52 protein-coding genes and 2 pseudogenes (2 of these 54 only partly in view) are annotated in these 57671 nt (G+C 40.9%); 26 read left to right on the top strand and 28 right to left on the bottom strand.

Annotated features, from left to right (window positions below; genetic code table 11):
* The 4 genes from PSH48_RS01870 to PSH48_RS01855 all read right to left on the bottom strand — a co-directional run.
* Window positions 1-1700: the 5' portion of a TonB-dependent receptor gene (locus PSH48_RS01870; protein ID WP_024033730.1), read on the bottom strand. The gene continues 655 nt to the left of window position 1, outside the view; the window shows 1700 of its 2355 coding nt (coding positions 1-1700); it begins with the start codon at window positions 1698-1700; the stop codon falls past the left edge of the window.
* Between the two features lie 494 nt (window positions 1701-2194).
* Window positions 2195-2707, bottom strand: a complete 513-nt coding sequence (locus tag PSH48_RS01865; protein WP_054982240.1) for a CC0125/CC1285 family lipoprotein — start codon at window positions 2705-2707, stop codon at window positions 2195-2197.
* 25 nt (window positions 2708-2732) lie between these two features.
* Window positions 2733-3473, bottom strand: a complete 741-nt coding sequence (locus PSH48_RS01860; RefSeq protein ID WP_273610793.1) for an anti-sigma factor family protein — start codon at window positions 3471-3473, stop codon at window positions 2733-2735.
* Window positions 3470-3961: an RNA polymerase sigma factor gene (locus PSH48_RS01855; RefSeq protein WP_054982238.1), complete on the bottom strand. Its 492-nt coding sequence runs from the start codon at window positions 3959-3961 to the stop codon at window positions 3470-3472. Before PSH48_RS01855 ends, PSH48_RS01860 begins: the two co-directional genes overlap by 4 nt.
* A 139-nt stretch (window positions 3962-4100) precedes the next feature.
* Here PSH48_RS01855 and PSH48_RS01850 point away from each other — a divergent pair, with 139 nt between their 5' ends.
* Complete coding sequence (locus PSH48_RS01850) at window positions 4101-5447, top strand: S8 family serine peptidase (protein ID WP_273610792.1); 1347 nt, start codon at window positions 4101-4103, stop codon at window positions 5445-5447.
* Here PSH48_RS01850 and PSH48_RS01845 read toward each other — a convergent pair.
* The 3 genes from PSH48_RS01845 to PSH48_RS01835 all read right to left on the bottom strand — a co-directional run bounded on the left by PSH48_RS01845 (window position 5431) and on the right by PSH48_RS01835 (window position 9714).
* Window positions 5431-6384, bottom strand: a complete 954-nt coding sequence (locus PSH48_RS01845; RefSeq protein WP_273610791.1) for a hypothetical protein — start codon at window positions 6382-6384, stop codon at window positions 5431-5433. The two genes, PSH48_RS01850 and PSH48_RS01845, sit on opposite strands and share 17 nt — an antisense overlap.
* 62 nt (window positions 6385-6446) lie before the next feature.
* Window positions 6447-7340 carry a hypothetical protein gene (locus PSH48_RS01840; RefSeq protein ID WP_273610790.1) on the bottom strand — a complete coding sequence of 298 codons (894 nt, stop codon included), beginning with the start codon at window positions 7338-7340 and terminating at the stop codon, window positions 6447-6449.
* Between the two features lie 136 nt (window positions 7341-7476).
* Complete coding sequence (locus PSH48_RS01835) at window positions 7477-9714, bottom strand: exonuclease domain-containing protein (protein ID WP_273610789.1); 2238 nt, start codon at window positions 9712-9714, stop codon at window positions 7477-7479.
* An 89-nt stretch (window positions 9715-9803) separates the two neighbouring features.
* Between PSH48_RS01835 and PSH48_RS01830 the strand changes: the two genes are divergently transcribed.
* Window positions 9804-10298 carry a phosphatase domain-containing protein gene (locus PSH48_RS01830; RefSeq protein WP_273610788.1) on the top strand — a complete coding sequence of 165 codons (495 nt, stop codon included), beginning with the start codon at window positions 9804-9806 and terminating at the stop codon, window positions 10296-10298.
* Between the two features lie 283 nt (window positions 10299-10581).
* Here PSH48_RS01830 and PSH48_RS01825 read toward each other — a convergent pair whose 3' ends face one another.
* Window positions 10582-11001 carry a GNAT family N-acetyltransferase gene (locus PSH48_RS01825; RefSeq protein ID WP_273610787.1) on the bottom strand — a complete coding sequence of 140 codons (420 nt, stop codon included), beginning with the start codon at window positions 10999-11001 and terminating at the stop codon, window positions 10582-10584.
* Window positions 11002-11173: 172 nt separating this feature from the next.
* Between PSH48_RS01825 and PSH48_RS01820 the strand changes: the two are divergent.
* Window positions 11174-11314: pseudogene (locus tag PSH48_RS01820) on the top strand (protein phosphatase); the annotation flags it as partial.
* A gap of 7 nt (window positions 11315-11321) precedes the next feature.
* On the opposite strand, the gene PSH48_RS01815 reads toward PSH48_RS01820, so the two are convergent.
* The 4 genes from PSH48_RS01815 to PSH48_RS01800 form a co-directional block, all read right to left on the bottom strand.
* Entirely contained in the window at window positions 11322-12041 is a 720-nt protein-coding gene (locus tag PSH48_RS01815; RefSeq protein ID WP_121637221.1) for a DUF6445 family protein, read from the bottom strand.
* Complete coding sequence (locus tag PSH48_RS01810; protein ID WP_064386765.1) at window positions 12034-12774, bottom strand: SapC family protein; 741 nt, start codon at window positions 12772-12774, stop codon at window positions 12034-12036. The genes PSH48_RS01815 and PSH48_RS01810 overlap by 8 nt, the downstream gene beginning before the upstream one ends.
* Before the next feature lie 38 nt (window positions 12775-12812).
* On the bottom strand, window positions 12813-14369 hold the full coding sequence (locus tag PSH48_RS01805) for a tryptophan halogenase family protein (protein ID WP_004585936.1): 1557 nt from the start codon (window positions 14367-14369) through the stop codon (window positions 12813-12815).
* A gap of 71 nt (window positions 14370-14440) precedes the next feature.
* A complete protein-coding gene (locus PSH48_RS01800) occupies window positions 14441-17734 on the bottom strand; it encodes a TonB-dependent receptor (protein ID WP_273610786.1) in 3294 nt (1097 codons plus the stop codon).
* Between the two features lie 356 nt (window positions 17735-18090).
* Between PSH48_RS01800 and PSH48_RS01795 the strand changes: the two genes are divergently transcribed.
* The 5 genes and pseudogenes from PSH48_RS01795 to PSH48_RS01775 form a co-directional block, all read left to right on the top strand.
* Entirely contained in the window at window positions 18091-18663 is a 573-nt protein-coding gene (locus PSH48_RS01795; protein ID WP_024033745.1) for an RNA polymerase sigma factor, read from the top strand.
* Entirely contained in the window at window positions 18656-19750 is a 1095-nt protein-coding gene (locus PSH48_RS01790; protein ID WP_273609253.1) for a FecR family protein, read from the top strand. The genes PSH48_RS01795 and PSH48_RS01790 overlap by 8 nt, the downstream gene beginning before the upstream one ends.
* Window positions 19751-19786: 36 nt before the next feature.
* Complete coding sequence (locus PSH48_RS01785; protein WP_121637217.1) at window positions 19787-21217, top strand: sugar porter family MFS transporter; 1431 nt, start codon at window positions 19787-19789, stop codon at window positions 21215-21217.
* A gap of 164 nt (window positions 21218-21381) precedes the next feature.
* Window positions 21382-22113, top strand: a complete 732-nt coding sequence (locus tag PSH48_RS01780; RefSeq protein ID WP_273610785.1) for a mechanosensitive ion channel family protein — start codon at window positions 21382-21384, stop codon at window positions 22111-22113.
* Window positions 22114-22366: 253 nt separating this feature from the next.
* A pseudogene (locus PSH48_RS01775) lies at window positions 22367-22726 on the top strand (mechanosensitive ion channel family protein); the annotation flags it as partial.
* A gap of 29 nt (window positions 22727-22755) precedes the next feature.
* On the opposite strand, the gene PSH48_RS01770 reads toward PSH48_RS01775, so the two are convergent.
* Window positions 22756-24891: a TonB-dependent siderophore receptor gene (locus PSH48_RS01770; protein ID WP_273610784.1), complete on the bottom strand. Its 2136-nt coding sequence runs from the start codon at window positions 24889-24891 to the stop codon at window positions 22756-22758.
* Between the two features lie 453 nt (window positions 24892-25344).
* Here PSH48_RS01770 and PSH48_RS01765 point away from each other — a divergent pair, with 453 nt between their 5' ends.
* Window positions 25345-25797, top strand: coding sequence for a DUF302 domain-containing protein (locus PSH48_RS01765; protein WP_248462480.1), 453 nt, complete (start codon window positions 25345-25347; stop codon window positions 25795-25797).
* 174 nt (window positions 25798-25971) lie between these two features.
* On the opposite strand, the gene PSH48_RS01760 is transcribed toward PSH48_RS01765, so the two are convergent.
* The 3 genes from PSH48_RS01760 to PSH48_RS01750 all read right to left on the bottom strand — a co-directional run bounded on the left by PSH48_RS01760 (window position 25972) and on the right by PSH48_RS01750 (window position 29408).
* Window positions 25972-26448, bottom strand: a complete 477-nt coding sequence (locus PSH48_RS01760; protein ID WP_273586144.1) for an FKBP-type peptidyl-prolyl cis-trans isomerase — start codon at window positions 26446-26448, stop codon at window positions 25972-25974.
* Window positions 26449-28872: a Lon protease family protein gene (locus tag PSH48_RS01755; RefSeq protein ID WP_273586145.1), complete on the bottom strand. Its 2424-nt coding sequence runs from the start codon at window positions 28870-28872 to the stop codon at window positions 26449-26451.
* A 77-nt stretch (window positions 28873-28949) separates the two neighbouring features.
* Window positions 28950-29408, bottom strand: coding sequence for a zinc ribbon-containing protein (locus tag PSH48_RS01750; RefSeq protein ID WP_004585924.1), 459 nt, complete (start codon window positions 29406-29408; stop codon window positions 28950-28952).
* 174 nt (window positions 29409-29582) lie between these two features.
* On the opposite strand from PSH48_RS01750, the gene leuS reads away from it, so the two are divergent.
* The 13 genes from leuS to lipA all read left to right on the top strand — a co-directional run bounded on the left by leuS (window position 29583) and on the right by lipA (window position 42710).
* Window positions 29583-32171: a leucine--tRNA ligase gene (gene leuS / locus PSH48_RS01745; RefSeq protein WP_029772179.1), complete on the top strand. Its 2589-nt coding sequence runs from the start codon at window positions 29583-29585 to the stop codon at window positions 32169-32171.
* On the top strand, window positions 32172-32663 hold the full coding sequence (locus tag PSH48_RS01740; protein WP_004585922.1) for an LPS-assembly lipoprotein LptE: 492 nt from the start codon (window positions 32172-32174) through the stop codon (window positions 32661-32663).
* Window positions 32663-33700 (top strand): DNA polymerase III subunit delta, encoded by a 1038-nt coding sequence (holA, locus tag PSH48_RS01735; RefSeq protein WP_273610783.1) that lies wholly within the window; start codon window positions 32663-32665, stop codon window positions 33698-33700. Before PSH48_RS01740 ends, holA begins: the two co-directional genes overlap by 1 nt.
* Window positions 33701-33711: 11 nt before the next feature.
* Complete coding sequence (gene nadD / locus PSH48_RS01730) at window positions 33712-34347, top strand: nicotinate-nucleotide adenylyltransferase (RefSeq protein ID WP_273610782.1); 636 nt, start codon at window positions 33712-33714, stop codon at window positions 34345-34347.
* A 54-nt stretch (window positions 34348-34401) separates the two neighbouring features.
* The gene (gene rsfS, locus PSH48_RS01725; RefSeq protein WP_024033760.1) at window positions 34402-34719 is read left to right on the top strand and encodes a ribosome silencing factor; all 318 of its coding nucleotides are present in this window, start codon (window positions 34402-34404) and stop codon (window positions 34717-34719) included.
* A 36-nt stretch (window positions 34720-34755) separates the two neighbouring features.
* Window positions 34756-35226 (top strand): 23S rRNA (pseudouridine(1915)-N(3))-methyltransferase RlmH, encoded by a 471-nt coding sequence (gene rlmH / locus PSH48_RS01720; protein WP_004585918.1) that lies wholly within the window; start codon window positions 34756-34758, stop codon window positions 35224-35226.
* 9 nt (window positions 35227-35235) lie between these two features.
* The gene (gene mrdA / locus PSH48_RS01715; protein ID WP_004585917.1) at window positions 35236-37116 is read left to right on the top strand and encodes a penicillin-binding protein 2; all 1881 of its coding nucleotides are present in this window, start codon (window positions 35236-35238) and stop codon (window positions 37114-37116) included.
* Window positions 37113-38219, top strand: a complete 1107-nt coding sequence (rodA, locus tag PSH48_RS01710; protein WP_054982218.1) for a rod shape-determining protein RodA — start codon at window positions 37113-37115, stop codon at window positions 38217-38219. Before mrdA ends, rodA begins: the two co-directional genes overlap by 4 nt.
* Window positions 38219-38983, top strand: coding sequence for a septal ring lytic transglycosylase RlpA family protein (locus tag PSH48_RS01705; RefSeq protein ID WP_024033763.1), 765 nt, complete (start codon window positions 38219-38221; stop codon window positions 38981-38983). Before rodA ends, PSH48_RS01705 begins: the two co-directional genes overlap by 1 nt.
* Window positions 38984-39294: 311 nt before the next feature.
* Entirely contained in the window at window positions 39295-40455 is a 1161-nt protein-coding gene (locus PSH48_RS01700) for a serine hydrolase (protein ID WP_004585914.1), read from the top strand.
* A 341-nt stretch (window positions 40456-40796) separates the two neighbouring features.
* A complete protein-coding gene (gene ybeD, locus PSH48_RS01695; RefSeq protein WP_024033764.1) occupies window positions 40797-41075 on the top strand; it encodes a DUF493 family protein YbeD in 279 nt (92 codons plus the stop codon).
* A gap of 19 nt (window positions 41076-41094) precedes the next feature.
* A complete protein-coding gene (lipB, locus tag PSH48_RS01690; RefSeq protein ID WP_004585912.1) occupies window positions 41095-41748 on the top strand; it encodes a lipoyl(octanoyl) transferase LipB in 654 nt (217 codons plus the stop codon).
* Window positions 41745-42710 carry a lipoyl synthase gene (gene lipA / locus PSH48_RS01685; protein WP_004585911.1) on the top strand — a complete coding sequence of 322 codons (966 nt, stop codon included), beginning with the start codon at window positions 41745-41747 and terminating at the stop codon, window positions 42708-42710. The genes lipB and lipA overlap by 4 nt, the downstream gene beginning before the upstream one ends.
* 64 nt (window positions 42711-42774) lie before the next feature.
* On the opposite strand, the gene PSH48_RS01680 is transcribed toward lipA, so the two are convergent.
* Complete coding sequence (locus PSH48_RS01680) at window positions 42775-45903, bottom strand: efflux RND transporter permease subunit (RefSeq protein WP_273610781.1); 3129 nt, start codon at window positions 45901-45903, stop codon at window positions 42775-42777.
* A 2-nt stretch (window positions 45904-45905) separates the two neighbouring features.
* Window positions 45906-47138 (bottom strand): efflux RND transporter periplasmic adaptor subunit, encoded by a 1233-nt coding sequence (locus PSH48_RS01675; protein WP_273610780.1) that lies wholly within the window; start codon window positions 47136-47138, stop codon window positions 45906-45908.
* A 148-nt stretch (window positions 47139-47286) separates the two neighbouring features.
* Between PSH48_RS01675 and PSH48_RS01670 the strand changes: the two genes are divergently transcribed.
* Complete coding sequence (locus PSH48_RS01670) at window positions 47287-48225, top strand: LysR family transcriptional regulator (protein WP_024033768.1); 939 nt, start codon at window positions 47287-47289, stop codon at window positions 48223-48225.
* On the opposite strand, the gene PSH48_RS01665 is transcribed toward PSH48_RS01670, so the two are convergent.
* The gene (locus PSH48_RS01665; RefSeq protein WP_273610779.1) at window positions 48214-49491 is read right to left on the bottom strand and encodes a VCBS domain-containing protein; all 1278 of its coding nucleotides are present in this window, start codon (window positions 49489-49491) and stop codon (window positions 48214-48216) included. The two genes, PSH48_RS01670 and PSH48_RS01665, sit on opposite strands and share 12 nt — an antisense overlap.
* Window positions 49492-49705: 214 nt before the next feature.
* Window positions 49706-49960: a hypothetical protein gene (locus PSH48_RS01660; protein WP_055253059.1), complete on the bottom strand. Its 255-nt coding sequence runs from the start codon at window positions 49958-49960 to the stop codon at window positions 49706-49708.
* A gap of 163 nt (window positions 49961-50123) precedes the next feature.
* On the opposite strand from PSH48_RS01660, the gene PSH48_RS01655 reads away from it, so the two are divergent.
* Window positions 50124-50363 (top strand): RNA recognition motif domain-containing protein, encoded by a 240-nt coding sequence (locus tag PSH48_RS01655; protein WP_024033770.1) that lies wholly within the window; start codon window positions 50124-50126, stop codon window positions 50361-50363.
* A gap of 56 nt (window positions 50364-50419) precedes the next feature.
* On the opposite strand, the gene PSH48_RS01650 is transcribed toward PSH48_RS01655, so the two are convergent.
* The gene (locus PSH48_RS01650; protein ID WP_024033771.1) at window positions 50420-51013 is read right to left on the bottom strand and encodes a TetR/AcrR family transcriptional regulator; all 594 of its coding nucleotides are present in this window, start codon (window positions 51011-51013) and stop codon (window positions 50420-50422) included.
* A gap of 182 nt (window positions 51014-51195) precedes the next feature.
* On the opposite strand from PSH48_RS01650, the gene PSH48_RS01645 reads away from it, so the two are divergent.
* On the top strand, window positions 51196-52221 hold the full coding sequence (locus PSH48_RS01645; protein WP_443197862.1) for an MBL fold metallo-hydrolase: 1026 nt from the start codon (window positions 51196-51198) through the stop codon (window positions 52219-52221).
* A gap of 55 nt (window positions 52222-52276) precedes the next feature.
* Here the strand turns inward: PSH48_RS01645 and PSH48_RS01640 are convergent, their stop codons facing one another.
* On the bottom strand, window positions 52277-52426 hold the full coding sequence (locus PSH48_RS01640; RefSeq protein ID WP_024033773.1) for a hypothetical protein: 150 nt from the start codon (window positions 52424-52426) through the stop codon (window positions 52277-52279).
* Window positions 52427-52581: 155 nt separating this feature from the next.
* Between PSH48_RS01640 and PSH48_RS01635 the strand changes: the two genes are divergently transcribed.
* Entirely contained in the window at window positions 52582-54204 is a 1623-nt protein-coding gene (locus PSH48_RS01635; RefSeq protein WP_273610777.1) for a M28 family metallopeptidase, read from the top strand.
* Between the two features lie 52 nt (window positions 54205-54256).
* On the opposite strand, the gene PSH48_RS01630 is transcribed toward PSH48_RS01635, so the two are convergent.
* The 6 genes from PSH48_RS01630 to PSH48_RS01605 form a co-directional block, all read right to left on the bottom strand.
* Complete coding sequence (locus tag PSH48_RS01630; protein ID WP_096042016.1) at window positions 54257-55201, bottom strand: EAL-associated domain-containing protein; 945 nt, start codon at window positions 55199-55201, stop codon at window positions 54257-54259.
* Between the two features lie 232 nt (window positions 55202-55433).
* On the bottom strand, window positions 55434-55640 hold the full coding sequence (locus PSH48_RS01625; RefSeq protein WP_029772194.1) for an EF-hand domain-containing protein: 207 nt from the start codon (window positions 55638-55640) through the stop codon (window positions 55434-55436).
* A gap of 73 nt (window positions 55641-55713) precedes the next feature.
* A complete protein-coding gene (locus tag PSH48_RS01620) occupies window positions 55714-55917 on the bottom strand; it encodes a hypothetical protein (protein ID WP_024033777.1) in 204 nt (67 codons plus the stop codon).
* A 481-nt stretch (window positions 55918-56398) separates the two neighbouring features.
* Window positions 56399-56611 carry a calmodulin-like protein gene (locus tag PSH48_RS01615; RefSeq protein ID WP_004585903.1) on the bottom strand — a complete coding sequence of 71 codons (213 nt, stop codon included), beginning with the start codon at window positions 56609-56611 and terminating at the stop codon, window positions 56399-56401.
* Window positions 56612-57150: 539 nt separating this feature from the next.
* Window positions 57151-57366, bottom strand: a complete 216-nt coding sequence (locus tag PSH48_RS01610) for a TIGR02450 family Trp-rich protein (protein WP_024033778.1) — start codon at window positions 57364-57366, stop codon at window positions 57151-57153.
* Window positions 57367-57467: 101 nt separating this feature from the next.
* On the bottom strand, window positions 57468-57671 hold the 3' portion of the coding sequence (locus PSH48_RS01605) for a cupredoxin domain-containing protein (protein ID WP_273610776.1). It continues 147 nt past the right edge of the window; 204 of the gene's 351 nt are visible here — the last part of the coding sequence; its start codon lies beyond the right edge, outside the window — the gene reads right to left on this strand; it ends in the stop codon at window positions 57468-57470.

The following is a 57671-nucleotide window of genomic DNA, read 5'->3' as shown; positions in this document are numbered from 1 at the left end:
CCAAGCTCGTAAGCCGTTACTGTTTGCTCATCGTAGCTATCTTCGCCATTAAAAGCGCCCTGTGCATTACCCGCTAAAAAGCCCGTAGAAACGGTAGCATAAAGCAGTTGAGAACTTGCCAAATCGTGTTCAAGACCTAGCTTCCACGTTACTTTACTCCAATCATCGTCTGCGTTATCAACCTCAAGTACAGAAAAATCAAGCGTGCTTAAATCATCTGGGTTTTGGCCGTAAATATCCCACTCACGGCTGTCATTTGTATACCTAATGCCGGCTATACCGCGTGTATCATCATTAAATGTGTAATTACCTTGAAAGTAGGCGGCAGCTGATCTTGTTTCTAACTGAATTTGATTTAACCACGACGCGTACTGAAATTCTTGGGGTTGCGTTGTATCTGGCACATTATCAACCACAGCCCCATAGCTGCCATTTAAAAATGCGTTGTCTAAATCTTCTGAGAGCAAATAAATACCCGCTACCCATTCAAAGTCGCTTTCATACGTTGAGCTGACCTGCACTTCTAACGAGTTTGTTTTTGATTCAATCGCATTGCCATCAACCGTGGTTGCATAAGTCGAAAAATCACCATCAGTAAGGCGCGTTTCTTCGTAATCCATTGAGGCTGCAATCACTTTCAAATCTACCGACTCTAATGACCAGTTAAGCTCTGCACTAATGCTTACATCACTTACATCACGCGATGGTTTATAGTCAAACTGCTGAGTAAATGGGTCTGACGATACCGCCTGTGCAGTATCAAGCCCTGGTGTTGCAGCGTTATCTAAACCTGCACCAAAGCGGCCACAATTACTGCCACACACATCGTCACGACCAATTCGCTCAGTTAATGGTGCCGACAAACTTGTTTTACCCGTTGCAGGGTTTATAGGAACGCCTAAAATATGGTAGCCAAAAGCACCGCCGCCATTTGATTCATCCTGCCACGTTTCTACTTTTACATTTAAATTTATATCGTCGTTAATTTCAGTAAAAACTTGGCCACGTAAAAAATACATATCAGCATCTTTTAAGCCTGCATCTTCATTAAATGTATTTTCAACGTAGGGATCTCTTATTTCTCGAACGCCAGTAAATCGCACCGCAGTGTCATCAGTAAGCGCTGCATTAAAAAAGCCCTCACCACGTAAATGACCATAATTACCAAATGTAACGGCCATACCGCCTTCGGTAATATCTAGCTCTGGTTTTTTAGCTATAACATCAATCGCACCACCAAATGAGTTGCGACCAAACAATGTACCTTGTGGCCCGCGTAATACTTCAACACGCTCTAAATCAACAAACCCAGCAAGCGCCTGCCCGTGACGAGGACGATAAACACCGTTAGAATAAAACGCGATGGCAACATCGTTAGCCTCTACTTGCTCTGTTCTAGCCCCGCGCATAGCTGGGCGAGCATCACTGCCCGACACACCCGACTTTAACCCTGGCGCTAAGCTATCAAGGTTTAAGATATCAGTAACGCCATTTTCTAGTAAATCTTTAGCAGATACAGCGGTCACAGCCAACGGCACTGATTGAATACTTTTAACACGCTTAGTAGAGGTAACCGAAATAACCTCCAACTCTTTGTTAGGGTTTAACTTTGCCTCTTGCGAGTATACCGAGGCTGAGCCCAATATCGCCGTGTTTACTGCAGCAAAAATAAGTGTTTTACGTAAAATATGTGCGGCCATGAGATTAATTCTCCACCTGTTGATATAAGTTATTTTATTAAGCATTTAAGGGCTAAATAACCCGCAACCGAATTTTAAGTATTTATAATGATTAAAAGCGCGATTTAAATGCCTATTTTTTCGACTTATAAAAACTATCGCTTTTTGCATTCGAATGCAATAAAGATTATGTAAAAGTTTTACATGTTCATAACACTAAAAACGAAGCAGCGTATTTAAACAAAAATAAACCCTTTAAAATTATAAAGTTATTTTACAAGTTTATTCTTTAAAGCACTGGTTTGATCTGTCTAATTTAACAAAAACAACCAAAGAAAGAAGTATGGTAGAGGAAACACCGATTAAAAGACTTCGAAGTCCAAGGAGGGGGAATCACATTTAAAGTAGGCACCTAACCAACTAATAATTAAGTGCCCACTGTCACTAAAAGTTAAAGCGTATGGCTGAAATATAATTACATGTAAAATAGCAACAGCTAATAACTATTCTCATAATTAGTTTTGTGTCTTTTTGCTTAAGTTTTCAATTAAGTCTTGTGCGCTATAGCTGTTGTCGCTGGGTTTAATACCTTTGCCCATTTTAATGTCAATCAGGGTGTGTACTTCTTTTCGTTTATCATTGTTGCTCACTTGTACGCCTACGCTATTGCTCGGGCGTACGCGTGTTTCGCAGGTTAATAAACCGCAGTTTCGCTCATATTGCTGGCTGTGTGATGCACTAATAGATGACGCGGGCGCTTGCGATTTAGACTCAACAAAGGTTTCTTTATTTGTTACAACAAACCAGTCGTAGCCTTGCGCTTGGGTAAGTTCAGCCGCGCGTAACAATGCATAGTCACCGGCATCGGCTACGTTGTTTGACACACTTTTAAACTCGACGCGGTATTGATCGTCACTAATTTTTTGCTCGCTATAACCTTGTGAGCCATTATTAGCTGGGCGGTAGTCGGGTTTAGATGCGCAACCCGCCATAAGTAAAATACTGATAATTAAAATAGATGTTTTCATCATTCACCTCGTTTTATAAAAACTATTATTGGTTTAACTGCCACTTTGTACTAATTGCTTGCTGCTCTTGCGCTCTATCTAGTGGTGCGCCGCTGATCATGCTATCTATAACAGCATCTAACTCACTGTTATTAGACGCCGTTTGATATTGCGCGCCATTATCACTTTGCTGCGCGGCTGTTTGCGCTTTTATTTGCCAACCGCTTTGCGTTTTACAAGCAATGCTTGTTTGCGTGGTATTGTTTGAGCTTAGCGCATACTGCCTACAAAGCTCACCTTGCTGATTTTTAAAGCTAAGCTGCGCGCTAAATACTGAGCCATCACTTTGCTTATACTCACCACTACTTAGCTGTGTATTAAGTGCTGCTGCTATGTTACTGGCTACTAAATTTTGCGACTCATTGGGTTGTAAATAACTAGTCATTGCAATCCCAAATACCACGGCAACGCTTGCAGCTATTGCTAAGCTTTTATTAGCCGACTGCTTAACCCTTTGCCAAGGCGTTAACGTTACTACATTGCTATTTGACGTGTTTTTTGTCTTTGCTGTATCAAGCTTTGCCACCGTTTTAGCTAATGAGTCACTAAGGGGTGCGTCATCAATACTTGTTGCGTGCTCTTTTACTCGCATGTCTACTTCGCTTAGCTCTGCAAGTCGCATCACTAGTTCATCATCGGTTTCAAGGGCTTTGCGCACTTGCTCCATTTCGTGCTCGCTTAGCTCTGAGTCTAAAAAGGCGCTAAGTGTTTCGTCGTTAATGTTCATACTTGCTCCTTTTTAAAGTCGGGTTTTATTAAGTTATAAAGTGTACTGCGTGCTCGCGATAATTTACTCATTACACTGCCTATAGGTATATCGAGTGTATGTGCTACTTCTTTATAGGCCATGCCCTGCACTGCCACCAACGATACGATGGCGCGTTGCTCTTCGGGTAATTGCCCAAGTGCTGTATTTACATTTTTAAGCATTTGTTTGTTTTCGAGTGTTTGGTGCTCATTACTTGTAATTGGCTCAGGTAAAACATCGGCCTGGGCCGTATTTTGCCTTACCTTGCGTGAGCGGTATTCGTCTATCCACACATTGCGGCAAATTTTAAAAGCCCATTTAGCAGGCTCAACGTCATCCGGAATGCCTTTTACTAATAGTTTTTCAATTGTTATTTGCACTACATCGTCTGCATCTGCTTTACTACCCGTTAGCGAATAGGCAAAACGCCTAAGCATGGGCAATAAGGTTTTTAATGTTTCGTTCATTGATTTTTACCCCTTTTATAAAGAAGACGATTCAAAAAAACATTTATTCCCAAAGAATCAAAATAATTTGAATAATGAAATATTTCTATGTGTTAAACGTTAATTACAAGCATGATAAATTTAATAGAAGTAACCCACTATGAATATTAAAAACACACGCGTTAAACACATAATAGCCACTTCGCTTTGCATATTTAGCGCAACGAGCTCTGCCAATATAGTGAGAGTCGATCAAGTGCTTGGGCAGCTTAACCCAATAGAGCAGCGTATTGAGCAAACTATAGAGCGCGCACAACGCCTGCCGCTTCCGGTGCCTGTACCACAAGTTTCAATTGATGCACTAAAAGCGCAAATTAGTGAGCCAATTAGCAGCTTACCCAATGTGCTTAACATTAATATAAATAGCCAAAACACCGCATTTGTTGAAGTAGAGCTAGAAAACGGCTTTAGAGCAATAGAGCGCCAATGGTTATTAATGGCAAATAGCCAACAACTTAATACCCTAAAGCAGCAAAATGTAACCATTGTATCGGTAAAAAATTACAACGCACTTAACATGAGTTTAGTACGCTTTAACGCCCCCCAAGGTGTTAATTATAAAAGTGAGTTATTAAAAGCGCTTAACATAGATGAGTCTGCAATACTTGACCGAAACCACATATACCAAGCGCAAACTGGCGAGCCTACCGCAAAAGTAACACCAAATAACTCTATTGCCCCCTACTGCACACAAAGCGTAAAAATTGGCATGATCGACAGCGCCATTAATACCAAACACAGTGCTTTTGAAGGTGCAAATATCACTACGCAAAGCTTTTTACCACAAGGGTTAAGCTCGCCAAATTTACACGGCACCGCCATTGCAGGGCTAATTACAGGTAAAGGCGCAAAACTTAACCCGCTTTTAGGCAGTGCCATGCTTTACAGTGCCGAGGTGTTTTATAGGCAATCTGAATATGCACAAGGGGCTACATTATTTGCCATAGTAGAAGCACTTAACTGGCTAGTCAGTAATAAAATACCCGTAATAAATATGAGCCTAACAGGGCCAAATAACGCAGTTTTAGAAGCAAGTATTACTGCAGCAATAAAACAAAACGTGTTAATTGTAGCTGCTGCAGGTAACCAAGGGCCGGCGTCGCAGCCGTTATACCCAGGTGCGTATAAAAGCGTGATAGCGGTAAGTGCTATTGATTCACAAAACCAAATTTATAGATGGTCAAATAAAGGCGATTACATAGACTTTGCAGCTCTTGGTGTAAATGTTGTTACAAGCCAAGGCAGTGGAAAATTTGGTAGGGAGTCGGGTACGTCAATGGCGGCGCCGCATGTAAGCGCGGCATTAAGTTGTTTATTGTTAAAGCATGGTAATAATAAAACCAAAGCTCTTAACGAGCTTACATCGCTTGCCGTCGATTTAGGCGAGCATGGCAAAGACACCACCTTTGGTTATGGTGCCATTTACCCACCTAAAAATGCACTTTAACTGACGCCGATAAAACCGATTGCGTATAGGTATTGCTTCTAAGCTTTGATTGATAATCGCCATATTCAGCCTCGGCTATTAATGTTACGTGCTCAAACACAGCTAGATTATAAAACGCATTAACGACATTTCGGTGCTCATCTCGCGACGGTATTTGCTCAAAAAAATCATCCGTTGTTTGCTCATCGTAATCTTTATTTTGATAACGCCAGCCAGCCCCCACTTTGTTAGCCACATTAAAGGCCGTAAATTTGTGCGTAACTTTAGTAGTAAAACCGTAGCCGTTAAAGTCGTATTGGTTGTCGTCGGCGTTTTCTTTATCGGCACTTAGCGCTGCCATTAGCATGGTTTGCCCATTATTTATAAAATGATAAAGCGCTACATCGCCGCCTACGCCGTCGGCATTACGTGCTTTTGCAGTAGCAAAACGTTTAGCTTTGGTTTTTACACTCATACGCAAATACGTATGCGGGTTAAAAAAATGGCCATAGTAGGCGCTGGCTTGATTAAAATGTAAAAATGTATCGCCATTTACATTTGCTTTTGCACCATCGTAACGAACCCCTACCTCATGGCTATTAAAGCTATAACTGCCATCTAAACCATATTGATGCAGGTCTAAATCATATTGATCAAATTCATCGAAGTCTTGTTGTTCAAACTTATAGCTTGAGGTTAATTTAGCGCTTTTGGTTACTTGCCATTTTGCATTAACACCGGCTGCGGTTTTTATGCCGCTGTCGCTTTGCGAGGAAATATCGTCAAGCTCTTGAACAGAGAGCGCCGAGTTACTTAATACCCCAACTTCAGCATCTGCATTTAGCTCAAAGCTACTTTTAAAGGGCTTATTTTGCTCAGCTGTTTTAACGTGGTTGGTTTGTGCAAGCACCGCTTGGGCACTAAAAACACACAATGTGGCGGTTATAACTGCTTTCATATTTATTCTCCAACAGGCCGAATAGGTTTCCCCATTCGGCATTTGTGCAAGCACTTGGCGTATTAAAGGCCTAGGTCTAAATCGTTAGTAATGTTGGTTACTACTTCACTTGCGGTGCTAAGTGCTACATCGTTACTAATTTGATCAGTAACCGCTGCACTCACCTGCCCGCTAACACTTTGCTGTACCGTGCTTTGTAAACTACTAACCGTACTGTCTTGCACACTGGCAATTAAAGATTGCTGAACATTGCTTACTACTTCATTACTGGTATTAATAGCATCACCCATTTGTAGTGCAGAACTCACTGAGTTTGCAGCCGTATTAGTAATTGCTAATTGGTTTGTAAGCTCACCCACATTAAGCGCGTTAGTTGCATCAGCTTGTGTAACTGAATCGGTAGCGCTGCCCACATTTGAAAGTAAAGATGCATCTATTGGTGCGTCGGTAGTATCTGGCTGAGCGCCTTGCTCAGAGGTAACAGAAAGTAATGATGACTGGCTCACAGCGGTTGTTAAATTACCCGCCGATGAGGTTAACTGCGTTGTTGTATCAAGCGCTGTATTGACTGTTGTATCAAGCGCTGTATTGCCTGAGTTATTTAAAGACGCGGCCGATGCATTTAATGCATTATTTAAAGATCCGCTTGCAGATGCAACTAATGTATTTGCAGGCTCTGCGGCCTCGCTACTTTCTTGCGCTGGAGTTTGCGTATTATTCGCCGTTGAATCTGTGTTTTGCGAGTCATCAGCCGTTACTTGTGTATCGTTAGATACGTTTGACTCGTTGCTACCACTGGCTGTTAAACCATTTTGTGAAACCGTAATAGATGTAGATGTTTGTTGCTGCGCCGACGTTGACTGAGATAGTTCAATATCAGCGGCGTGCACTGCACCTGTAAAAGTACACACACCGCTTAACATCATTACGCTTACAATTTTATTTAATTTAGTCATTGTTTTGTCCTCTAGTTTGTCGGATTGACATAAAGAAGACGATTTACAAAAACACTTTATTCCAAAAATAATTAAAAAATTATAATAACGTTACTTAATTATTTAAGTTTCATACTCTTAAATATAAATTACTCGTTTATTGCGTTAGCGTTTCACTGTTTTGGATCAGCAATAACAGCTCGGCAGTGGCGGTAGCATCAGCCAATGCCCGGTGATGGCTGGTTAAATTTAAATTAAAATGCGCGCTAAGGTTACCAAGCGAATACGACTTTAGCCCTTTAAACGCTCTGCGCGATTCAACCACGGTGCACATTTTTGGCATTTTAAAAAAGTGCCCTGCAACCTCGCATTCTTTTTTAATAAAACCGTAATCAAAGTTTACGTTATGGGCTACAAAAATACTGCCTGCAAGTTTATCTAGTAGTGGCTGTGCTATATCGGCAAATACAGGCGCGTTGTAAACCATGCCATCGCTTATGCCGGTCAATTTAGTAATAAAGCTTGGGATATGGCGCTGCGGATTAATAAGTGTCGTCCAGGTATCAATTACTTTACCGTGCTGCACTTTAACAATGCCAATTTCGGTAATGCGGTTACCGCCTTTTAAGCCACCCGTGGTTTCTATATCAACTACGCTGTAAATACGGTTAGGGTCTACAAACCACTTAACTGCAGCAATATGTACTGTAAAGCCCACATTTTTTAAATTATCAATGGTGGTTAATTGGTTGCGCCTAAGCTTATCGCCTGGGGCTTTTACCTCTTCAAAATGTACTTGGCCATTATTAATGACCATTAAGTCGGGGTAGCCGTCTTTTAGCTGTAAATAGTGTTTGCTCATAGCCGTTAAGTGCGCAATTAACGCTTCAAGCGGGCTGTTTAAAATAAGTGCCTCTAGTGGCTCTAATAAATTGCTGCGCCATCTAAATAAACCATTGGGCTGCTCAAAATACTGCGCGGCATGCTTACATACCAAATTAAGCAGCGCCTGATTAGTGCTACAGCTTTTTAAACGTGCGTCAATTTGCGTGCTTTGTGCTTCATAAAAATTACCAAGCTGTAAAACTTGCGGGTAAATATCAAATTCATTACACGGCGGGTATGGCGATTCAATAAATAACTCGTGCCAAAATACTAAGCCAAACAAGCTTTGCCATAAGGTGTTTTCGGTATTAAAAACCGTTAACCCTTTTGTACTGTAATGCTCATTTACGCCTTGCTCTACATCGCCTCGGTAAATTTCGTCAATTTCCAGCACACACTGGGTGTCGGCCAGCATGGTGCTTAAGCGCGAACGCGTTTGTTTATTAAACTTACGCATTAAAAAGTCATCAGCAAAGTACAGTAAATCGTCGGTGAGCGGGTTTTCTATAATTTGCTCTAGCTGCGCTTTAACCCACGCTTTATTACCTAGGCGGTATTGCTCTCTTATTTGAATTTCTTGGGCTTCGGCGTAATCGGTGCAGCCTTCAAGTAGGCTAAAGGCAAGTTCGCTATCGGTATTTTTAAGTTGTTTATACAGCCTAACCAGCAGTTTGTTTTTAATGTCGTGCGCTTGTGCGCCATGCGCCGGTTGCGCCAATACTAAATGCGCAAGCTCGGTGTAAGGGGTTTTGTCATCTAAGGTTTCATCTTTTGTATTACCGGCTGTTTTGCCAATGTTTTTAAACGCTAAACGGTAACGATTTAAAACGTAATTAGATTGCGCCTCAGCGAGTGTATTAAAGCGCGACAAGCTCTCGCTGTGCCCTTCGCGGGTAGCGGTTAACCCTAAATCGCGCATAACAAAGCGGTTTTGATGGTTTACATCGCCACTACTTAAGCGCCCTGCAAATAAAAACTCAAAATATTCGTAATAATCTTCACGGTTATTAATGACATACTGGCTATATAAAGGGGTAAGATCATCTGCGCGCTCACTAAAAAATTGGCACGTAATAGTGACCAACTCTCCTTTAGCTGCGCTTTTTTTAAAGCTTATTTGCTCACTGTAATTACTGAGTAACTCCACCAGCATGGGCTTAGTTAAATGCGCTATAAGCTGCTTGTAATGCTGTGCGTTTGGCTCATATAAAATACCCGCTGTTTTTAGCGTATAAATAGCCTGATGCGGCGAAGTTATTTCTTCATAATTGAGCGATTGCGCCTGCACTAAATAAGGCTTGCGCGAATACACACGCGCCAACATGCATTGGCTTTGCTCATCTAGCTGGTTAATTTTACTAATAAATTCACTATGTTTAGGCTCAAGTAAATGCATACATTTACTTGTTACAAACTCAATAAGCTCTCTAAAATGCGCTAAATAGTATTTTGCTGGTAATTCTTTTTTCATAACATCGCCACAACTGTATATAAAAACAGTATCTAGCATTTGTGCTTATTATTCAATCTTAAACTTGTAACTAAAACACGCTATAGTGAGCGTATAAAAGCAAATTTATTGAAAATAAAGGACTTACCATGAGCGCGCACCCATACGATGTTTTATCACTCAATAACGGCGCAAATATTATTTTTACGCCTTGCCCTGGTACAAAAACGCAAAACCTAGCGGATTCAATCGCCACATTAAAGGCGGCTGGCACTCACATGCTACTATCGCTTATGCCGCAAAAGGAGCTTGAAAAAAACAACGTACAAACAATTAATAATGAGTGCAATAAGCACGATATAACCTGGTTTCATTTACCAATAAATGACGACGAAGCCCCAAAACAACCTTTTACATCAAGCTGGAATACCCACAAAACAGACATACTACAAGCCATACAGCAAAAACAAACCATTGCCATTCATTGCAAAGGCGGCACTGGCCGCACAGGGTTGGTTGCTGCGCTTATTTTAAATTCGGCAGGTTACACAAAAGAAGAAGTATACAGCCTAGTACAAGGCATTCGCCCTAAAGCACTGACTATAGAATTGCAAAAAGAATACTTTAATAACTTTGAGGTGTGAGGGGAATATGTTAACGCTCATTATTAGTTACCCTTTATAAGCTTAGCCACTTATTAGCGGTAACTAATCGTAATTATGTAAACCATAAAATCACCAAATAGGAATGAGCCAAAACCTGCAGGCCTAAATGTACTTTTAAATTTTTGAGCAGACCACACAGCAATTAAGTACACCTCGCTCTCCTAAAAACTAATGGCCGCATAGGGTAATACAGTCGCACTTGACTAAAGTTAGCTAAAGAGTCGTGAAACCGAGTACTTTACGCCTCTTAATACTGTTGCTATTAGACTCGCAAGCTCATGTAGTAGAAACGATCATCTTTTCTATCGACTGCAAATCCAATACGGCTATATAACTTAAATGCTGGGCTTAGCTGAAATACTTTGAGATCTATGAATTTGACACTTTGTTGACGAGCTATATCAACTACTTTAGCAATAATGTGAGCACCATAACCTTTGTTTTGATAAGTAGCTGCAATCTGAATATCGCGAAGTTGGCAACGCCCTTCTTCAAACGATAAGCGCACGACACCTATGAGTTGACCCTTACACATAATATCAAAATTTTTAAGGTTTTTGGTAGCTTGATAAACGTCTTCTACATCCCAATCTACCGCATACATTTCGTAATAGGGTTTCATATTGTTAAACGTAAACTGTGCGGCAGCCTTTAAGTCTTCAGTAGCAACAATCTCTAGCATCCATCTAGCCTCAAAAAAGAATTAATACTCAATAAACTAATTAGCCACTTTAATTGAATAAGCTAAACTGCGCTATAAATTACGCGTGCTAATTGGTTAATTAGTTTTAACCAGCTTTCAGGGGATATATTCAACTTTTAATGTAAAAGAAAAAAGGTAATATCAATATGACCGCACAGCGTTGGTCGCTGCGCTTATTTTAAATTCGGCAGGTTACACAAAAGATGAGGTATACAGCTTAGTACAAGGTATTCGCCCTAAAGCACTGACTATAGCATTGCAAAAAGAGTACTTTGAAAGTTTTAGCAGGTAATAAAAAGCTAACGTAAAACAGCAAAGCTACTAATAGTTAAACGCCCATTAATTGGATCGCATACATAATCGTTGGCCGCATTTATATTACCAGAGTGCAATAAGTTGCTTGGGTATATAACAACCCGATTTAACTTTGCCTCTACACTGTAAACTTGCTCAAACAAAGCTGTACTGCCATTTATATAATGTGGGTTTTTGTGAAGCTTTTGCGCCATGGCTTGCTGCTTAATAGTTTGCCTATATGGCATAAGTCGCTCTTTTGTTATGCGTTCATACCCTAGGGCTCTATGCTTATAAAATGAAGTGCCACCATGCGTTTCATCACATAAAAAGTGCACCATAGCAAGTTGATTCATATTAGGTGTATCAAAATGAGGAAGCATTTGTATTGGCCTTAGCTCATCAGGTTCAGTGCATGCAATTGAAAAAGCAGAAAGTATTACATCAAACTCGCTTTTATCTGTCATATCAAAGTGTGAATTAATAATTGGCGCAAGGTCTTTTAACCGCTCGATATAACTAAGCGGTGATGCTTTTCTTACTCCTGGATAAAAATCACTTTCTTGTGCGCAAAATGTTTCTCTGGCGTTTTGAGAAAACACAGCAAAATTAATAAGTTCATCTACATTATTTACAAAATCATCAATAACAATAATTGGGGTTTGCTCTTCCCCAACAGTGTGTATCTGTAACACCATATTTTTGTTAAGTGTAAAATCAATCATCGGCTAAATTAAGCACCGCATTTTTACGCTCAATCAATGGGTATATTTGGCCAAGTGAGGTTATAACAGTATAAATAGCGGGTAATAAAGCGCGTTGATGTAAAAGCGTAATTTGATCACTATCAAGTTGTGCGAGTCTTTCTTGATTAATAGTGTATAAGCCGTTTAACTTTGTTTTTTGACTATTCTGAAACGTTACCTCAAGCGATAATGGCTGCAGTAGCTCATGCTGTAACAAGGTATCTATTAACTTTTTATTGTCTATTTCGCCTTGTAGTAAATGTCCTAAACACTGCTTTATTTTTTTAAAATAACCACTTTCTTCTGCGTTTTGGGTATAAATTGGTTCTAAATCATTCTGGCTTTGCGCTTGGTTATTAATGACTGCTGGGCTATTTAAATTAATACACACAGGGTATTGAGTTTGCTTTGCATGAGTATCACCAACAAAAAATGGCTGACGCTGTAACTGAAGCGGTAAATATACTCCCTGCCACTGCGAGTGCTGATAAAACAAGTTCTCATGTTGCTCAAAGCCTAATAAAGCATTGAGTGTAAACTCCCCTGTTTCTGAGTTTTTTGCAAAAACTATAGGCTGCTGAACGGCAATTTGATTAAGTTCTGCCATAACAACAGGGATCATATTAATGTTTTCAGCGTGTGATTGTGCTTTTTGTGTGTCTATTTTTATATGCTGATGAGCACTTTGCTCTAATGCGACTAAATTTTCCATGCGTGTCTCTTTATTGTTTTTATGGGTAAATTTTTAAGCTAAATAGTGCTAAAGCCATGACTCTTAATTTTATTTAACAATTCTCGGTTACTAGGTAAGTTAGTGACTGCTTGGTTTATCATGCTTTTATTTTTATCAAACTGACTTTTAGCAAAATCAGTGTCTTTAAGCATATAGGAAGTTGTGCTGTAGTCACTTTTAAAGCCCATACCATATAAAACATATTGATAACTCGCCGCTGGAAACACCTCATTGTTACTTGTAAAGTCGTGGTCAGCAGGGGCGCGGTATTGCCATAATTTCATTAGATCTTGTAGGCTTTGAGGAATCGTTTTTGGGTCTCTGTTATCACGCCAAAATGCGTTATCGTCACGGGTTGATAAAATATAGTGTAACTTTAAAAAGTCGATTATTTTTTCCCACCTGTAGCTAAACGTCTCATTAAAGCGCTTGGCGGTAATATCCATAATATCGCGGGTGTGGGGGAGTTGTTCGCTTATCATTTGCGCTGACATTTCTACTAATACCAATGCAGAAGCTTCAAGCGGTTCCAAAAAGCCAGCCGAAAGCCCTACCGCAACACAGTTGTTCTGCCAAAAGTGTGAGCGATGGCCACTTTTAATAGGGATTTTTCTAATTGTTAACGACTCTATTTTATCGCCAACATACTCTTTAAGCTTTTCTCGTGCTTGTGCTTCGCTACTGTATTTACTCGAATACACATAACCTACCCCACGGCGGTGTTGTAACCCTATATCCCATATCCAGCCTGCTTCTTGCGCTGTTGAAATTGTGTGAGACGCAATGCTCTCATCTTCATTCTCATAGGGGACTTGCACTGCTAAGGCGGTATCGATAAACAGCACATCATCGCAAGGCATAAAAGGAACCTTATAATGCTCGCCTAATAACAATGATGAAAAACCGGTACAATCGACAAATAAATCACCGCTAATTTCACCTTGTTGCTTTGTGGTAACACTTGCAATATCGCCATTTTTAGCACTATTGACCTGTGTTACATCAGCTAAAAAATGTTTAACGCCAAGCTCCTGCGTACAATGTTTTTGTAAAAAAACGGCAAATTTTGCCGAGTCTAAGTGGTAGGCATAATTTGCTAAGGCAGCATATTCTGGGGTGCGAATTGTTTTAGGAGCAAGCCCTTGCTCACAAATAGCTTCTTGGTAACACACTGCATTAGAAAAAGACGTTGACTCAGCGGTATTATTTAACCAATGCCCTGCCATATCTGTTTTTGAAAAGCCCTGTGGCAAAACTAATGGGTGATAATAAAAATCATCATTGCTGCCATCCACCCATTTGGCAAATTTTGCACCTTGTTTAAAGCTTGCTTCGCACTCACGTATAAAGTCGGTTTCGCTAATACCAAGTGCTATTAATGTACTACGCATGGTAGGCCAAGTGCCTTCACCAACACCTATAATTGGTACATTTGGAGATTCAACTAGCACAACATTAAGGCCATCGGGGGTATTACTTTTATGGTGCGCCGCTAATCGTCCGGCGGTTAGCCAGCCCGCTATACCACCACCAACGACAACCACTGTTTTTATTTTTTTATTTTGCTGGTTCATACTTGTTACCTATAAAGGCATATTTAAAAAGTGGCTATTACTAAATGTAAAAGCCACTTTATTAATTAAAGTTAAAAACTACCGCGAATACCTAACGCAAAACGTCGTCCGCTATCTTCAACCAATAATAATTGATTAGAAAAACGACCACGTTTGTGCACATATTCTTCGGTTAAGTTAATACCTTCAAAAAATACCGATACATTTTCGGTAATGTCATAGCTGCCGCTAGCATCAAGTTGTGCGTAATCTTCCACAATTGTCACACCATCACCATTTAGCTGTGTAAGTGACTGTACAAAGCTATCGCGCCAGTTATAGGCTAAACGCGCTTGAAATGGTCCATTCTCATAAAAGCCAACCACATTATAAGAGTCGCTTAAGCCTGTTAATGCAAATACTTGAGTTATATCTGCAGGGTCTAGCTCTGCATCACTGTCTACAAATGTTGCATTAACCATAAAGCCAAAGCCACTGTCAAAACTATGCTGTAAGGCTATTTCCCAGCCATCAACAATCGCCGATTCGCTATTATTTGGTAAGGTGTTTGTAAATACAGCCGTTGAGTCGGCTGCATCAGGGTTATCTACATCGTTACCTGTTGAAGGGTCAGTCAACAATCCGCCACCAGACAATTCAAAGGTTAAATCTTCAGTGGTATTGATAATGAAGTTAGCAACATTCTTTCTAAAGTAACCAGCGGATAAATAACTGGCATCAGCGTAATACCACTCTAATGATAAATCTAAGTTATCAGAGGTAAACGGTTCAAGTTCAGGGTTACCAGAGCTTGATGTTAAATTGCCCCCCTGCCGAGTTGTTTCGATTACAGTTACAGGCGACATGCTATCGAGTGTTGGTCGCGTAATTGTTTGTGATACAGCAGCACGTGCTATTAGCTCATCGCTTATTTCAAGCTTTACACTAAAGTTAGGTAAAATCGCTTCGTAATCTGAACTTGCTGAAATATTTTCTACAGCGCCAAAGTTAGCGAGCATTTCTGTTTTATCTAAGATCGTTAATGCACTAACTGGCTCGTCTGTGCCTTTTACTTCTACATCGGTGCTTTCGTATCTAAAGCCGGCTGTTGCGTATAAAGGCATGCCTGCAAGTTCAGCTTCAAAATCAAATTCTGTATAAAACGAGAAAGTATCTTCAGTTATCTCAAACGACTTATTACGTTTAACTGCATCAAAACTAATAGGCTGACCATTCGCTGCAGCTATTTGCTCAAGGTACGCAAAGTTTGCCTCACCATCATGTGCAAGCCATGACGTTGGCATACGACCGCTGCCGCTCACATCAGATAAAAAGTCATCCCCTGCGTCAAATACAAATTGCGCTAAGCCATCCATACTTGGGTCATCTGGGTAACCACAAAAAGTACAGTGAATACCAACACCTTCGTTATCCCAACGATCAAGATTTTTTGTTTCAGTTGAATACATAGCACCAAATTTGACCGAAACTAGGCCTGATGTACCATCGTTGTGCCAAATGCTATCCCAACGAAACTGATCCACGGTATCTTCTACAGCCCAACCACGGCGTAGCATTACATGTGCTCGGCTATTGGCTGTATCTAAATGGTTTGATACGCCATCAGGTGTAACTGCAGGGTTATAAGCAACACCGTCCAGCTCTTGCTGGCCGCTATAAATGTTAGGGTTAGCAGAGGCAAACTCACTCGCATAAGGTAAAATACCGCCATCCACTTCAAATCGAACTCGGTTAGCATAGCCAATCAACGATAACTGATCCCCGCCACCATTATTAGCCTCACGCTCAGCTTTTGAGTGGCTTAAATCAAACTTCATATTTAAGTTATCGTTTACATGCCAATCAAAGTTTAAACCTAATGCGCTAGAGTTGGTTAAACGATCAAACTTTTTAGCGTGCATATCGGTGGCAAGGCCTACCTCTTGATATAAATCAACCACAGTGCCATTTTCATCAACAATTGGCCCTGCAGCGCCGCCAAAGCCTTCTAAGTTTGGCGCTGTAAACCAATGCCCATAAGACGTTGTGTCTGCTTCTACATCAAAATCAGAATAGAGCGCATCAGCAGTGATAACTAAATCATCTGAAGGTGCGTACTGTATTACTAAGTTTGCATTGGTACGTGTACGTGTTTCTGTTGTTACTTTATGATCGTAATTACGCGGCGAAAAAATATTACTGGTGTATGCTTGCCCGCTTTGAGTTTGCGGGTTTGGGACGCCCACGTTTTCTAACCAGCCGTCTACCTGCGCCTGGTTTAAGCGTGTTTCGCGCTCTTGGCGAGAAACAGCGAACAACACACCCAATGTGTCATCATTAAATGTATTACTAATTAATCCAGAAATTTCAGGTGTGGTTTCTTCACTATTTTCATCGTAAATACCCTTAACGCTACCTGCCACTTTAAAACCGCTAATCGCAAATGGTCGCGCTGTATTTACATTTACTGTTGAGCCAATACCACCAGATTGCATAGTGGCTGTTGAGGTTTTAAATACATCTAAGCTTTTAACTAGCTCTGATGCAATAGTATCAAAGCTAAACGCACGGCTTTGATTTTCAGAGGCCATTTGGCGACCATTTACAAGCACAGTATTAAACTGCGGGCCAAAACCACGCACCGTAATAAGCTGCCCTTCACCGCCTGAACGGTCTATTGAAACCCCCGTAATTCGCTGTAAAGACTCAGCTAAATTTGTGTCAGGGAATTTACCAATATCTTCTGCTGAAATGGAGTCGACCACGCCGCCCGCTTCTCTTTTGGCATCCATAGCTCGGCCAAGCGAGCCTCTGATCCCGCGTACTTCAATTATTTCTGGTTCTTGTGCTGCTGTCTCTGCCACTGCAGGGAGCGTTGCCATTGTGCTTAGTACAGCTAGTACAGCACTGGACACGCCATTTTTTTTATAGTTAGCCATGTTGTCAGTTCTCTCGAAACTTGGGTCTATTAAAATAGATATTTGCCCATCTTCGCTAACATGCGGTTGCAACCCTGTGCCATCGAGTAAAATCTGTAATGCGTTTATTATTGAATACTCGCCAGCAATAGTATTTGTTTGTAACTGCTGAATTTTATCCAGCGGAAAAAGCAAAGTAATATCGGCTTGCTCGGCAAAATTTATTAGCGATAAATCGGCCCTTTGTCTTGGAATATTAAACACAGCTTTATCGTTTACAGCGCTCGCTTTTACCTCGGTGGTGAGTAAGCTAAAAACCAGCGCATAAAGCGGTAAACAAAGCGGCAAATGTAAATATTCCTTGTGTATAGTTTTTGGCCATACACAGAACAAAGACGAGTGACTTTTTATTTTCCTCCATAAATTTTTTTTATTTTTTTTTAATAAATTATTTTTTTGACTAGCCATGCTAATTTTTTTTATGCCTTTATTATTTTTATTGTTTGCGCTTTTAACTGTATTTTTAAACAATTAAAAATACAGTCCACATTGCAGTTTTTTACTTATTAATTAAAAAGTTAAAGTTTCTAAATTACAGAGCCAGTACTTAGTAAGGTATTTATAATGGCAAAAACTGTAGTACACTTCGCCTTTACATTACAAGCTTTATGCCCTTTGCGGTTAGTGAACATTAAATTTAAAAATAAAAAAACTTATTTATTTTTTAAATTTAATGGCGGATTTTTTCTTACCATTCGTCTTAGTTTGTATTGGCAAAACAATAACAATAATTGCCGTAAACACACACACGAGACACACACTAAATGACGAAAGACACACTTTTTTATAAGGTCTATTTGGCCTCGCGCAAAAGTCTCTCAAATGTAGTTGCACGTATAGTGCCGCCACATGAAATTGAAGATATAGTGCAAGAAACTTATGTGCGAATTTGTCAGATTAAAAACACTGAAAACATAAGCTCACCAAAATCTTTTATTTATAAAACGGCGCGAAATTTAGCGCTCGATTACCAAAAGCAAGCCAATATACGCCTAGTCGATGGGATCGACAACATGGAAGCGTTAGAGCAACTCTTAGCGGAACACCAGCAAGACGAAATGTACGAAAAAGCACTCACCGATAGTGAATTTTCTAATTTTTGTGAAGCCATACGGCTTTTACCCGTGCAGTGCCGTAAAGTGTTTGTATTAAAAAAAGTGTATGGTTATTCGCAGCGAGAAATTGCTGCTCAATTAAACCTTAGTGAAAGTACCGTGGAAAAACATATAGCAACAGGCATGAAACGTTGTACGCAATTTATGCGTCAATCTACAAAAAGTGTTTATGGGCAACCAAATACTTCTTCGCAGCTAAATGCAGGAGGGAGGAATGAGTAATGTTCATCATATAAACGAACGAAACACTAGCGACGATGCGCGCCTTGATAAAGCAAGTGAGTGGCTGGCTAAACTTGATCGTGGACTGTCTAAGCTCGAAGAACAAGCGTTAAAGCAATGGTTGTCACAATCTTATAAAAATGTAGAGGTGTTACTTGAAGTAGCACAGCTGTGGGACAAAATGGACGACCTCAGTCGCTTGTCAGATCTGTTTCCACAAACACCAGTAAAACAAAAACGCCTCCCTGTGTGGTTAGGTGCAACAGCTGCATCTATTTTATTAGCTGTTGCACTTAGCTTTTTTCAAGAAGCGTTTAACTTTTCATTTTTTTACCCGGTTAATCAATCAGCTGTGGTTGCTAAACAGCTTAATTTTCAAACCGACGTAGGTGAAAGTAAGGACATACTGCTTTCTGATAAAAGTAAAATCACCTTAAACACAAATAGCTTTGTTCAAGTGAGGTATACCCAACACACTCGCGTAATAAATTTACTGCGTGGCGAAATTCATATAGACGTAGCTCACGATAAAATGCGCCCTTTAAGTGTTATAGCTGGTGATAAAGTTATTCAGGCTGTTGGTACTGCATTTAATGTAGAAGTAGGTCAAAAGCAAATAGAACTGATTGTGACAGATGGCAAAGTCCTTGTTGCAGAGCAAAGTGCCAAACCGTTACCAAATCTTTCCCAAGGGACTAATAAACAAGGTCAGTATTTATCAAATAGTTCAACTTCGGTGTCAAAGGGAGAAAAACTTGATTTAAGCTTCAAAGGTAAAATTGCTAAAGCGGTCGAAAAAGTTGATCCTATGGATGTAGCCGCTAGATTATCGTGGCGTAAAGGTAGCTTAATATTTAGAGGTGAATCACTTGCTGAAGCCATGGCTGAAATCAGCCGCTATACAAATATAGATTTCGAGCTTTCAGAGGATGACCGTCTCAAAAAAGTACAAGTAGCTGGCATGTTCAAAACGGGCGATATTAAAGGACTGCTAGAAGTATTAAACAATAATTTTAATATTGATTATGAAAGAGTTAGCCCAGATAAAATTCGTTTAAAATACGCAGCACCACACGTCTCAATATAGTAAAGTACACAATAATAAAAACCAGGACACACAATTATGACATCACCTCTCTCGCCGAGCAGTAATAGCTCGGCGCACACATTGGGCACATGCTCTCTTTTTTACGTAATTTTTATCTCTGCAGTGGCTGCTATTGGTGGCTTTTTATTTGGTTTTGACTCGGGTGTTATTAACGGCACGGTGTCGGCACTCGGTAATGCGTTTAATTCAAGCAGTGTAGCTACGGGCTTTAACGTAGCGTCTGTATTACTTGGCTGTGCCTTAGGTGCACTTGCTGCGGGGCCGCTGGCTGATAAGTTTGGCCGGCGTGCAATTATGATCATCACCGCGATTATTTTTGCCATTAGTGCGTTTGGCTCAGGCATTAGCGAAAGCTCGGCCGAGTTTATTTTTTACCGCTTATTTGGTGGCTTAGGTATTGGTGCTGCATCGGTATTAGCGCCGGCTTATATTGCAGAGGTTGCACCACCTGCCCTTCGTGGTCGTTTAGCTACATTACAGCAACTCGCTATTGTATTGGGTTTATTTGCTGCGTTTTTAAGTAACTATTTAATTGCTGATGCAGCAGGCAGCGCGCAAAATATTTTAATGCTTGATATAGCCGCTTGGCGCTGGATGTTTTGGGCTGAGCTTGTGCCTGCAATACTGTTTTTAGTGGGGGTGTTGTTTATTCCTGAGTCGCCTCGTTATTTAGTGGCGCAAGGTAAATTAGACGATGCAAAAACAGTATTTAGTAAAATTTCGAACGACAACGTTGCTGCGCAAATAAGCGATGTTAAAAGCTCCTTACGTAGCGATAAAAAGCCAAGTATTCGCGATTTATTTATTGATGGCAGTAAAAAAGTACACCCGATTGTATGGGCGGGTGTTGCGCTGAGTGTGTTTCAGCAATTTGTAGGTATTAACGTGGTGTTTTATTACGGCTCTGAGCTTTGGCAAGCTGCTGGGTTTGATGAGTCGCAATCGTTATTTATAAATGTATTAGCGGGTACGACTAATATTGTATCGACCTTTATTGCTATTGCCCTTGTTGACAAAATTGGCCGTAAACCACTGCTATTAGTAGGCAGTATTGGTATGTTTATCAGCTTAAGCGCGCTTACTTATATATTTGGCAGTGCGGGCCTTGATGAAGCAGGCAAGCTTGCACTTAGCGATAACATGGGTACGTTTGCGCTTATAATGGCTAACTTATTTGTGGTATTTTTTGGTTTAAGTTGGGGCCCCGTTGTGTGGGTGCTATTAGGCGAAATGTTTAATAACCGTATTCGCGGTGCAGCGCTTGCTGTTGCTGCAAGCGCGCAGTGGATTGCTAACTTTGCCATTACCATGACCTTCCCTATTATGCTGGCTAATATTGGCCTTGCAGGTGCGTACGGCTTTTATGCTTTATCGGCACTTATTAGCATATTTTTTGTGGCCAAATACATTACAGAAACCCGTGGTAAAACACTTGAGTCTATGTAACCTAAAGCTAAATTAAGCCATACTAAAAATATAACTGGCATGCTCTGGCTGCCAGTTATATAACCTTTTAATAACCTGAGTTACTTTATAAATACAGCCCCTCTACTCATATAGGTACATAACTTGCTGCTTACTCTTTTAAGTTTATAAAAGAGAGGTAAGTAATGTCTGCTACTACTTTTTACAACCTAACAGAGCAACCTTGGGTTGTTATTGCTATTTGTTTAGTTTCTATAACTATAGCTTTGTTTTGTATCCGCTTTTTTATAATGTACTGGCTTAAAAAGTGGACCTCTCACACTAAATTTATATTCGATAGCTTACTTATCGCCTCTATCTCTAAACCGCTCTCCCTTTGCACAATTATTGTGCTACTCACCATTATAGAGCAAGGGTTGTTAATACAAGGCGAGCCGGTTGCGAGCTATATTTCGTTTTCGACCATTAATATTATTTTGGGCTTAGTGGCTATTATTTTATTTTTTGACCGCTTTTTTGTGGGCACCATTAATTACTACAGCAAAGAGTCGGCGGTAATTTTTAATTCGCAAAGTATTATTAAAGGCATTATTAGGGTAAGCGTTTTATCGGTCGGGGCTTTAGTGCTGTTAGGCACCTTGGGTATTTCTATTACGCCTATAATTGCCTCGTTAGGTATTACGTCATTAGCGGTGGCACTTGCCCTGCAGCCCACCCTTGAAAACTTTTTTTCGGGCGTACAACTTGTTATAGATAAACCCATACGGGTGGGGGATTTTATTGAGCTTGAGTCAAAGGAGCAAGGCTTTGTAGAGAAAATTGGTTGGCGCTCTACGTGGGTTAAAATGCTGCCAAATAATATGATTATTATCCCTAATAGTCAGCTTTCTAAATCGCGTATTAGTAGGGCGTGTTGATCTTTGATGTTTGAATTTGCAGCAGCGTGTTTGGTTTTTAGGCAAGGCAGAGCCTATGTAGTGTGGTTATTCCCCATAAATAGGCGATAACGCAGCATAAATGCCAAACATGCGCTGCCCTTTGGGTTCTGCCTAGGGGCGATAAACTCTTTGTTGCTCGGTTTTTACTTAGCCCACTAGGTTACAAACCTCGCGCCGCGATTTAATCGCCCCTAGATTGAACAAATTCAATCCGCAAAGTTCAACACGCCCTAATTACTTTTACCCCGAAAAAGAACTGAGTGTACCTGTTGATGTAAGCGTTCACTACAGCTCAGACCTAGAATTTGTAGAGCAAGTAACGCTAGAAGTTGCGCGCCAAGTACTAATTGACCATGAATGGGGGGTTGATGATTACAATACCTTTGTGGTGTATCACACCTTTGATAACTCAAGCATTAATTTTACCGTAATGCTGCGCGCAAAAGAGTACTTTAATCGGTTTTGGGTTAAATCTGCTTTTATTAAAGCGCTACACAAACGCTATAACCAAGAAGGTATTGTGATCCCCTTCCCTATTACAGCTATTAACACAGCGCAAGAAGCCGCTAATTTTAATAGCGATAAAAAATAAGCGCGAGATAAGCTCGCGCTTAATTTACTTTAAAATTTATAGGTTACTTGGCCTACTATTTCACGTGGGCTGCCCGGGAAGTGACCGTTACGCTCACTAAAGCCACTTACTGCGTATTCTTTATCAAATATATTATTAATATTTACGCTTAATAACACATCGTCAAAGCGAGAAGTCCAGCTCATATCAAATACAGTAAAGGGTTTAACTTTTTGGCCATCTTGGCTTATTTGCTCGCTTACGTAATTTGCGCCAAATGCTATAGACGAGTCGATGCTATCAAGCGCAAAACGCGACCATAAACCAGCTTGGTGGCGCGGCGCATTAGCAAAGCGAGAGCCATCACCGTAGGTGCTTGAAATAGTATCGCCGGTTACACCTTCAATAACTAGTGTATCGTTGTAGGCGTAGTTAGCTGTTAGCGTCCAGTGCTCGGTTAAATCGCCCACCAGCGTTGTTTCAAACCCGCGGCTTTCTACCTCACCAATATTTAAAAGTGCTGCAATGCCGTCACCCGCGCCCGTGTCGTCTGGGTTACTCATTACTACGTTTTCTTTATTAATTTGGTAAATAGCAAAGGTGCTCATAATTTTGCCATCTAGCCATTGGTTTTTCATACCAATTTCGGTTTGTTTACCGGTTTCTGGCGTTAAGTTGCCCTCGCCTTCTACATCTTCTTGATCACCCGATGACGCTGGGTTAAAGCTTTCTGAGTAGTTTATGTATAACGAGGTATTTTCAACAGGTTGGTATGTAACGGCCACGCGCGGTGTTACATCGTTATCTGAATAACTGTAACCGGTTTCTTTATTTAGCTCTTTAAAATAATCGTAACGCAGGCCGGCAATCACGGTCCATTGCTCGTTAATGCTTACAACATCTTGTACGTATAGTCCAAAACGGTCGGTTTCAACACCATCGCGGTTCATGTCGGTAAGGTTATAAGTACTTGGGTCGGTTTCGCCGTAATTTAAGTCAAATATGTTTAAGTTAGCCACGCCGTCCGCTTCATAACGGGCGCGTAAGTAATCGTACTCGGTATCGACTATGTGGTAGTCGCCACCAAATAATACTTGGTGTGCTAATTGGCCTTGCTCAAAGCTATAAACAAAATCGGTGGTTAAGCTTGTTTCTTCGTTGGCGCGGTATTGCTTTCGGTATTCGCGTTTAATGGTTTCGTCATCAATGTTTGCTTCACCATCGCCGTTTACATCTACCCAGCTTTGCGACTCATGGTAGGCTTGGTCACGTTCGTTATCCATGTAACGCAGTGTGCTACTTACAGAAAAATCATCATTAAAGTAATGCTTTAGCTCGGCTTGCAGCACTAACGCTTCCATGTCTTGGTAGTCAAATGCTTCATTTGCGTTGTAACTAGGGTCAACTAAAAAGTTGCCGTTGTCATCTACCGGTACACCACGTAAACGGTTACCGCCTAAGTCTTGCTTAATGTAATCAACAGTGGTGGTTAGTGTGGTCGAATCGGTTAAATCAAATAATAAACCAGCGGTAAACTCATTGTTTTTTGAATCTGCGTTATTACGAAAGCTGTCTTGCTCTTCGTAATAACCACCTACTCTGTATGCCATGGTGTCGGTTAAACCGCCGGTCATATCAAGTGAGGCACCATGTGTGTTGTAATTGCCAAGCGTTAGTTTTAGCTCTTTAGTTTGCGTATAACTTGGCTTTTTAGTCACATAGTTGATCATACCGCCTGGCTCACCACCACCATATAACGCAGAGGCTGGGCCTTTTAATACTTCTACACGCGCAACATTAAATAATTGTGGTACACCAAAGCCCGAGTAAGGGTCGCCGCGTACGCCATCGTAAAATACATTGGCATCGTCTCTAAATCCCCGAAAAGTAACGCCCGAATAACTGTACTCACTTACCCCGGCTATTGAGCGGTATAAATCGGTAATATCGCGCGCGGCTTGGTCAATAATAAGCTGCTCGGTTAATACCTGCGCAGATTGCGGTAATTTAATAAGATCTAAATCCGTTTTAGTCCCAATTTTACTTTCGGTTTCTAGGTAAAACTGCTGAGCGCGGCCTGTTACTTCTATTGTTTCAATTTCGTTATTTTGCTCGGCAAATGCCACATTAGAAAAAGCAGAAAAAGACGCAGCAATACTAAGCGCCAAGTATTTTTGGTTAAACATGTTGATCCTGAAAAGAGGTGTATAAAACGCCGCGAATGATAACGACTATCATTACTATATGCAATGCAAATAATTTCATATTCATCCTTATTTTTCGAATTAATCGCAACTAAAATAGGTACTTAAAGACTTTTATGCTCACGTTTTATACTTATTCACTTTGCGCAGTGTTGAACCAAATAAGGAACTCAGATAGTGTGTATTTTTCATACGCTTTATAATAGCAATTCGCATTAATACTTAATCATTTTGTGGGGCTAAACGTGTCGCTACTTGTGTTAAAAAATGCTCATTTACGACTGCATGGATGCAGAAGGTAGCGCAATACAGGAGCAATTGCCGAGAACGACTAAATAGCGAATTTTTTGCCTAGCTATCAACACGTTTTTCCAGCATCAAAATAAACCACTTAATTAAGCGAATTGGTATCAGCTTTTTTATGAGGAGCAAACCATGTTAAACCGACTATTTTTAGGGGTTATTTTACTCTCGGCCACGGCCGTGGCGAGTGCGAACGACAGCTTAGTACGTTTTCAAAGTAATTATTCTGTTCAAGAAACAGCTAACCGTTTTGAAAAAATAGCCAGTAACAAAGGGATAACCATTTTTGCGCGGGTAGATCATCAAAAAAACGCTCAAAATGTTGATATGGAATTGGCCCCTAGTGAAGTGATTATTTTTGGTAATCCAAAGGTAGGCACACCGTTAATGCAGTGTCAGCAAAGTGTGGCGATAGACTTACCGCAAAAAGTACATATATCTCAAGACAACAATGGCCAAGTTTGGCTTACCTACAACAGCCCCACTTATTTGCAAGAACGCCACAATATAAAAGGCTGCGAAGAAGTACTTAATAAAATAGCTGTGGTGCTTAATAAGCTTTCTATGGCAACAGTGGCCAAATAATTAAAGTTATACCAAACCGCAATAATACTTAATTAAGCGAATTGGTATTAATATTAAATAACTTAAATAACTTAAATAACTTAAAAAACTTAAAAAACTTAAAAAACACGCAATAAAAAACCCGTTAGCTAACGGGTTTTTTTATAAAGTTATTAACACTTTTTTACGCGTGTATTAAGACTCAATAGCCAAAAGCTCTACTTCAAAAATAAGCAGTGATGCAGGTGGAATACTGCCTACTCGCTTTTCGCCGTAGGCTAATTGGTGCGGTACATAAAATATGTATTTATCGCCTGGGCTCATAAGTTGTAAGCCTTCGGTCCAGCCTTTAATAACTTGATTTAAACCAAAGCTTATTGGCGTTTTACGCTCTACTGAGCTGTCAAATACGGTGCCATCTATTAACGTGCCGTGGTAATGCACGTTTACTTTACTAGTAGGGTTAGGTGTATTTTCGCTTTCACCTTTGTGCAGCACTTTGTACTGTAAGCCTGAGGCGGTTTCTATTACGCCCTCTACTTTTGCGTTAGCGACAAGGTAGTCGGCTTCAATTTGCGCATTAATGCCAGCTTGTTGCTTTGCTTTTTTACTATTTTGAAAAATTAAAAAACAAAATATAGCGATGATCGCCGCTAAAATTATATTGATCATTTAGTGTTTTCCCTCATCTTCATCGGCTTCTTTATCTTCTTCGCTATCGCCATTAACTATGTCGGCTATGTCTTTTAAGCGTGCTAAAGCAATACCGTTAACAGAATCTTCTGGGTATTCGCCGTCAATAATATCGCCGGCATCAATATCCATTAATAAGTTAAGTGCTTGGTCTACAGTTTCTACTGCGTAAATATTAAATTTACCGCGTTCAACCGCTTCAAGTATTTCATCATCAAGTACTAAGTTAACTTGGTTCGATTTAGGAATAATAACGCCCTGCTCGCCTGTTAAGCCGCGCATTTTACACAGCTTAAAAAAGCCTTCTATTTTTTCGTTTACGCCGCCAATGGCTTGCACATCACCGTGTTGGTTAATAGAGCCTGTAAGGGCAATAGACTGGCTAATAGGCAAACTAGTAATGGCCGATATAAGCGCACATAACTCAGCAAGTGAGGCGCTATCACCATCTATATAACCGTAGCTTTGCTCTATAGCTATGTTAGCACTTAGCGTTAAACTAAAGTGCTGGGCGTATTTGTTACCTAAATAACCGGTAAGTAGCATTACACCTTTTGAGTGAATTGCTTTACCTAGCTCGGCTTCACGCTCAACATCTATTACACCATCGGCGCCGGCGTATACGGTGGCGGTAATACGCGCGGGTGTACCAAACGACGTATCGCCAATGTGCAACACTGTTAAGCCGTTTACTTTACCAATGGCTTGGCCTTGTGTGGCAATAAGCGTGTGGCCTTCTTTTATATCGCTTAGCATGTTTTCGCTTATTTGGCCGGTGCGGTACTGCTTACCTTCAATGGCTTCATCAATATGATGCGCATCAATCAGTGTTTGCTTATCTTGCTTGGCGTAAAAGCTGGCCTCAGCCACCAGTTCAAGCACATCGGCGAAGCGCGCCGATAATTTATTATGGTGCTCTGCTTGGCGGTAGCTAAATTTAAGTAACCGCACCATGGCGACCTCTGTGGTAGTGCACTTTAACGTTTGCTGGCAGTACTCACTCACTTTAGTAATAAATTGGTACTGAAGCTTATCGCTACTTGGTAAATAATAATCAAAGTCGGCAAGTACTCTAAACAGCTCTGCAAATTCTTCATCGTACTCACCTATGGTGTAATACAAATCGCGCGAGCCTAATAAAATAATTTTTACATCAAGAGGAATTAATTGCGGGCGCAGTGTAAAACTGCTGCCTACTGAGCTGTCTTGATACGGTAGGTCGTTTTTAATTTGGTGCGTTTTAAGCGAAAGCTTTAAACCATCCCACACTTGCGGGTTGGCCATTACTTTTTCGGCATCCATAATTAAGTAACCGCCATTTGCACGGTGCAATGCACCAGGCTGTATAGAGCGATAACTGGTTATAAGCGAGCCTTGCGATGTTGAATACTCAATTTTGCCAAATATATTGCCAAAGGTTGGGTTTGGCTCATACACCACAGGTGCGGCATCGTCTTCTTTAAATTCAACTAAAATGTTAGGCGCAAAAAAGTCGGTAAGCATGCCTTTACGGTCAAAGTCTTCTTTGCTTTCTTCGCTTTCATCTTCATCGTCTAGCCATTCAAGTACTGCGTCAATTATTTCTACGCGAATGTCTTTTAAGTAGCGCAGCACTCCAATATGGGCAGCGTATTTATGCTCTAAGTCTTTTAATAGCGGCTTTGTAGCTTGCTCGGCTGTGGCCTTTTTTAGATTACGCTGTTTTTCTTTTGATTCGCGTTTCCAGCGAGGCAGCTCAATAAGCGCTTCAATTAAGGCATCTTCTAGTTTTTCTATTTTTTCAAAAAACTCATCACGAAGCTCTTCATCTAGGGCGGCAAATTCGTTATCGCTTAACTGCCTGCCTTCAACTAAAGGCGCAAAACCTACGGCGTTTTTCTCTTCTATTAGCGCTACGCTTTGCTCAAGCGCCATTTCTTCTACTGCGGTAATAGCGCTGTCGTAAGCGTCGTTAAATTCGCTCTCGATTGACTTTTTTTTGCGTTGATAAGCTGGGTTATCAAACGCTGCCGGAAAGGTGTCGAGTACTTCATCTAAAAATGAGTCTATGTCGTCACTTAATTGCTTGCTTTGCCCTGCTTGCATAAATAGCGCTATTGGCTCACGGTGGTCGTCGTAATTATTAACATACAACCATTCATTAGGTGTGGGGCGATCTTTTGCGTGCTGTTTAAGTTTGTCTTTTACGAGTGTAAATCGGCCATGCGCGGCCTCACCCATTACATAAACATTGTAGCCAGGCAGCTCCATCCCAAGTGAAAAGTCGAGAGCACTTTGGGCACGTTGTTGGCCTATAAAGGTAAGTTGCTCTGGATATGGATTGCTCATACACGTGCTAACGTGATTAGTAGAAATGCTCGGTGCGAGCTGTGAAACAGATAATGGCTGCAGTTTTTTCGTCATTCTAACTTCTTTTTGTACCAACATACTCGCTGGCTTTGGGCGTATTAAGTGGCCTACAAGCCACTTAATACATATATTTAGGGTTGTAATGCCTTACGGCTAAAATAAATACCATCACATTCAATGCACGGTGTAATTTGTGTAGCGTGATAAATATCAAAACTATGGGTGCAATTCTTACATACTAATGTGCCCATGGCTATCCATTCGCCTGCGTGATACATCCCATTATGCTTAAAATCTTGACTAAGGGACTGCCATTCAAGCTGGGTTTTGTCCTCTATATGCGAAAGCTCATACCATAACGACTCTTTAAGCTCTTGCCATGCAAGCGAATTATAGTGCGATTCGTTTTCTTGAACGTGTTCTATGTCGCGCTGCAAATAACTTTTATAGAGTCCGTATTTTTCTTTGCCTAGGTCTTTAAGTGCTTGCTCAGATTCAACAAATCGGGTCATTGCATCTTTTACTTCGTGATCTTTTACATCTTTTAGCCAATTAGTTAAATCGCTAAGCCATGTTTTATAATCTGCCATTTTATACTCCATCAAAATCAAGGGCGTGTTGGCCTTTAACATAGATAAGTATAGGTTAACCTGCACTGAAAGTGAGATTTTAACAAAACCGTGCTTATACGCTGTGATTAGGCTTTTATTTGGGGTATCCTATCGGCAATTTTTTATTAGTTTGCAAGAAGTCTGGAATCATAGATGCAAGAGCAATATAACCCGCAAGACATAGAGTCAAAAGTCCAAAGTTACTGGGAAGAAAACCAGGTATTTAAAGTCACCGAAGATGAGAGCAAAGAAAAGTATTACTGTCTTTCTATGTTCCCATACCCAAGTGGCCGACTGCATATGGGCCATGTGCGTAATTACACCATTGGTGATGTTGTTTCTCGTTTCCAGCGCCTGCAAGGCAAAAACGTTATGCAACCGATGGGTTGGGATGCGTTTGGTTTACCTGCAGAAAACGCCGCTATCAAAAACAAAACAGCACCAGCTAAGTGGACGTACGAAAACATTGATTACATGCGTAACCAACTTAAGCAATTAGGCTTTGGTTACGACTGGGATCGTGAAATAGCCACGTGTCACCCAGAATACTACAAATGGGAACAATGGTTTTTCACTAAGCTGTACGAAAAAGGCTTAGTGTACAAAAAAATGTCAACGGTTAACTGGGATCCAGTTGATCAAACTGTACTTGCTAACGAACAAGTTATAGATGGCCGCGGATGGCGCTCTGGTGCAGTGGTTGAGCAAAAAGAAATTCCACAGTGGTTTATTAAAATTACTGACTACGCACAAGAGCTTTTAGATGACTTAGACAAGTTAGAAGACTGGCCTGAGCAAGTTAAAACCATGCAGCGCAACTGGATTGGTCGCTCTGAAGGGTTAGACATTGAGTTTACGCGTACCGACAACAACGAAAAGTTTAGCGTATACACTACACGTCCAGATACATTTATGGGTGTAACTTATCTAGCCGTTGCCGGTGGCCACCCTATTGCGCAAGAAGCCGCTAAAAACAGCGATGCAATTGCAATGTTTGTTGAAGAATGCAAAAACACCAAAGTTGCCGAAGCAGACATGGCAACAATGGAGAAAAAAGGCATTGCAACAGGCTTTTACGCGACTCACCCATTAACGGGCGAGCAAGTTCCAATTTGGGTTGCTAACTTTGTATTAATGCATTACGGCTCAGGCGCGGTGATGGCAGTACCTGCTCACGACCAACGCGACTATGAATTTGCCACAGCATACGGCCTAGACATAAAACAAGTAATTGCACCAGTTGAAGGCTCAGAGCTTGAAGTAAATTTAAAAGAAGAAGCATTCACTGAAAAAGGCGTGTTAGTTAATTCTGGCGAATTTGATGGCCTTGATTTTGAAGGCGCATTTAACGCTATTGCCGACAAACTAGAAGCACTGGGTGTGGGTGAGCGTAAAGTTAACTTCCGCTTACGTGATTGGGGTGTTAGCCGCCAGCGTTACTGGGGTTCACCAATCCCAATGCTGAGCGACGAAAACGGTAACGAATTAGCCGCCACCGAAGAAATGCTGCCAGTACGTTTACCAGAAGATGTAGTTATGAATGGCGTTACTTCGCCAATCAAAGCAGACCCAGAATGGGCAAAAGCAACGGTAAACGGCGTACCAGCAACACATGAAACAGATACCTTTGACACCTTTATGGAGTCGTCTTGGTACTACGCACGTTACTGTAGCCCGCGTCACGACGAAGGCATGCTAGACCCAGCAGCAGCTAACTATTGGTTACCAGTGAACCAATACATAGGTGGTATTGAGCACGCTATTTTACACTTATTGTATTCGCGTTTTTTCCATAAGTTATTACGTGATTTTGGTTTAGTAAATTCAGACGAGCCATTCGATCGCTTACTTTGTCAGGGCATGGTACTTGCCGAAACGTTCTACCGTAAAGATGAAAAAGGCGGTGACGTATGGATTTCGCCAAGCGATGTAAATACCGAAACTGACGAAAAAGGCCGCGTAACTAAAGCATGGCACAAAGAAGATGGTGAACCTGTGTTCTCATCGGGCATGAGCAAAATGTCTAAGTCTAAAAACAACGGTATAGACCCACAAGAAGTAATTGCCCAATACGGTGCAGATACTGTGCGTTTATTTATGATGTTTACCGCACCACCAGAGCAAACGCTTGAATGGTCAGACTCAGGCGTTGAAGGCGCGCACCGCTTCTTAAAACGTATTTGGAAATACGCTGTAGATGTGAAAACAGTTGGCTACCAAGCACTTGATAAATCAGCGCTTAGTAACCCACAAAAAGTACTGCGTCGTGAGCTACACAAAGCCATTGCAAAAGTGAGCGATGATATTGAGCGTCGTCAAACGTTTAACACTGCAATTGCTGCCATTATGGAGCTCTCTAATAAGTTATTAAAAGCGCCGTTAAACGATACGCAAGATGTTGCTATTGCTAACGAAGCATTAGAAGCCCTACTTATTATGCTTGCGCCAATTACGCCGCATTTATCGCACCAGTTATGGCAAGAGCTTGGTAAAGAGGGTGACATTTTAGATGCAGCATGGCCTAAAGTAGACGAGTCTGCCCTTGTTGAAGATGAAAAATTAATCATCGTACAAGTAAACGGCAAACTACGCGCTAAGCTAACTGTAGCCGCCGATGCAACACAAGAGCAGGTAGAAGCACTTGCGTTTGCAGAGTCTAACGTAACTAAATTTACTGATGGCGCAACCATTCGTAAAATTATTTACGTACCGGGTAAACTACTTAACGTGGTAGCTAACTAAATGGTTAGCTTTAACACCCTTAAAAACACATTAGCCTTAGTGCTAATGTGTTTTGTGTTATCTAGCTGTGGCTTTCATTTAAAGAAAGCCTCTAGCCTGCCTGATAACCTTAAAACGCTTACACTTAAAGGTGATGATGAAAAATCATCGTTATTTTTAAACCTTAAAAAAGAGCTTAAAGCCAGTAACGTAGAACTGACGCCTTCGGCTAAAAATGTTGCCCAGCTTTACTTACGCAAAGAAAGTATTGAGCGCCAAACCTTGTCGTTGTTTCAAAATGGTCAGGTGGCTGAATACGAGCTTGCCTACGGGGTAAGCTATGTTGTTAAACGCCCAGGCGAAAAAGCCATAGAAAAACGCTTTGAGCTTTATCGTAACTACCAAGACGACCCCGATCACGCACTTGCAAAAGCAAAAGAGCTTGAGCTGCTTATTAGCGAAATTCGTAAGCAAGCCAGTAGTCGTATTGTTAGAGAGCTGTCGCAACTATAATGCGCTGTTATGCTAATCAGTTACCGAGTGAATTAAATAAAGGTTTAAAACCCTTTTATTTAGTGTTTGGTGAAGAACCGTTTCAAGAAGCGCAATGTGTGCAGCAAATACGCGACACGGCAAAAGCCCAAGGCTTTGATGAGGTAATTAAATTTACCCTAATGCAAGGGTTTGATTGGCAAGAAATTATAGCTCAATATCAAAGCATGTCTTTGTTTAGTGCGCGCACTATAATTGAGCTTGATTTAAACCAACAAAAACCTGGCACCCCAGGTAGTAATACCTTTAAAAAAATAGTCGAGTTAATTAACCCTGATACCATTTTAATTGTAAAAGGGGCTAAAGCCAGCCAAGACGTACAACGTGGCGCCTGGTTTAAAGCGCTCGATAAACACGGTGTATTTGTACCATGCTACCCGCTTGCAGGGAATCATTTAAAACGCTGGTTAGATGAACAAGTAGCGCGCCTTTCTCTGAATATGCAAAACGAAGCAAAACTGAGCTTAATTAACGCTACCGAAGGTAATTTGTTAGCGTGTTTTCAGGAGCTCGAAAAGCTCTCGCTACTGCATGGTAATGCCTTAATAACCCAGCAACTTGTGATGCAAGGGCTATTTAATCAAGCCAAGTTTGATATTTTTGATTTAAGTGATGCCCTATTAAATGGCCACGCCAAGCAAGCAATTAAGGTACTTAATAAACTGGCCAGCGATAACACCGAAGTGGTGAGTATTTTATGGGCTATAAATAAAGAACTCACCAGTTTGCTCACTATTCAGCAAGGGCTTTTAAATGGCGAGCCTATCGCACAGTTATTTAAAAAAAATGGTATTTGGAAAAACCAGCAAGGCCCAGTGCAAAATGCAATTAACCGCTTAAATATTAATACACTTGAGCAAATAAGCAGTGAGCTTGCACTGTTTGATTCAAGCTACAAACAAGGTAACTTAATTGCGCCTTACCAAGCGCTTGCGCATATTTGTATTAAGTTTTGCCAGCCGCTTGATATTCCAATGCCTTGCCACGCACTTAACTAAAGATTTTTAACATGATTGCAATTTTTGGCGGCACCTTCGACCCTGTGCATTTAGGTCACCTAAATATGGCCTCGCAGTGTGTAAATACATTTAACTTATCCACGTTGTACTTTATGCCCTGTGCACTTCCCGCGCACAAAGCTGCGCCAGGTATAAGTACAGCGCACCGTATTAATATGCTCAATGCCGCTATTGCCCCTTACCCTCATTTTGCACTTGATTTAAGAGAGCTTAATCGTACTGGGCCTTCTTACTCATTGTTGAGTTTACAAGAGCTAAGAGCTGAGCACCCAGATACGCCAATTCTTTTTTTAATGGGCATGGACTCATTTAATAACCTCGACAAATGGTATGAATGGCAAGCAATTACACAGCTATGCCATATAGTGGTTTATCATCGCCCGGGGCAAACATGTAACCCAAATAAGGCGCTTAAAAGCTATGTCAGTAATGCCCACACTGAAGCGCCACAGCAACTTGCCACAAACAACTTTGGTAAGCTTTATTTTTTATCTGGTGAGACCCGTGATGCTGCTTCAAGCACTATTCGAGAGCAATTAAAAAAAACCAATAAAAATAATGAACTATTACCCGAACCAGTCAGTCACTACATTAAGCAACACCAGCTTTATCAAAGTGATGATTAAAACCCCCTAGCATGTTAAAATGCACGCTATTAAATTTAAAATTGAGACAATACCTTGGATTCGAAACAACTACTTGCCTTTGCACTAGACAAAATTGACGATATGAAAGCACGCGACGTGGTACAACTAGACGTACGTGACAGCTCAGACATTACCGATTACATGGTTGTGTGTTCGGGTACTTCTAAGCGTCATGTGCAATCAATTGCCGATAACGTAGCAAAAGAAGCTCGCCACGCTGGCGAAGAACCTTTAGGTTACGAAGGTCAAGACGAAGGCGAATGGGTACTGGTAGATTTAGGTGATGTAGTTGTACACGTGATGCAAGATCACGCACGTAGCTATTACGATCTAGAAAAACTGTGGGGCTAAGCGCCACTATTTTTTAATTGAGCTTGGAAGTATTACGTGAAAATACAAATGATTGCCGTTGGCACAAAAATGCCAGCGTGGGTAGAAACCGGATTTGCAGAGTACCAACGCCGTTTTCCTAAAGATATGGCGCTTGAGTTAATAGAAATTCCGGCCGGTAAACGCGGTAAAAATGCCGATATTAAACGCATTTTGCACACCGAAGGTGAAAAAACCTTAGCCGCTATTCCAAAAGGCAATCGCATTGTTACCCTAGAGGTAACAGGTAAACCACTTGATACTCACCAGCTTGCTAAAAATATGGAAAAGTGGCAGCTCGATGGCCGCGACGTTAGTTTGCTTATTGGCGGCCCTGAAGGGTTAGCCCCTGAGTGCATTGCCGCCTCTGAGCAAAAATGGTCGTTATCTAACTTAACGTTACCGCACCCTTTAGTGCGTATTATTGTTGCCGAAAGCCTATACCGAGGCTGGAGCTTAAATAACAACCACCCTTATCATCGCGAGTAACGCCTTGTTATGATTAAGCAAAGACCCACAATACGCGACCATTCCGCTGAGGCAAACTTATTTGCACGGCGCGCATTTGTGGGTTTTATTTTTGTTTTAGGCTTAGTGGCAATTTTGCTTTCTAATCTTTATACCATTCAGGTAGAAGAACACACCGACTATCAAACCCGCTCTAACGATAACCGTATTAAAGTAATTCCTATTGCGCCAAACCGTGGCCTCATTTACGACCGCAATGGTGTACTGCTTGCTGAAAACAAACCCGTTTATAACCTCGAGGTTATTCCTGAAGAGGTCGACGATTTAGCTAAATCGCTTGAGCAAGTTAGCAAAATAATTACGATTACCGAGCAGCAAAAAAAAGACTTTATTGATGACATAAAGCATACGCGTCGATTTAAGTCGCAAGTACTAAAAGCCCGCTTAGATGAAACCGAAGTGGCCCAATTTGCGGTTAATCAGCATAAATTTCCGGGCTTTAGCATTGAGGCGCGCCTTGCACGCTTTTACCCATATGGCGATACGCTAACCCATGCACTAGGCTACGTTGCCAAACTAAACCGCAAAGAACTTAATAAGTTAGAACAAGAAGACCAAGCCACAAATTACCGCGCTACGCACGATATCGGTAAGCTTGGCATAGAAAAATATTACGAGCAGCTTTTGCATGGCCAAGTCGGCTCTCAACGCGTTGAAGTAAATAACCGCGGCCGTGTTATTCGCACATTAAGTATGACTCCCCCACAGCCAGGCAGTGATTTAGTGCTTACCTTAGATATAGGTTTACAACAAATAGCCCAACATGCGCTTAAAGATATGCGCGGCGCGGTTGTAGTAATGGATGCCAAAGATGGCGGCGTATTAGCACTTTATTCAAACCCAAGTTACGACCCTAATTTATTTGTCCATGGTATTAGCAGTAAAGATTATAAAGCACTGCTAAACCCCGACCGCCCTCTTATTAACCGTGCTACTCAAGGGCGCTATGCGCCAGCTTCCACAGTAAAACCGCATATGGCCATACTGGCACTTGAAGAAAACATTGTCAGTGAAAGCACCTCGGTGTGGGATCCTGGTTTTTTTCAAATACCGAATGTTGAACATAAATGGCGCGATTGGAAACGTTGGGGCCACGGCCATGTAGATGTTTACAAAGCGATTGAAGAGTCGTGCGATACTTACTTTTACGATGCGGCATACCGCTTAGGCATAACAAAAATTAGTAATTTTATGGCGCGCTTTGGCTTTGGTGACTTATCGGGAATAGACATACACGAAGAAACCACAGCCATATTGCCCTCAAAAGAGTGGAAAGAAGGCCGCTTTAAAGAGTCGTGGTGGCGTGGCGATACTATTTCAGTGGGGATTGGCCAAGGGTATTGGACAGCCACCCCTATTCAAATTGCTAACGCGACTAATATATTGGTTAATAAAGGCATAAACCACCCGCCGCATTTAGCACAAGTGGCTAAAAAAGAAGACCAAGTGACGCAAATTAATAACGAAGAAAAACCGCCGGTGGTACTTAATAACCCTGATAACTGGCGTATCGCGCTCGATGCCATGCACAATACCGTAAAAAAAGTAACAGGAACGGCCCACCGTGCTTTTAAAGGCGCTAATTATGACCCTGCGGGTAAAACAGGCACAGCGCAAGTAGTGAGTATTGCCCAAGGTGAGCGTTACGATGCAAAATCACTAAAGGAGCGCCAACGCGATAACGCGATTTATATTGGTTTTGCTCCGTATGACGACCCTAAAATTGTGGTTTCAATTGTGGTTGAAAACACCGGTGGCGGCAGCTCTGTGGGTGCCCCTATTGCACGTGAGCTAATGGATTACTATTTTGCAGCAAACCCTATAGAAGTTGCTAGGAATACAGCGCAATGACCGTATTAAACACCCAGCGCTCGATATGGATGCGCATGCATTTAGACTTACCGTTACTAATTGCCTTATTACTTATGATGGCAGGCAGTATCACCATAGTATATAGCGCAAGCGGCCAAGACTCGGCCATGATGATCCGCCATATCACCCGTATGGGCGGCGCTATTATAGGCATGATAGTGCTTGCACAGTTCTCCCCCGCGACTCTTAAACGCTTAGTGATCCCCCTTTACTGTGTTGGGTTACTCATGTTGGTGGGCGTATTGCTATTTGGCGTGAGCTCAAAAGGCGCTCAGCGCTGGTTAAATTTAGGTATTACTCGCTTTCAGCCCTCAGAACTTATGAAGCTGGCAGTCCCTATGATGGTGGCTTGGTATATTGGCCGAAACCAACTTCCGCCACGTCCATTACACCTAATTATTGGCTTTGTCATCGTGATGCTGCCTACCTTATTAATTAAAGAACAGCCCGACTTAGGCACCTCAATTTTGATTGCCAGCTCAGGAATATTTGTGTTGTTTTTATCGGGTTTAAGCTGGCGTTTAATTGGCTTTTTAAGCTCGATTGTCGCACTAGCAGCATGGCCATTTTGGCACTACGGTATGCACGACTACCAAAAGCAGCGCGTATTAACGTTTTTAGACCCAGAGAGCGATCCGCTTGGCTCGGGGTATCATATTATTCAATCCAAAATAGCCATCGGTTCTGGTGGTATAGAAGGTAAAGGCTGGTTGCAAGGCACGCAATCACAACTCGAATTTTTACCAGAGCGCCATACCGACTTTATATTTTCGGTATTAAGTGAGGAGTTTGGCTTATTTGGTGTGTGTGTTTTATTAAGCCTGTACTTATTTATTATCGGCCGTGGTTTATACATTGCGGTAAACGCGCAAGATGCGTTTGGTAAATTATTGGCCGGCGCCCTTACCCTCACCTTTTTTGTTTATATTTTTGTAAATATAGGCATGGTATCGGGCTTGTTGCCTGTTGTAGGTGTACCTTTACCCCTTATTAGTTATGGCGGCACCTCTATGGTGACGTTAATGGCCGGATTTGGCATTATTATGTCAATTGCGACAGATAAAAGGATGCTTTTAAAATAATGAATAAGCCTACCCAGCTGTTATTTATTTCAGCCTTAATATGTATGTTAAGCGCATGTAGTAGCGGCTCTAATAGTCGTTATCATATGGAGCACGATGCCGCACCTTTACGCGCGCCAACCGCACTTGAGATGCAAGATGCCGTTGTGGTGGATGTTAAAAAAAGTGCCAGTGCAAGTCGCCCCTACGAGGTATTAGGCAAACGTTATACGCCAATGCTTGATGAAAAAGGGTATACAGAAGAAGGGATCGCTTCGTGGTACGGCCGTAAGTTTCATGGCTACCATACCTCAAACGGTGAAATTTACGATATGTTTGCCATGAGCGCGGCCCATAAAACCTTACCCCTGCCAAGCTTTGTACGCGTTACTAATACTGCCAACAATAAATCGGTAATTGTACGTGTAAACGACCGTGGGCCGTTTCATGATGACAGAATAATAGATCTTTCGTATGCTGCAGCTTATAAATTAGGCTATTACACTCACGGTACAGCCAAGGTTAAGCTAGAGGCGATTACGCTCGACAGCATTCCTGCACGTAAAACATATATACAGGTAGCTGCGGGTAGTACGCTTAGCAATATTGAAGCATTAGCTTCTACATTACGCCTGCAGTATCAAGTACCTACTAATATAGTAAAAGCAGACAACATATATCGTTTGCATTTGGGCCCGATTAAAGATGCCCAGCATGCACAAGACGTATTAAAAAAATTAAAACAAAACCAATTTCAAAACGCGTTCTTGCTTTACACTCAGTAAGACAAATACCTAAACCACGCCAAAATGTAGGATTCAGCGTTGTATTGGGGCTTAAAATCTAGGTGTTATTTTTTAAATGGCAATCCCTTTTAAAAAATAACAACACAGAAAATCAGCCTTAGTGAAACGCCCTGAAGCGTGGTTTAAAAACGATTTATACTGCGTTATTGATTTGAACAATAGAGTGACTATTATTGACAATCAATACCTTGTCTAAGTTGTTTTTAATTCCAACGACGCTCGCATCTCGGGGTAGTTTGGGTATAAGATGGACTAACGCGAATTTTTAACTTTAACCATTAATGAGTATGATGAAATCAATTAAACATAAAATCCTCAAAGGTGTATGCGGCTTAGTTTGCACAGCCGCCGTATTTTCAGCCAGCGCCCAAATTATTCCGGCTCCACCTCAAATTAATGCAAAAGGTTATTTTTTAGTAGACTTTACAACAGGTAAAGTTATTGCTGAAGGTGAAGCTGATACAAAGCTAGCCCCTGCAAGCTTAACTAAAATGATGACCAGTTATGTAATTGGTACAGAAATTAACGCCGGTAACATTGCACCCACCGATATGGTTACAGTGAGCGAAAAAGCCTGGGCTAAAAACTTCCCTGAATCGTCAAAAATGTTTATTGAAGTAGGCAAGCAAATAAGTGTTGATGAGCTTAACCACGGTATTATTATTCAATCAGGTAATGATGCGTGTGTAGCCATGGCTGAGCACATTGCAGGTAGCGAAAGCGCATTTGCTGATTTAATGAATGCCCATGCCGCTAAATTAGGCATGAGCAACAGCCACTTTATTAATAGCCACGGTTTAGATACAGACGAGCACTACACTACCCCACGTGATATGGCGACCTTAGGCGCTGCACTTATTCGTGATGTACCTGATGAGTACGCACTTTATAAGCAAAAATCGTTTACTTACAACGGTATTAAACAATATAACCGTAACTCTTTGTTATGGGATGAAAGCCTAGATGTTGATGGTATTAAAACGGGTCACACATCAGAGGCAGGTTATAGTTTAGTAACGTCTGCAACTAAAAACGACATGCGTTTAATTGCGGTTGTTATGGGCACATCAAGCGAGCGCGCACGTAAAGTAGAAAGCAAAAAACTACTTAACTACGGATTTCGCTTTTTTGAAACAATTACACCTTACAAAGCAGGCGACAGCTTTGCAGAACAACGTATTTGGATGGGTAATAAAGAAAATGTATCGTTAGGTATTTTAGAAGATACCCCAATTACCATTCCACGTGGTCAACATAAAAACCTTAAAGCTAACTTTGAGCTAGACAACACACTTGAAGCACCATTAGCGAAAGGCACTAAAGTAGGTACGTTATTCTTACAACTAGAGGGCGAAGACATTGCACAATACCCACTAGTTACACTTGAAGAAGTGGAAGAAGGCAGCTTCTTTAGCAAAATTTACGACTACTTACGTTTACAAATTATGTAAACGTAAAAATAACCCGACAGTCGTTGGGCTGTTAAACGAAGCGCCTCTGTTATGAGGCGTTTTTTTTTGCTTGAAAAATGCTAGAATGCGCCCCATATAAGCAGGATCACCCTAAACCTGCCAGTCACGCTTAGCGTTATACCAATTCGGTTAATTAAGTAATCTATTTTGAGGCTGGAAAAACGTGTTGATAACTTGGCTAATAAATCACTATTTAGTTGTTCTAAATGAGCATTTTTTAACGCAGGTAGCAACACGTTTAGCCCCGCAAAATGATTAAGTCTTATTGCGGATTGATATTATCTCACGTAGCCAACATTTTTGTTTGAGGAGTCACCGTCGTGGTTCAACCTGTTAAAAATACTAAATTTGATGAGTACCTTGAGTACCCATGTCCGTTCACATTTAAAGTTATGGGTTTAGCAAACGTTAACCTTACGGAACAAATTTTAGCTAAATTACAACCTATTGCACCTGGTGACTACGCACCAAAAGTAAAGCCAAGCAGTAAAGGCAATTATGAGTCGGTAACGTTTGTTGCCACAGTGACAAGCGGTAAACACATAGAAGAAATTTACAACGTGATCAGCAACATTGATGACGTACGCCATATGCTTTAAGCCATAGTTGAGACTTGTTGTGAACGAAAACACTTTAATCGTACGCCAACTAGGCCGTCAGCGTTACATGCCAATTTGGCAAAAAATGCAAGCCTATACCGACACCCGTGACGACAGCTCGCCAGATGAAATTTGGCTTGTCGAGCACGAGAGTGTATTTACACAAGGCCAAGCTGGTAAAGATGAGCATTTACTCGCCCCTGGTGACATAGAAGTCATTAAGGTAGACCGTGGCGGGCAAGTTACTTACCATGGCCCCGGCCAACAAATGATGTATGTATTATTTAACTTGCGCCGCTTAAAAATTGGTGTGCGCGAGCTTGTTACATGGCTTGAAGAGTGCATTATTGATACCCTTAATGAGTATGATATAAAAGCCTACGCAAAAGCCGATGCACCCGGTGTGTACGTAAACGATAGTAAAATTGCATCATTAGGATTACGTGTTCGTCGTGGTTGCTCGTTTCATGGATTAGCATTAAATGTTAACATGGACTTAAGCCCGTTTTTACGCATCAACCCGTGTGGTTATGCCGGCATGAACATGGTGCAAACGAAAGAATTAAACGGCCCTCAAAACTTAGCACAAGCAGGTGAAGGGCTGGTAAAACACATGATAAAGAAGCTTAATGCAACACAGGTTAAGCATACTGAAGGGTTTGAAAACGAATGAATAAACCAGTCAAAATGGAACCAGGTGTAAAACTACGCGACGCAGAAAAAATGGCGTTGATCCCCGTTAAAGTTTTACCTACAGAAAAAACTGAAATGTTGCGCAAGCCAGAGTGGCTTAAAATTCGCTTACCAAAATCTACCGAGCGTATCGACGGTATAAAACAAGCTATGCGCAAGCACGGCTTACACTCAGTATGTGAAGAGGCCTCGTGCCCTAACCTTTCTGAATGTTTTAACCACGGTACTGCTACCTTTATGATTTTAGGTGCTATTTGTACTCGTCGTTGCCCATTTTGTGATGTTGCCCATGGTCGCCCATTAAAACCTGATGCAGCAGAGCCTGAAAAGCTTGCACTGACAATTAAAGACATGAAGCTTAGCTACGTGGTTATTACCTCGGTTGACCGTGATGATTTACGTGATGGCGGCGCACAGCATTTTGCCGATTGTATTCGCGAAATCCGTAAGCACAACCCAACCATTACTATTGAGATTTTAGTGCCAGATTTTCGTGGTCGTATGGACCGCGCACTGGAAATTTTAATTGAAACGCCACCTGATGTGTTTAATCACAATCTAGAAACTGCCCCGCGTTTGTACAAGCTTGCGCGCCCGGGTGCCGATTATAAATGGTCGTTAGAATTACTTCGTCGCTTTAAAGAAGCGCACCCAGAGGTAAAAACTAAGTCTGGCTTAATGGTTGGCCTAGGTGAAGAAATTAGTGAAATAGAAGAAGTATTACGTGACCTACGTGCGCATAACGTTGACATGCTTACCGTTGGCCAATACTTACAGCCTTCTAAGCATCACTTGCCAGTTAAACGTTACGTGCCACCAGCGGAATTTGACGCACTGAAAGAATACGCTGATGAAATTGGCTTTACGCATGCTGCCTCTGGCCCATTTGTTCGTTCAAGCTATCACGCTGACCAACAAGCTGCAGGTAAAGAAGTAAAATAATTACTTTTTAAAACGCATTAAAAAAGCCCTTAGCAATTAAGTTGCTAAGGGCTTTTTTGTCGCTTTAATTTTTACCACTGCGTTTAAGTATATAATAAAACACAGGTGTAAGTATTAAGCCAAATACCGTTACGCCTATCATGCCAGAAAATACCGCAACGCCCATAGCTTGGCGCATTTCAGAGCCTGCTCCCGATGAGAACACCATAGGTACAACCCCCATAATAAATGCTATTGAGGTCATTAATATTGGGCGTAATCGCAACCGGCTCGCCTCTTTAATGGCATTAAATGCATCCATACCGGTATCTTGCAGCTCTTTTGCAAACTCAACAATTAAAATAGCGTTTTTAGTGGCAAGTCCAAACAACACGATTAGGCCAATTTGGGTGAAAATATTATTATCACCACCATAAATAGCCACACCAATCAGCGCACTTAGCAATGTCATAGGCACAATTAAAATAATAGCGACAGGCAAACGTAAGCTTTCGTACTGCGCTGCTAAAACCAAAAATACAAGCAACACAATAAGTGGAAATACATACATTGAAGTATCGCCCGCTAAAATTTGCTGATAGGTTATGTCAGTCCACTCATACGCAATACCCATTGGCAGTGTTTCATCGAGTATTTTTTCTATTGCGGCTTTAGCTTGGTCAGAGCTATACCCTGGTGCGGGTACGCCGTTAACCTCAGCCGTAACATAGCCGTTATAATGCATTACTCTATCTGGCCCTAAACTATGTTCAATACTAAGCACTGCGCCAAGGGGGATCATATCGCCATTTTTATTGCGCACTTTTAATTGCTTAATTTGCTCTACATCTTCCCTGTACGGCGCATCGGCCTGCACATTTACCTGATACGTGCGACCAAATAAATTAAAGTCGTTCACATAAACTGTGCCCAAATAGCCTTGCATTGCTTCAAATAAGGTGTTTATTTCAAGCCCTAAGCTTAGCGCCTTTTTACGGTCTACCTTTACATCTAGCTGCGGTACGTCGGTTGTAAAACTGGTAAACGCATTAGCAAGGGCGGGGTCGGCTTTAGCCTTAGCAATTACTTCATTTGTTACTTGCTGCAAGGTGTCAAACCCTAATGAGCCTCTATCTTCAAGCTGCAGCCTAAAGCCACCAATGGTGCCCATTCCCCTTACTGGAGGAGGCGGAAATATAGCAACATTAGCGCCTTTTATTTGACTAAGTTGTTTATTTAAATCTTCCGCTATTTCAGCTGCCGACATGCGCGGGCCCTGCCGCTTTGAAAACGGCTCTAACGGTGTAAACATCATCCCCGAACTTGGGTTTATAGATAAACCATTAATGCTTAAACCTGCAAAGGCGACGGCGTCACTAACGCCTGGGTGCGCCCTGATTATCTCTGACATTTGGCGAACCTCTGCTTCAGAGCGATCTAGCGATGCTGCATTAGGTAATTGCGCAAAAGCGACGAGATACATTTTATCCTGCGGCGGAACATACCCTGTTGGCGTATTTTCAAACTGCTGCCACGTTAAGGCCAGTAAACCAACGTATAGCACACCAATTATGCCGCCCTTATGCACTATTCGGCCAACGGCTCCTGTGTATTTACCCGAGGCTTTATCGAACATTTTGTTAAAAGGCGCAAATAACCAGCGGCCAAATAATTTATTAATGGCACGGCTTAACCAATCGTTGTCTTGCCCATGAGGTTTGAGTAATAACGCAGCCAGCGCGGGGCTTAGCGTAAGCGAGTTAATGGCAGAAAGCACTGTTGAAATAGTAATTGTAAGAGCAAATTGACGATAAAATTGCCCTGTTAAACCGCTCATAAACGCAGTAGGAATAAACACCGCAGCAAGCACTAAAGTAGTGGCAATAATAGGCCCTGTTACTTCTTTCATTGCTTGAGTGGTTGCATCAATAGGACTTAATCCCTCACTGATGTTTCTTTCAACGTTTTCGACCACAACAATGGCATCATCAACAACAATACCGATTGCTAACACCAAGCCAAATAACGACAACGCATTAAGTGAAAATCCCATTAAGTGCATAAAAGCAAAGGTGCCCACTAATGAAATTGGCACTGCCACCAGCGGAATAATAGATGCTCGCCATGTTTGTAAAAACAGCACGATGACCAACACAACTAATAAAACCGCTTCAAATAATGTATCGACTACAGCTTCAATAGAGCCCCTTACAAATACGGTAGGGTCATACACTATTTCATAGCCCATACCCTCTGGAAATAGCGCCGACAGTTCAGCCATTTTAGCGCGCACATCATCAGAAATTTGTAATGCATTAGAGCCTGGTGCTTGAAAAACAGGCACAGCGGCAATTGATTCATTATTAAGAAGTGGCCTAAGGGTATAACTATCTGCACCTAGCTCTACTCTAGCAACATCTTTTAGCAGTGTAATTTCGCCGTTATCGCCCGTTTTTACGATTATTTCTTCAAATTCATCTTGCTCTATTAAACGCCCTTCTACATTGATAAGCCATTGAAACTCACTGGTGCCTATGGGTTGTGCGCCTAGGCTTCCTGCCGCAGCTTGCTGATTTTGCGAGCGAATAGCATTGACTACATCACTTGGATTTAAATTGAGCGCCGCTAATTTGTTAGGCTCTAGCCACACACGCATACTGTAATCGCCTGCGCCAAATACACGTACTTGGCCCACGCCATTAATGCGCTTTAGCTCATCTTTTATAAATTGATCGCTATAATTAGACAGGTACAAACTGTCGTATCGCCCTGAAGGCGAAGTTATATGTACCGCGAGGGTAAGGTTAGGTGATGACTTTTCGGTGACCACACCTAGCCTTTGTACTTCCTCTGGTAGGCGAGGTATTGCTCTATTAACCCTATTTTGTACCAAGGTAGTTGCTTCGTCGGGATCGCTCCCTATCGCAAAGGTGACTGTTAATGTCATGGTGCCGGCAGAGTTTGCAAGCGATGACTGGTACAGCATGTTTTCTACGCCGTTTATCTCTTGTTCAAGCACTGTGGCCACGGTTTCGGCTATTACCTTAGGATTTGCACCTGGGTAGTTAGCTGTAACAACAACCGTGGGGGGTACTACATCTGGGTATTCTGTAATAGGTAACTGCCATATAGCTATGGCACCCCCTATAAAAATAAGAATAGATAAAACCGCTGCAAAAATAGGTCGATGAATAAAAAACTGAGAAAAATTCATTATTACATGCCTATTTCAAGTGTTGGCTCGGCATTGGCTAAGCGGTTTTGATTATCAACCTTTTGCTGCCAAGCTTGTAACTCGTTTAAAGTACTTTGCTTTGCCATATTAATTAATTCTGGCGTAATGAGTACGCCAGAGCGCACGCGCTGCAAGCCATTAACTACTATGCGTTCGCCGCTTTTTAAACCTTGTTTGATAACTCGTAGCTCACCCACTTTGTCGCCTAAAGTAATGGCGCGGTATTGCACTTTATTTTGCTCATCAACCGTTAAAACGTATTTATTATTTAAATCAGTACCAATGGCTTTCTCAGCAATTAAAATACCTTGCTCAGTATTGCCCCCGGCTAATTTTAAATGGGCGAATAACCCAGGTAAAATCGCGCCGTCTTGATTATTAAATACAGCCCGCACGCGTAATGTACCGGTTTGGGTATTTACTTGGTTATCAACAAAATCAAGCTTGCCCCAGTGTTGGTAATCTTGCTCATTCGCTAAACGCATCGCCACAGGTAACGCGGTAGATTGATTGTTATCAAGGTGCGCTTGTTGATAGTTAAGCCATGTTGCTTCATCAATATCAAAATAGGCATAAACCTGCTCTGTAGAGACAATAGAGGTCATTACAGTTTGCCCTGCACTGACATAGTTGCCCTCGGTAATTAACGCACGAGACACTCGCCCAGAAATAGGCGCTTCTACGCGTGTAAAGGTTTTGTTTAGCTGTGCAAGTTCAAGGGATGCATTACTTTGTGCTACGTAGGCATTTGCTTGGTCAACCTCTGCGCCTCGGGTCTCTAATAACTCTTTAGATATTGATTTACTTTTAAATAGCTCTTTAGCTCGATTAAAATCTTGCTTTGCTAGTTTTAAGCGGCTTTTTGCTTCATCAAGTTGCGCTGTTAGGCGGTTTACTTCTGCATTAAATTCGCGGCTATCAATTAAAAATAAGGTGTCGCCTTTATTTACCAGCTCACCCTCTTCAAATACTGCCGCTTCAATATAACCAGATACGCGAGGACGCAAAGACACTATTTGCGGCGACTCTAGCCGCCCTGTAAAGCTGTCCCACTCGGTTATTCGCTGACTTATTACTTCGGCCACTTCTACGGCCACCCCTTGCGTAGAATCATCATTACTTTGAATAGAACTTGGCTTATCGCTGCATGCACCCAGTATTATCGCTAATAGCGCAATAATAAACGTGTATGTAAATTTATATATAGCTGACATGGTTAACTCTCTTGCTGTACGAGTTGTGTTAAAATCTGCTTATATTATGAACGCGACTAAAGCATAAAAATAATTATATTATTGTATAAAACACATCACTAAAAATGATGTAAAATAATCTTACATTTAAAATTTATAACGGTGCTATATGCGTCCTCAAGAGCTTAATTTACTAATGATTTTTGATGCCATCATGACTGAAGGCAGTATCACTCGTGCAGCAGAGCAATTATCGCTGACACAACCTGCGGTATCTAATGCGCTTGCACGTATGCGCGCAGCGTGGGGAGAAGAGTTATTTATAAAAGATGGCCGAAATATTCAACCTACTGCATTTGCTAACAATTTATGGGGGCAAATACAGGGGCCACTTGGATCATTAGAGCATGCTATAAACCAAAGTGAATTTAACCCAGCGACAGCGCAGCGCACTTTTCGGATTTCTGCCGCTGATATATTTGTAGAAATGATATGGGGGCCTCTTCGTAAAATTATTGAGCAGCAGGCCCCAGGCATTAATATCCATGCAATCCCTAATCGGGCGGTAGAGGCTGCCAATGTACTTAAAGACGCCGAAGCCGAACTGGCAATTAATCGCTACACCCTGTCTGAAAACGTTATTAGAGCCGAGCACTTATTAAAGCCTAAATATGTTGTACTTATGCGCCCTGACCACCCGCTTGCTAATGCCCCTTTAAGTATTACTGACTTTGCTAATACAGATCATTTATTAGTATCAATTACGGGCGATATTTTAGGGCCATCTGATCAAGCACTAAGAGTATTAGGGTTAAAACGCCGAGTAGCGATGACGGTAAATAACGCGGCAAATGTACCTAATATTCTTAAAAATACCGATCTTATTTGTGTCATTCCCTCAATAGCGCTTGAGCAGGAAATATTTACCAATAAGCTCGTGGTTTTAAAAAGCCCTATTGATACGCCACCAACGCCTGTCTCTGTTATTTGGCATAAGCGCCAAGACAACGATGCCGGTTTGCAGTGGATACGCCGCCACATAGTGGCTATTATTCAACAACGTGTAAGTAGCCACGATAAAAAACTAGGCAAATATTTACTGCGCTAAAACGCCTTTTTTAATCACAAAATCAGCAAATCTTACTTGCTCTTCTTCAGCGCGAAGGCTATCGGTTTCGACTATTGAACGATAGATACCCCATTTAGGACGGACAAAGTCATCATCGCTAAAGCCACGCCACATATCTATGTTTTGCTCGCTAATGCTAAATAGCTCTTCGTTGTCACTTAACCGGGTTAGGGTCATTTCAAATTGCCCCGCTTCACTAAAAGTAGCTTGTACAAATACCGCTATCCATTCATCAGTAATGAGTGACCAGTCGGTTTCGATAAGGTTTTTATCAAGCCCTGTGCTGTTACCGTTTTCATCAAAGCCTGCGCTATAACGTACTTGCAGCTGATTTCCTGTACTGTTTTTTTGTGCACCAGAGAGCGTAATAATAGGTTGGTCGTCGTTGCCATTGGTATTGTCGTTGCTGTCGTTACGGGCTTTTATTTGGAAAAAGTGACTGAATTTACTACTTAGCTCAAGCTCGCTAGAGACTTTAAACTTCCAACTGTATTGTACGGTTTCGTCTTTAAAGGCAAGTGTTGCGGCGGGCGATTTATCAAAGGCTTTTATTTCGTTGCGCTGGCGGTCAGTTTCGCCCTTATCTTTATCTTGGTCTTCATCACGATGTGCTAAAAACACAAAGTGATTACCTACGATTGAGTCAGTATCTTCAATAATATGCACAACATCTTGATGATTACCGCTATACATATCTGGCGATTCAATTGCACCTTCACTAAACGCATTTTCTATTAATGTATAAGCACTTAGCCCTGTGTTTTCGCCATCGGCATTGAGGGTTGTTTCTTGCGTTACTATAAAATCTTCAGATCGTGCAGTGCCTATAATGGTTATAGACACTGTCGCTTCGGTGCCATCTGCCGATGTGACGGTTATTTCATCAAGTAAGGTTTCGCCCTCGTTTAATGCACTCACAGTGGCATGCTCGCCATTAAGTGTATATGACCAATTACCATCCTCAGTTAAGCTAAATGAACCATAAGTTGTGGTGTTATTGCTTTGCGTTTTAAATACTGCCTCATTGGCTTGTGCATCCGTTATAGATAGTTCACCTGTAATTGCTATATCGCGGGTATTTTCAATACTTACAGCTGTTTGACCGCTAATTACTGCGGCGTTTTGCGCTACAACCGATGCATTTACAGGCTCACTTTTTGACCCTGAGCTGCCGCACCCTACAGCTAAAATACCCAAAGAACAAACACAAGTAATAGTTAAAACACGCAAGCCAAACTTTGACATAAACAACCAGCCCAGGTTAATGGTAAGTAAATAAAGTTAAATATAACTTACCAATTATTTGTTTTAATAACTAGATTTTTATTACCAGAATAACGAAATCGGTTTTAACTTAATAAGGAGGTAACTTGATTTTAGCAGTATATTTGGAAGGGTGGCTTCATTGGACAAGGAAGGTACAAAATGAAAAAGCCGATTATCTACCGGCTTTTATAAGTTAACCTTCACAAGTAGCTAATTTAAAACCACTAACATGTGTTGACCTATTTGCAACAGAGTTGCGAGCCCATTCAGCTTTACTTCTAATGTCTTGCAAAATTTTTGCAGATTGACACTCTTTATATGTTTTATGATAACTAATAGCATTTGTTTTTTCAGCGTTTAGCAAAACAATAGTATCATTATTTGAACTTGTGGTGGAATTACAAGCTGTTAACAATAAAGCAGAAATACAAACTAGTACTTTTTTCATAATCGTCCCTCTTAATTTAAACTTATTTTGAATTTAGTATATTTTTTATGCATTGTAAATATTTGCTCTTTTCTCCCAAATTAAATAAAAGGGTAAAAATAAAATTAGGTCAAAGCCAAGTTACTTGAGATAATCCTCAGCGAACCCCTTATTTAGGTTATATATGAAATTATTAGTTCGTAATTTGTCTCGCGCTACCACAGAGCAAGACCTTCGCACGTTGTTTGCAGCACACGGTAAAGTAACTACCTGTAACTTAGTGCTTGATAAAGATACTGGTTTATCAAAAGGTTTTGCCTTTGTAGAAATGCCAAACGACATAGAAAGTAGAAGCGCTATTAAAGCACTTAATCAATTAAGCGTTGATAAAAGCAAAATTCGCGTAAAATACGCAGATGAGTAATTAGTTACTTGCTATATGATTAAAACCAGCTATTTGCTGGTTTTTTACTTTTAAGTTTACGCTTTATATTTAGCCAGAAATAAGCTGACTGTTTGTTCAATTACTTTATTATTTTGCTGCTCTGTTATTGTTTCAAACCCATAAAGTAGCGGATAAAACACAAACGATTTTAATTGATACACAAACTGTTTAGCAGCTATATTTAGCTCATCACCTTTTAAAACACCTGCTGTTCTAGCTTGCTCTAAAAAATCTTCTAAATAAGTCATACACCCCATAGTATTATTACTTAAAGACTTTGCTAGCTGCGGCTCTTGTAGCATTTGCATAAAGGCAATTTTAGCTAAACGTAAAAAATCAGGCGATGTAAGCATAGCCACTTCTTGCTCGGCAATAGCAGTAAGCTGCAAATCAATTGGTTGATTTTTATTAAAGTAAATAACATCACCATGATTAATTTTAGCCAGCATAGTCGTTAAAATAGCCTGAAATAGCTCTTCTTTTGTCGCAAAGTGATTATAAACAGTTCGCTTAGAAGCCTCCGCTTTTGCAGCAACTTGATCCATACTAGTGTGCTCTACACCTTTTTCAAAAAACAGATGCTCTGCTGCTTGAAGAATATTTATGCGTTTTTTTTCTGATAATTTCATAATGTGTTCTGCAATTATTAATAGCTACATTTTAACTAAACAATAAAAAAATGCACTGTATAGTTTACTTTTCATTAAAACAATGAAAAACTACACTCATTAGTTTACTTTAAGGTTTAACGATGACATTTATAAAATGGGTAGTTGTGATCATCGCCATCATTGTTTTTGGAGGTTGTAGCGTGAATAAACAGATAGTTGCGCAAGGTGTTAATGAAGCACCTAATGTAGATAACTACGAAAATGGTAGATTTCATAACCATCAACAGGTTGAGCCGAATAGCTTTAAGAAAACACTCGGAATTTTAGGGCGTTACATAACAGAAAAGCGTACCAACATTACACCTAAAAAGCCCATTGCAATTAAAAGTGTTACAGCAAAAATGCTTAACTCCCTTGCAAAAAATACTGTGCATGTCATTAAACTTGGCCACTCTAGCGTGCTTTTAAAAGTGCATGGCGAATACTGGTTACTCGATCCGGTATTTAGTGAGCGCGCATCTCCTTTTTCTTTTGTAGGGCCAAAGCGCTTTTCTAAATTACCCATTAGTATTAGCGAACTGCCACCTATCGATAAGGTGCTTATTTCGCACAACCATTACGATCACCTTGATAAATCAGCTATTAAAAAGCTGTCTGCAAAAACTAAGCAGTTTTATGTGCCACTTGGTGTAGATACCGATTTAGTTAAGTGGGGAGTGAATGAAAACAAAATTAGCACATTTAACTGGTGGCAGGAGTTACAAACCGAACATGCATTAGTTGCCTTTACTCCTACCCAGCATTTTTCGGGCCGTGGATTAAGTGATGCAAACAACACACTTTGGGGTTCGTGGGTTATTAAAACCTCCCAGCAAAGTGTTTATTTTAGTGGTGATTCGGGTTATTTCGCAGGCTTTAAAGAAATTGGTAACAAGTACGGTCCTTTTGATTTAACCCTAATTGAGACAGGCGCCTACGACAAAGATTGGGCCGATATACACATGACACCAGAGCAATCGGTTCAAGCTCATATTGATTTACAAGGTAAAACTTTAGTGCCTATTCATAACGGTACGTTTGACTTGGCGTTTCATGCTTGGGTTGACCCATTTGAACGAGTAACGGCTGCAAGCAACATAAATAACGTAACATTGAGTACACCCGAGTTTGGACAAATATTTACCCCTACCGACGCTGCAATAACCCATAAATGGTGGAAAAACTAATTTGGTAGGTGTTTTAAAGGTATTTATTACAAGGTGTTAATTAAATAAGCGGCTATTAAGCCGCTTTTTTTATACTAATTGTACCTAACACTACAAAAGATGCAGCTAAAGCAAAAAACATCGCTTGCTGTGCGAGCAAAGCTGCTGCAAAAAATGCTACGCCGCTGCCTATAAACAGGTATCCGCTTTTTTTAGATTGGCTCATTGTGTGTGCTCCATTTATTGTTGTCGATTATTTATACACCCTACACCGGCAATTTTCAATTTTTGAAAAATAGAACTGGCAAGATGATAAATATTCGACTCACATCAGTGCTTCCTTTATATTAAAAGCCAATTTTTAAAACTATTCAGAAAACTATGGCCTCTACTCTTTTTAAAAGCGCTAGCCTAAGCCTGCTAGTCGCTCTCTTTGGTTGCTCTGAACCTGCAAGCGAGCATTCTTCTTTAGAAAATACGCCCGGCGTAAGCCTAAATAACGTTAAACAGCATATAAAAACGCTCGCCTCTGATGACTTTCAAGGTCGCGGCCCACTTACTCATGGTGAAGTAAAAACAGTGGGTTACTTGAGCGAGCAATACGAAGCTATGGGTTTAACTGGGGCGTATAATGGCAAGTTTTTACAGCCGGTAAAAATGGCAATGGTCACGGCCAATCAAAATATGCAATTGCAGGTAGGCGACTTAAAGTTTAAAGCAGGTAACGATTTTACCGCCCGTACAGAGCAATTACAGCCAGTAATAGATGTACGAAACTCTGACATTGTATTTGTGGGTTACGGTATTAATGCCCCCGAATACAACTGGAACGATTACGAAAACATTAATGTTGAAGGTAAAACCGTTATTGTATTGGTAAACGACCCTGGCTTTGCTACACAAAACGATGCGTTATTTACAGGTAATGCTATGACCTACTACGGCCGCTGGACTTACAAATACGAAGAAGCCGCACGCCAAGGTGCCAAAGCAGTATTTATTGTGCACGAAACTGCCCCTGCGGCTTACCCTTGGGGCGTGGTTGAAAGCTCAAACACAGGGACTAAATACACCCTGATGGACAATAACCTAAACGCTTCTAAGCTCCCAGTTATGGGCTGGCTAACACTTAATACTACTGAGCAAATTTTTAATGCCGCACAGCTTAACTATCAAAATTTAAAACAAAAGGCTTTAAGTGATGACTTTAAAGCCACAGCGCTTAATTTAACAGCCAACCTTTCATTTAAAAACGAAGTATCGCATGCCAAATCACATAACGTAGTTGCGCAAATTACAGGAAGCGACGCCCCTAATGAGTACGTGGTAATAGGTGCTCATTGGGATCATTTTGGTACCAAGCAAACCGACAGCGGCCCTAAAATTTATAACGGTGCAGTGGATAATGCCTCTGGCACAGCGTCCACACTTGAAATTGCCCGCATTATGAATCAAATCCACCAGCAAACACCGTTTAAACGCTCTATTTTATTTGCTAATTTTACCGCAGAAGAAACTGGCCTCATTGGCTCGCAAGAGTTTGCAACCGGTGGCGTTGTGCCCACTAAACAAATGGTCGGGCTATTAAATATTGACGGAATGAACGTGCTAGATGGCACCGATTACATTTTGCAATACGGTAAGGATTTATCCACCCTAGAAAACTACCTAGCAAACGCGGCAAAAGCACAAGGTCGCGTTGTTAAAATGGACCCCCGCCCGCAAAACGGTTTGTTTTTTAGATCAGATCATTTTTCTTTAGCTAAGCAAGGTGTGCCGAGTTTATTATTTATGAGCCTTGGCGATACCGACCCTGATTACATTGCGCATAAATACCATAAAGAAGCCGACGATTACTCGCCGCAGTGGTCCTTAGGTGGCGTAAAGCAAGACATAGAGCTTATTGTTGATATAGCCACAAAGCTTGCTAACAATGGCGATTGGCCTACATGGACGAGTGACTCAGACTTTAAAGCAAAGCGCGAGCAAGATAAGCCGCATTAGCAGGTAAAGTTTAAAGCTAAATAATAATCATACCAATCGCATTAAAATCCTCCTACTTGGAGGATTTTAATTTTGAGCGCGCCCGCATTAGTAAGGTTTCGGCTTTGGCCCCTAAATACACATAAATAGCCAAGGCTATTAAAAGCCCTACCACCGCAAGCATCATCGCAATGGCCGGTAATAAGTATTCAGCCTGCCCCAACGCTGCCTTAAACATGGTTAATAGCGCCTCAATAGATATTGCAATTAGCACGGTAGATATAAACCGAGTAATTGTGCGCCGTGTAGAAGAGTGCCTAAATATATCCTTATGCATTAAAATCTCTTCTTCGAGAATGGTCTTTCCTAAATCAAACACGGCCAACGCTAAAGTAATATATATAATAATGCTAAAGGGCTCGAGAGGATCAGACGCTGAGTCAAAGTGGGTTAATAATGCATATATATCGTTAAATACTATGCTCAGTAAAAAGAGTACCAAAGTAAATAAACACGCCACAATCACCCCATAACCCGCTTTAAAATAAGGCGAAATACCGGCACGCGCGCTGTCTCCCATTACAAACTCAATTAACTGGGTTAAGCATACGTCTAACACTAAATAATGCTGCTGGTTAATTGGCTTTTTTAGCTCTTTAATAGCCGAAATACATACATGATTAGTTGCGATAGAAATATACGGATCGGTAAAGCACACCGAATCGGTTTGTTTAGATTGTAAAAAGTAAGGGCGCTCACTTAAGTCTTGCTGATTGCCTTGCTCGGCTAATTTTTTATAGGCACGCTTAAAGCAAACGTTATTGCCTTGCTGAAGCCCAGATTCGTTTAAACAATATTGCAGCTCTAAAAAGGGATATTGCTTTACTAAAAAACGCGTATCTCGATTTTTGTTAAGCCCGTCTTCAATACTCATTAAAATAGAGTCAAGCAAGCTGTGTATTACTTGCTCATACTCATGGTAGCGCTCAACACTACTTATATAACTCATTCGCGCCATAATTGTGTACTCACTTAGTTGCTATAGCGTTAACTAAGCAAGTTTAAAACCAAGTATAAAAAGTGTTTTTATTCATCAGGTTAAGGTTTTAACTTGCGCTCATTTGCACCTATTTGGTGAAAAAGCAGTTATGCCTGCGCCATGCACAAAAAAAGCAGCTAAGTAAATGTTACTTAACTGCTTTGTGAGTATGACCTGATAAATTTTAAGCGCGTAAAACTACGCCATAAAATTATTGTACTTTAGAAAACTCTTGCTGTGAAAGCTCACCATTTTTATCTGTATCGAGCTTATCAAACAACCGTGCTAACTGAGCGTTGGCTTGTGCTTCTGTTTTGCTAATTACGCCATCGCCATTGGCATCAAAACTGTTAAAGTCGACCGCGGCAAACGCCGCTGATGAAGAGGCAAGTGCTAGAAGTGCGATAAATTTTTTCATAATCATTTCCTTAGGCTAAGTGCTTGGCAAAGGGGAAGAAATCCTTTTCTGAGATCCATAAAGGGAGAATCGGTTATTTGTATTCAAAAAAATCGTTTTCGGTTAGGCCATTTCGGCTTTGCATATTTAATTGCTGCATTATTTGTTCTGCTGATTGATCACTTTGGTTTGTTAAACCACCTTCACCTTGCATAGGTGTTTTAAACTCTGTATTTGCCAATACCACCGATGATGACACCAAGGTGATAAGTACAAGTGTTGTTTTCAGCTTAGTCATAATGTAATCCTTCAATAATATGCATTACCTGTATAAATTTGCACTGAGGTGGTTACAATTCACTTCCTTGTTATTCTTTTTAATAGGCTCCCTTGCCTATTTAGGTTGTCTTTGGCAACTCAGAATCATGCTTACACCACAGCGCATTAATCGTCTACGCTTGTAAAACCTCTGCTTTAAAAAGTTTACCGCTTGTGTTGGTATCAAACTTTGCAAATGTGCCAGAAAATACCAGCGCTATTGCAAGCAAAGTTGGGTATCGCTTTTACATATCGATTCCTTCGCTATGCGTTTATAATAAAATGCCCTGTGTATTACACTGTCCTTGTTATTCTTTATGGTAAGCTCCCTTGCCTACTTAATGCCCTGTGTATTACACTGTCCTTGTTATTCTTTATGGTAAGCTCCCTTGCCTACTTAGGTTGTCTTTGGCAACTCAGAATTAACGTGCCACTGGGCGTTAACTACTCAAAGCACTCCCTTATGCTTTGTCGAACTCACTCTTAGATAGCTCGTTGTTTTTGTCAGTATCAAGTTTTGTAAACTGACTCATTAATTCAGCATCAGCAGATGCTTCTAACGGGCTTAATGTGCCACTGCCATCTTTATCGAGTGTGTCAAAATCTGTTACTGCAAAAGCCGCTGATGAAGAGGCTAAAGCCATTAATACCAATGTTGATTGTGCCTTTTTCATAATGAAATCCTTCATAGGGTTAGGGGAGTAGCCAATTGGCGTTACCCACGTTTTGCTTAATACAGCTTAGCTATTACAACTTCAGTGCCATGTTTTATTTTTACTTAATAAACAACGAGTTATACAATAAGTATATGAAAAGGTTTAATTTCGAGGGGTATTTTTGTTGCTTTTTAGCAACAGTTAGATGAGCCACTTAAAATAAAACAATAGAATCAACAGCTTATGATTTATAAAAAAGCCACACATGAGCTAAAAGCTAACTAAAAACATAATGTGGGGAAGTTTAAGAATAAACTAAAGCTGAACAGCTTAATTAAAACAATTAAACGTCATAAAACCTAAAACATAACCAATTGAAATATATTGATATTTAAAAAATATTTAGCGTTTATTTTTTAAAAGCATGGCAAGCCTGTAAAAAACAGACATTTGTTGCCAAATGGCGAATTTAGTAAAAGGCAGGGATTAAAAAGGGAGCGCATTGCATTTAGTTGGGCATAACAAATTGGCGTTTTTAAAGTATAAAAACAATTTAACTACTTCCAGCCTTGACGCCATTTTTGTGTGTCTTTTAAATCTCGCCAGCGTATTGAGTACTGATTTTTAGAAAATACCGACTCGGTAATGCATTCTATTACATTACCCTCTTCATCGTATTCTACTTCTACAATGATAAAGTGTTTTTCTTTGTTGATAGCTGGAGTGGCAGTCCACTTACTGTTTAGTAATTTTTTAGGGTTTAAGTTATTCATTAAATAATCTAGTGTGCTTAATTAACACTAATACGACATAACCCGTTGTTTAGCTCAACATAAAGTTAGGCCGTATTAATGTTATTTCACCAACTCACTGGTTACTCAGCGATTAACTTACCTTTATACATTTTCATTTGGCAATGAAAGTCGTACTCACCTGCTTGAAGTGCAGGCAAAGTGATTTTATTATCTCCCATTGCAAGGCTTTCACTTACATCAAGCTGCGGGAACACCATAGTTTCGGCGCACGGTGCACTGTCTTTTCTATCAAATGTAAGTGTTACTTTTTTATTGGCCGTCAC

The sequence above is a fragment of the Pseudoalteromonas sp. Angola-4 genome (genome assembly GCF_028599265.1).
Taxonomy (GTDB): Bacteria; Pseudomonadota; Gammaproteobacteria; order Enterobacterales; family Alteromonadaceae; genus Pseudoalteromonas; species Pseudoalteromonas atlantica.
The sequence above is the reverse complement of the archived record's forward strand: the minus strand, read 5'-3'. Positions and strand labels throughout refer to the sequence as shown.

What these genes read in the sequence shown, in the direction of transcription:
- leuS (WP_029772179.1), top strand. Translation starts at nt 29,583, where the DNA reads ATGCAAGAGCAATATAACCCGCAAGACATAGAGTCAAAAGTCCAAAGT.
- PSH48_RS01640 (WP_024033773.1), bottom strand. Translation starts at nt 52,426, where the DNA reads ATGAGCCAATCTAAAAAAAGCGGATACCTGTTTATAGGCAGCGGCGTA.
- PSH48_RS01830 (WP_273610788.1), top strand. Translation starts at nt 9,804, where the DNA reads ATGAGCGCGCACCCATACGATGTTTTATCACTCAATAACGGCGCAAAT.
- PSH48_RS01740 (WP_004585922.1), top strand. Translation starts at nt 32,172, where the DNA reads ATGGTTAGCTTTAACACCCTTAAAAACACATTAGCCTTAGTGCTAATG.
- PSH48_RS01625 (WP_029772194.1), bottom strand. Translation starts at nt 55,640, where the DNA reads ATGAAAAAATTTATCGCACTTCTAGCACTTGCCTCTTCATCAGCGGCG.
- PSH48_RS01770 (WP_273610784.1), bottom strand. Translation starts at nt 24,891, where the DNA reads ATGTTTAACCAAAAATACTTGGCGCTTAGTATTGCTGCGTCTTTTTCT.
- PSH48_RS01665 (WP_273610779.1), bottom strand. Translation starts at nt 49,491, where the DNA reads ATGTCAAAGTTTGGCTTGCGTGTTTTAACTATTACTTGTGTTTGTTCT.
- PSH48_RS01800 (WP_273610786.1), bottom strand. Translation starts at nt 17,734, where the DNA reads ATGGCTAGTCAAAAAAATAATTTATTAAAAAAAAATAAAAAAAATTTA.
- PSH48_RS01765 (WP_248462480.1), top strand. Translation starts at nt 25,345, where the DNA reads ATGTTAAACCGACTATTTTTAGGGGTTATTTTACTCTCGGCCACGGCC.
- PSH48_RS01655 (WP_024033770.1), top strand. Translation starts at nt 50,124, where the DNA reads ATGAAATTATTAGTTCGTAATTTGTCTCGCGCTACCACAGAGCAAGAC.
- PSH48_RS01635 (WP_273610777.1), top strand. Translation starts at nt 52,582, where the DNA reads ATGGCCTCTACTCTTTTTAAAAGCGCTAGCCTAAGCCTGCTAGTCGCT.
- PSH48_RS01810 (WP_064386765.1), bottom strand. Translation starts at nt 12,774, where the DNA reads ATGGAAAATTTAGTCGCATTAGAGCAAAGTGCTCATCAGCATATAAAA.
- PSH48_RS01850 (WP_273610792.1), top strand. Translation starts at nt 4,101, where the DNA reads ATGAATATTAAAAACACACGCGTTAAACACATAATAGCCACTTCGCTT.
- PSH48_RS01785 (WP_121637217.1), top strand. Translation starts at nt 19,787, where the DNA reads ATGACATCACCTCTCTCGCCGAGCAGTAATAGCTCGGCGCACACATTG.
- PSH48_RS01750 (WP_004585924.1), bottom strand. Translation starts at nt 29,408, where the DNA reads ATGGCAGATTATAAAACATGGCTTAGCGATTTAACTAATTGGCTAAAA.
- PSH48_RS01780 (WP_273610785.1), top strand. Translation starts at nt 21,382, where the DNA reads ATGTCTGCTACTACTTTTTACAACCTAACAGAGCAACCTTGGGTTGTT.
- PSH48_RS01620 (WP_024033777.1), bottom strand. Translation starts at nt 55,917, where the DNA reads ATGACTAAGCTGAAAACAACACTTGTACTTATCACCTTGGTGTCATCA.
- mrdA (WP_004585917.1), top strand. Translation starts at nt 35,236, where the DNA reads ATGATTAAGCAAAGACCCACAATACGCGACCATTCCGCTGAGGCAAAC.
- PSH48_RS01705 (WP_024033763.1), top strand. Translation starts at nt 38,219, where the DNA reads ATGAATAAGCCTACCCAGCTGTTATTTATTTCAGCCTTAATATGTATG.
- PSH48_RS01675 (WP_273610780.1), bottom strand. Translation starts at nt 47,138, where the DNA reads ATGTCAGCTATATATAAATTTACATACACGTTTATTATTGCGCTATTA.
- rodA (WP_054982218.1), top strand. Translation starts at nt 37,113, where the DNA reads ATGACCGTATTAAACACCCAGCGCTCGATATGGATGCGCATGCATTTA.
- PSH48_RS01700 (WP_004585914.1), top strand. Translation starts at nt 39,295, where the DNA reads ATGAAATCAATTAAACATAAAATCCTCAAAGGTGTATGCGGCTTAGTT.
- PSH48_RS01660 (WP_055253059.1), bottom strand. Translation starts at nt 49,960, where the DNA reads ATGAAAAAAGTACTAGTTTGTATTTCTGCTTTATTGTTAACAGCTTGT.
- PSH48_RS01630 (WP_096042016.1), bottom strand. Translation starts at nt 55,201, where the DNA reads ATGGCGCGAATGAGTTATATAAGTAGTGTTGAGCGCTACCATGAGTAT.
- lipA (WP_004585911.1), top strand. Translation starts at nt 41,745, where the DNA reads ATGAATAAACCAGTCAAAATGGAACCAGGTGTAAAACTACGCGACGCA.
- PSH48_RS01825 (WP_273610787.1), bottom strand. Translation starts at nt 11,001, where the DNA reads ATGCTAGAGATTGTTGCTACTGAAGACTTAAAGGCTGCCGCACAGTTT.
- PSH48_RS01845 (WP_273610791.1), bottom strand. Translation starts at nt 6,384, where the DNA reads ATGAAAGCAGTTATAACCGCCACATTGTGTGTTTTTAGTGCCCAAGCG.
- PSH48_RS01855 (WP_054982238.1), bottom strand. Translation starts at nt 3,961, where the DNA reads ATGAACGAAACATTAAAAACCTTATTGCCCATGCTTAGGCGTTTTGCC.
- PSH48_RS01805 (WP_004585936.1), bottom strand. Translation starts at nt 14,369, where the DNA reads ATGAACCAGCAAAATAAAAAAATAAAAACAGTGGTTGTCGTTGGTGGT.
- PSH48_RS01840 (WP_273610790.1), bottom strand. Translation starts at nt 7,340, where the DNA reads ATGACTAAATTAAATAAAATTGTAAGCGTAATGATGTTAAGCGGTGTG.
- PSH48_RS01790 (WP_273609253.1), top strand. Translation starts at nt 18,656, where the DNA reads ATGAGTAATGTTCATCATATAAACGAACGAAACACTAGCGACGATGCG.
- PSH48_RS01815 (WP_121637221.1), bottom strand. Translation starts at nt 12,041, where the DNA reads ATGATTGATTTTACACTTAACAAAAATATGGTGTTACAGATACACACT.
- PSH48_RS01680 (WP_273610781.1), bottom strand. Translation starts at nt 45,903, where the DNA reads ATGAATTTTTCTCAGTTTTTTATTCATCGACCTATTTTTGCAGCGGTT.
- PSH48_RS01610 (WP_024033778.1), bottom strand. Translation starts at nt 57,366, where the DNA reads ATGAATAACTTAAACCCTAAAAAATTACTAAACAGTAAGTGGACTGCC.
- PSH48_RS01755 (WP_273586145.1), bottom strand. Translation starts at nt 28,872, where the DNA reads ATGACGAAAAAACTGCAGCCATTATCTGTTTCACAGCTCGCACCGAGC.
- PSH48_RS01835 (WP_273610789.1), bottom strand. Translation starts at nt 9,714, where the DNA reads ATGCTAGATACTGTTTTTATATACAGTTGTGGCGATGTTATGAAAAAA.
- PSH48_RS01615 (WP_004585903.1), bottom strand. Translation starts at nt 56,611, where the DNA reads ATGAAAAAGGCACAATCAACATTGGTATTAATGGCTTTAGCCTCTTCA.
- PSH48_RS01795 (WP_024033745.1), top strand. Translation starts at nt 18,091, where the DNA reads ATGACGAAAGACACACTTTTTTATAAGGTCTATTTGGCCTCGCGCAAA.
- nadD (WP_273610782.1), top strand. Translation starts at nt 33,712, where the DNA reads ATGATTGCAATTTTTGGCGGCACCTTCGACCCTGTGCATTTAGGTCAC.
- PSH48_RS01760 (WP_273586144.1), bottom strand. Translation starts at nt 26,448, where the DNA reads ATGATCAATATAATTTTAGCGGCGATCATCGCTATATTTTGTTTTTTA.
- PSH48_RS01650 (WP_024033771.1), bottom strand. Translation starts at nt 51,013, where the DNA reads ATGAAATTATCAGAAAAAAAACGCATAAATATTCTTCAAGCAGCAGAG.
- holA (WP_273610783.1), top strand. Translation starts at nt 32,663, where the DNA reads ATGCGCTGTTATGCTAATCAGTTACCGAGTGAATTAAATAAAGGTTTA.
- PSH48_RS01865 (WP_054982240.1), bottom strand. Translation starts at nt 2,707, where the DNA reads ATGAAAACATCTATTTTAATTATCAGTATTTTACTTATGGCGGGTTGC.
- PSH48_RS01670 (WP_024033768.1), top strand. Translation starts at nt 47,287, where the DNA reads ATGCGTCCTCAAGAGCTTAATTTACTAATGATTTTTGATGCCATCATG.
- PSH48_RS01860 (WP_273610793.1), bottom strand. Translation starts at nt 3,473, where the DNA reads ATGAACATTAACGACGAAACACTTAGCGCCTTTTTAGACTCAGAGCTA.